Origin of the sequence: Bifidobacterium jacchi (assembly GCF_009078285.1) — a bacterium.
In the GTDB taxonomy this organism is placed as follows: domain Bacteria; phylum Actinomycetota; class Actinomycetes; order Actinomycetales; family Bifidobacteriaceae; genus Bifidobacterium; species Bifidobacterium jacchi.
In genome coordinates this window covers 1-50,899 of record NZ_RQSP01000018.1, presented here as the reverse complement: position 1 = coordinate 50,899, position 50,899 = coordinate 1, and the positions used below count along the sequence as shown (strand labels likewise).

Annotated in this window: 31 protein-coding genes and 2 pseudogenes; 22 read left to right on the top strand and 11 right to left on the bottom strand. The window is 62.2% G+C overall.

The window, feature by feature from the left end:
- Window positions 1-662: 662 nt before the first annotated feature.
- A complete protein-coding gene (locus EHS19_RS06190) occupies window positions 663-1,583 on the bottom strand; it encodes a MurR/RpiR family transcriptional regulator (RefSeq protein WP_151916914.1) in 921 nt (306 codons plus the stop codon).
- Between the two features lie 306 nt (window positions 1,584-1,889).
- On the opposite strand from EHS19_RS06190, the gene efp reads away from it, so the two are divergent.
- The 6 genes and pseudogenes from efp (at window position 1,890) to gmk (ending at window position 9,443) form a co-directional block, all read left to right on the top strand.
- Complete coding sequence (efp, locus tag EHS19_RS06185; RefSeq protein WP_151916913.1) at window positions 1,890-2,453, top strand: elongation factor P; 564 nt, start codon at window positions 1,890-1,892, stop codon at window positions 2,451-2,453.
- Between the two features lie 13 nt (window positions 2,454-2,466).
- Window positions 2,467-2,856: pseudogene (gene nusB / locus EHS19_RS11740) on the top strand (transcription antitermination factor NusB); the annotation flags it as partial.
- 443 nt (window positions 2,857-3,299) lie between these two features.
- Window positions 3,300-4,538 carry a glutamine-hydrolyzing carbamoyl-phosphate synthase small subunit gene (gene carA / locus EHS19_RS06175; protein ID WP_151916911.1) on the top strand — a complete coding sequence of 413 codons (1,239 nt, stop codon included), beginning with the start codon at window positions 3,300-3,302 and terminating at the stop codon, window positions 4,536-4,538.
- Complete coding sequence (gene carB, locus EHS19_RS06170) at window positions 4,531-7,914, top strand: carbamoyl-phosphate synthase large subunit (protein WP_151916910.1); 3,384 nt, start codon at window positions 4,531-4,533, stop codon at window positions 7,912-7,914. The genes carA and carB overlap by 8 nt, the downstream gene beginning before the upstream one ends.
- Window positions 7,914-8,825 (top strand): annotated as a pseudogene (gene pyrF / locus EHS19_RS11370) (orotidine-5'-phosphate decarboxylase); the annotation flags it as partial. The gene carB and the pseudogene pyrF, both read left to right, overlap by 1 nt.
- A 33-nt stretch (window positions 8,826-8,858) precedes the next feature.
- Window positions 8,859-9,443 carry a guanylate kinase gene (gene gmk, locus EHS19_RS11365; RefSeq protein ID WP_241677120.1) on the top strand — a complete coding sequence of 195 codons (585 nt, stop codon included), beginning with the start codon at window positions 8,859-8,861 and terminating at the stop codon, window positions 9,441-9,443.
- Between the two features lie 1,160 nt (window positions 9,444-10,603).
- Here the strand turns inward: gmk and EHS19_RS06160 are convergent.
- Window positions 10,604-11,524, bottom strand: a complete 921-nt coding sequence (locus tag EHS19_RS06160) for a hypothetical protein (RefSeq protein ID WP_151916908.1) — start codon at window positions 11,522-11,524, stop codon at window positions 10,604-10,606.
- A gap of 275 nt (window positions 11,525-11,799) precedes the next feature.
- Complete coding sequence (gene ilvD, locus EHS19_RS06155) at window positions 11,800-13,662, bottom strand: dihydroxy-acid dehydratase (RefSeq protein ID WP_151916907.1); 1,863 nt, start codon at window positions 13,660-13,662, stop codon at window positions 11,800-11,802.
- Window positions 13,663-13,790: 128 nt separating this feature from the next.
- Here ilvD and EHS19_RS06150 point away from each other — a divergent pair, with 128 nt between their 5' ends.
- The 3 genes from EHS19_RS06150 (at window position 13,791) to EHS19_RS06140 (ending at window position 18,641) form a co-directional block, all read left to right on the top strand.
- The gene (locus EHS19_RS06150) at window positions 13,791-15,290 is read left to right on the top strand and encodes a pyridoxal phosphate-dependent aminotransferase (RefSeq protein ID WP_241677117.1); all 1,500 of its coding nucleotides are present in this window, start codon (window positions 13,791-13,793) and stop codon (window positions 15,288-15,290) included.
- A gap of 96 nt (window positions 15,291-15,386) precedes the next feature.
- Window positions 15,387-16,106 (top strand): Crp/Fnr family transcriptional regulator, encoded by a 720-nt coding sequence (locus EHS19_RS06145; RefSeq protein ID WP_151916906.1) that lies wholly within the window; start codon window positions 15,387-15,389, stop codon window positions 16,104-16,106.
- A 192-nt stretch (window positions 16,107-16,298) separates the two neighbouring features.
- On the top strand, window positions 16,299-18,641 hold the full coding sequence (locus EHS19_RS06140; RefSeq protein ID WP_151916905.1) for a transglycosylase domain-containing protein: 2,343 nt from the start codon (window positions 16,299-16,301) through the stop codon (window positions 18,639-18,641).
- Between the two features lie 80 nt (window positions 18,642-18,721).
- Here EHS19_RS06140 and EHS19_RS06135 read toward each other — a convergent pair whose 3' ends face one another.
- Window positions 18,722-19,783: an NADH:flavin oxidoreductase/NADH oxidase gene (locus EHS19_RS06135; protein WP_241677119.1), complete on the bottom strand. Its 1,062-nt coding sequence runs from the start codon at window positions 19,781-19,783 to the stop codon at window positions 18,722-18,724.
- 344 nt (window positions 19,784-20,127) lie between these two features.
- The gene (locus EHS19_RS06130; RefSeq protein ID WP_151916903.1) at window positions 20,128-21,276 is read right to left on the bottom strand and encodes a quinone-dependent dihydroorotate dehydrogenase; all 1,149 of its coding nucleotides are present in this window, start codon (window positions 21,274-21,276) and stop codon (window positions 20,128-20,130) included.
- Between the two features lie 189 nt (window positions 21,277-21,465).
- Here EHS19_RS06130 and EHS19_RS06125 point away from each other — a divergent pair, with 189 nt between their 5' ends.
- From EHS19_RS06125 to EHS19_RS06095, 7 genes are all read left to right on the top strand, one after another.
- Window positions 21,466-22,287, top strand: a complete 822-nt coding sequence (locus tag EHS19_RS06125) for a DeoR/GlpR family DNA-binding transcription regulator (RefSeq protein WP_175578346.1) — start codon at window positions 21,466-21,468, stop codon at window positions 22,285-22,287.
- A 5-nt stretch (window positions 22,288-22,292) separates the two neighbouring features.
- Window positions 22,293-23,543 carry a galactose-1-phosphate uridylyltransferase gene (galT, locus tag EHS19_RS06120; RefSeq protein ID WP_151916901.1) on the top strand — a complete coding sequence of 417 codons (1,251 nt, stop codon included), beginning with the start codon at window positions 22,293-22,295 and terminating at the stop codon, window positions 23,541-23,543.
- An 84-nt stretch (window positions 23,544-23,627) separates the two neighbouring features.
- Window positions 23,628-24,878, top strand: coding sequence for a galactokinase (gene galK / locus EHS19_RS06115; protein ID WP_151916900.1), 1,251 nt, complete (start codon window positions 23,628-23,630; stop codon window positions 24,876-24,878).
- Between the two features lie 1,313 nt (window positions 24,879-26,191).
- On the top strand, window positions 26,192-26,464 hold the full coding sequence (locus tag EHS19_RS06110; protein ID WP_151916899.1) for an ACT domain-containing protein: 273 nt from the start codon (window positions 26,192-26,194) through the stop codon (window positions 26,462-26,464).
- Window positions 26,465-26,491: 27 nt separating this feature from the next.
- Window positions 26,492-27,856, top strand: coding sequence for a PFL family protein (locus EHS19_RS06105; RefSeq protein ID WP_151916898.1), 1,365 nt, complete (start codon window positions 26,492-26,494; stop codon window positions 27,854-27,856).
- A gap of 460 nt (window positions 27,857-28,316) precedes the next feature.
- On the top strand, window positions 28,317-29,381 hold the full coding sequence (locus EHS19_RS06100; protein WP_151916897.1) for a hypothetical protein: 1,065 nt from the start codon (window positions 28,317-28,319) through the stop codon (window positions 29,379-29,381).
- Between the two features lie 308 nt (window positions 29,382-29,689).
- Window positions 29,690-31,408 (top strand): hypothetical protein, encoded by a 1,719-nt coding sequence (locus tag EHS19_RS06095; protein WP_151916896.1) that lies wholly within the window; start codon window positions 29,690-29,692, stop codon window positions 31,406-31,408.
- Window positions 31,409-31,512: 104 nt separating this feature from the next.
- On the opposite strand, the gene EHS19_RS06090 is transcribed toward EHS19_RS06095, so the two are convergent.
- Both EHS19_RS06090 and EHS19_RS06085 read right to left on the bottom strand, forming a co-directional pair.
- Window positions 31,513-31,824, bottom strand: coding sequence for a ribbon-helix-helix protein, CopG family (locus EHS19_RS06090; protein ID WP_151916895.1), 312 nt, complete (start codon window positions 31,822-31,824; stop codon window positions 31,513-31,515).
- A 14-nt stretch (window positions 31,825-31,838) separates the two neighbouring features.
- Window positions 31,839-32,087, bottom strand: coding sequence for a hypothetical protein (locus EHS19_RS06085; RefSeq protein ID WP_151916894.1), 249 nt, complete (start codon window positions 32,085-32,087; stop codon window positions 31,839-31,841).
- Between the two features lie 670 nt (window positions 32,088-32,757).
- Here EHS19_RS06085 and EHS19_RS06080 point away from each other — a divergent pair.
- Window positions 32,758-33,432 (top strand): tRNA (cytidine(34)-2'-O)-methyltransferase, encoded by a 675-nt coding sequence (locus tag EHS19_RS06080; RefSeq protein WP_151916916.1) that lies wholly within the window; start codon window positions 32,758-32,760, stop codon window positions 33,430-33,432.
- Between the two features lie 164 nt (window positions 33,433-33,596).
- Here the strand turns inward: EHS19_RS06080 and EHS19_RS06075 are convergent, their stop codons facing one another.
- From EHS19_RS06075 to EHS19_RS06060, 4 genes are all read right to left on the bottom strand, one after another.
- Entirely contained in the window at window positions 33,597-33,962 is a 366-nt protein-coding gene (locus tag EHS19_RS06075) for a DUF234 domain-containing protein (protein WP_241677118.1), read from the bottom strand.
- 110 nt (window positions 33,963-34,072) lie between these two features.
- The gene (locus EHS19_RS11360; protein ID WP_241677116.1) at window positions 34,073-35,866 is read right to left on the bottom strand and encodes a hypothetical protein; all 1,794 of its coding nucleotides are present in this window, start codon (window positions 35,864-35,866) and stop codon (window positions 34,073-34,075) included.
- Window positions 35,867-35,960: 94 nt separating this feature from the next.
- Window positions 35,961-36,968, bottom strand: coding sequence for a glycosyltransferase family 2 protein (locus EHS19_RS06065; RefSeq protein WP_151916892.1), 1,008 nt, complete (start codon window positions 36,966-36,968; stop codon window positions 35,961-35,963).
- A 133-nt stretch (window positions 36,969-37,101) separates the two neighbouring features.
- Entirely contained in the window at window positions 37,102-38,139 is a 1,038-nt protein-coding gene (locus EHS19_RS06060; protein ID WP_151916891.1) for a hypothetical protein, read from the bottom strand.
- Between the two features lie 480 nt (window positions 38,140-38,619).
- On the opposite strand from EHS19_RS06060, the gene EHS19_RS06055 reads away from it, so the two are divergent.
- The 5 genes from EHS19_RS06055 to EHS19_RS06035 all read left to right on the top strand — a co-directional run bounded on the left by EHS19_RS06055 (window position 38,620) and on the right by EHS19_RS06035 (window position 49,649).
- Complete coding sequence (locus tag EHS19_RS06055) at window positions 38,620-39,516, top strand: HhH-GPD family protein (protein WP_241677114.1); 897 nt, start codon at window positions 38,620-38,622, stop codon at window positions 39,514-39,516.
- Between the two features lie 138 nt (window positions 39,517-39,654).
- On the top strand, window positions 39,655-40,404 hold the full coding sequence (locus EHS19_RS06050) for a hypothetical protein (RefSeq protein WP_151916890.1): 750 nt from the start codon (window positions 39,655-39,657) through the stop codon (window positions 40,402-40,404).
- A 247-nt stretch (window positions 40,405-40,651) separates the two neighbouring features.
- A complete protein-coding gene (gene rpoB / locus EHS19_RS06045; protein ID WP_151916889.1) occupies window positions 40,652-44,212 on the top strand; it encodes a DNA-directed RNA polymerase subunit beta in 3,561 nt (1,186 codons plus the stop codon).
- Between the two features lie 124 nt (window positions 44,213-44,336).
- Window positions 44,337-48,560, top strand: coding sequence for a DNA-directed RNA polymerase subunit beta' (locus EHS19_RS06040; protein WP_151916888.1), 4,224 nt, complete (start codon window positions 44,337-44,339; stop codon window positions 48,558-48,560).
- 441 nt (window positions 48,561-49,001) lie between these two features.
- Complete coding sequence (locus tag EHS19_RS06035; RefSeq protein ID WP_151916887.1) at window positions 49,002-49,649, top strand: FHA domain-containing protein; 648 nt, start codon at window positions 49,002-49,004, stop codon at window positions 49,647-49,649.
- Window positions 49,650-50,899 lie beyond the last annotated feature (1,250 nt).

The window sequence follows — 50,899 nt, the reverse complement described above, 5'->3', positions numbered from 1 at the left end:
TCAGTGGGACGAAACGCAATAACCGGCAGATTCTACGTTCCGTCCCACAAAACACCCACAGAACAGTGGGACGCAATGCATTTCAGGGCCTATTCCACGTTCCGTCCCACGGCTTGCCCACCGTCACAGCGAACATTCAGACAGTATTCAGGCAAAAACGTTGGAACACAGCGGAACATGAACGCCAGTGCAAAGCCCGTACCTGTTGAGCGCCGCGCACGAGTGGGACGCAACGCGAAAACAGCAGTCAATCGCATTCCGTCCCACAAAACATCCACCAGCCAGTGGGACGCGACGAAAAAACAACGGCCAATCGCGTTCCGTCCCAAAATCAGTGGGACGAAACGCAATAACCGGTAGATTCTACGTTCCGTCTCACAAAACACCCACAGACCCACAGACCGGTGGGACGCAACGCATTTCAGGGCGCAAGTATTTTACGAAGTAGCCGTTTTTCCCGAGAAATCCTTGCGCTGGGGACTGGGCTCGGGTGCTTACGCTACAGTCACTTGCGCTGAGGGTGTGCGCTGGAGGGTGTGCTTGCTAGGGGCTCGCTTGCGCTAAGGTCACATGCGCTGGGTGCGCTGGGGTGCTTTGCGCTAGTGTCGCTTGCGCCGTGGGGTGACGAGGATGCTGAGGATGCTGAGGATGCTGAGGGAATGTCACGACTTGGCGCGGCCGGACTTGGCGCGGCCGGACTTGGCGCGGCTGGTCTTGGAGACGAATTCGCGATCCGCGATGATCTTGCCCGACCGGTCAAGCTCGGTCGAGAATCGTCCATAGTCGCTGAGAATCACGCCCATGTACAGCATGTCCACCAGCGTGGCCTGCGCCACCCGCGAGAAGATCGCATTGCCGTAGATGGTGCGTTTGCTGTGCCCGGTGTGCAGCGACACGTCCGCCCAGTTCTCGATGGGCGCGCCGAGCGAGTTGGTCACCGCCACCGTATGTGCGCCCTGCGCCTTCGCCAGACGCAGGGCCTTGACGGTATCGGCGGACGAACCGGAATAGGAGAAGGCCACCGCCACGTCGTCTTGCGTGAGATGACCGGTGCCGATCTGCTGCAGGTAGGCGTCGGCGTTCAGCCTGCAAGTCAGGCCGAGGTAGCTGAGCTTGGTGAACAGATCGGTCGCCGGCACAAGCGAGTTTTCGACGCCGAGGATGTCGATTGTTTTGGCTTCGGCGATCATGGTGACCGCTCTGCGCAGCGCGCCCTGATCGAGTGCGCTGGCAAGATCGTCGAGCAGCGACTTCGCGCCGTTGACGGCCTTCGCCGGAACCGTCTCCACTCCATCCCAGGGATTGAGATCGAAACCCTCCAGCGGATCGAACGTCATGCGTTTTTCGGACTGTGGATGACGGAGCACATATCGCAGCTCGCGGTAGCCGCCGAAACCCAGTTTTCGGGCGAAGCGGATGACCGTGGGCTGGCTCACCTCGGCCTTCTCGGCCAGCTGACCAACCGTCAGCGCCGCCGATTCGTCAAGGTGATCGCGCACGTACTGCGCGACGGATCGTTCCGCCGGGCGCAGCGAAGGGTACACGTGGTCGATGCGCTCACGTATGCCTACCGAGGTTTGCATGCCGTCTCCCTTGTGCCTTTCACTATCCGTGACACAGCCTATCGGAAAACGCCGTACGGCCGCTCGCGGATAGTTGTCGGACGGGTGAACTCGCACTGAACACTTGCGTTTGTCGGGTCGCTGGTGATCATCCGCCGATTGGTTGTCGGCTGTCCGCTACTGCCCGTCGAGCGGCGACCGATTGCCCGCGGACCGGTCGATGACCGGCTCCCGAACGCCGCGTTGGCGCTGTATGGAGGGTATGGCATAATAACCAAGGCTATTTTTGAGCTATGCCGCTTTCAAGATATGAAAAGGTGATTTACCGTGGCACAGACTACCAATGACATCAAGAACGGATCGGTTCTGAACATCGACGGCCAGCTGTGGACCGTCATCAAGTTCCAGCACGTCAAGCCGGGCAAGGGTCCCGCCTTCGTGCGCACCACCATCAAGAACGTGCTGTCCGGCAAGATCGTGGACAAGACGTTCAACGCGGGCATGAAGATCGATTTCGAGACCGTTGACAACCGCAACCTGCAGTACTCCTACGAGGACGGCGACAACTTCGTCTTCATGGACATGACCACCTACGATCAGATCTACATCCCCAAGGCGCTGGTCGGCGATCAGGCCAAGTTCCTGCTCGAGGGCACCGACTGCGTCGTCTCGTTCCACGACGGCACCCCGCTGTCCGTCGAACTGCCGGCTTCCGTCGTGCTGACGATCACCCACACCGAGCCCGGCCTGCAGGGCAACCGCTCCAACGCCGGCACCAAGCCCGCCACCGTCGAGACCGGTGCCGAGATCCAGGTCCCGCTGTTCGTCGGCGAGGGCGAGAAGGTCAAGGTCGATACCCGCGACGGTTCCTACCTGGGCCGCGAGAACTGAGAGAGCCGCCCTCATGGCACGTTCAACCGCCCGCAAAAGGGCTCTGAACACGTTGTATGAGGCGGATGAGAAGGGACAGGATATCCTGTCCCTTCTTGATGAGCGCATCGCCGTACCGGGCGTGCAGTCGCCTCTTCCGGACTACGCCATCGAAATCGTGCGCGGCGTGGCGGACCATCTGAGAGACATCGATGCCACGCTCAACGAGTATTCAACCGGGTGGAAGGTCCGTCGCATGGCCGTCGTCGATCGCAACATTCTGCGCATCGCCGCCTGGGAGATCATGTACAACCCGGAGGTGCCCGACAAGGTTGCCATCGACGAGGCGCTTGGTCTGGCAAAGACCCTGTGCGACGACGACGCGCCCGCGTTCATCCACGGTCTGCTGAGCGCGGTGTGCGCAGGCATTCAGCAGCGGCAGTCGGAGCAGGAGGCGGCCGAGCAGCTTGCGCGGCAGTCCGCGCTGGCGGAATCCGAGATCGCCGATACTGCTGCGGCTGATTCCGATGCTGCTGCGGCTGATTCTGCTGCGGCTGATTCCGATGCTGCCGATGCTGATGCTGTGGAATCCGCGGCAGCCGAGTCCGCGAATGAAGAATCTGTCGATGACGAATCCGCGGCAGTGAGCGGCACATCCGAGGCGGATGCCTCCGCCGATGCGGCGAACGTCGATGACGAGTCCGTCGATGACGAGTCCGCCGATGGCGAGACGCACGGCGAGTCCGTCTCGAATAACTGAAAAACAACCGACCCAATGCATGTTCGGCGGTCGGCCAGAGTCCCCGCCGAACGTTAGGGTTGGTACGAGAATCCTGAGTGATATCCCGAGTGATTGAGGGGGTTTTGGTGAACCAGTTTGATTCCGAAGCCGTGAGTTTCTCCCCTGATGATGCCGTTCTTGTTCTTGAGGACGGGCAGGTGTATGTGGGAGAGCCCTATGGTGCGATCGGGAAGACCTGCGGTGAGATCGTGTTTGCGACCGGCATGACCGGTTATCAGGAGACGCTGACCGATCCCAGCTACGATCGACAGATCGTGGTGCAGACGTTCCCGCACATCGGAGACACCGGAATCAATGACGAGGATCCTGAATCCTCTCGCATCTGGGTCGCCGGCTACGTCGTTCGAGATCCCAGCCCCGTGGTGAGCAACTGGAGGGCGACCGGAAGCCTCGACGACGATCTGAAGCGCGAAGGCATCGTCGGCATCAGCCATATCGACACGCGCAAGCTGGTTCGTCACCTGCGTTCCGCGGGTGTGATGCGCGCGGCGATCTTCTCCGGCGACGAGCTCGTCGGCGCGGACGGCCGCCCGCGCAGCATCGAATCCATGCTCGCCGATGTCAAGGCGACGCCGCAGATGAAGGGCCTGAGCCTCTACGACGAGGTCAGCACCAAGAATGCCTACACCATCGAGCCGTGCGGCCGCTTCGAGGGGCAAGCGCCGCTGTTCACCGTCGCGGCGGTTGATCTCGGCATCAAGGCCATGACCCCGCACCGCATGGCGGAGCGAGGGTGTCGTGTGCACGTCGTGCCGTCCACCATCACGTTCGAGGAGCTTGTCGCCCTCAACCCGGATGGCGTGTTCTTCTCCAACGGCCCGGGCGACCCCGAACAGGCCGACCCCGAGGTCGAACTGCTGCGTCGCGTGCTCGACGCCGGCTACCCGTTCTTCGGCATCTGCTTCGGCAACCAGCTGCTCGGCCGCGCGCTCGGGTTCGGCACCTACAAGCTCAAGTTCGGCCACCGTGGCATCAACCAGCCGGTCAAGGACGTCACCACCGGCAAGGTCGAGGTCACCGCGCACAATCACGGATTCGCCGTCGACGCCCCACTCGGCGATCCGGTGGCATCCCCGTACGACAACGGCCGTTACGGGCGCGTGTTCGTCTCGCACATCGATCTCAACGACAATGTGGTCGAAGGTCTTCAGTGCATCGACATTCCCGCGTTCTCGGTCCAGTACCATCCGGAGGCGGCCGCAGGTCCGCATGATGCCGCATACCTGTTCGATCGATTCGTGGATCTGATGAAGACGGCAAAGAACGCCGCAGAGAACGCCAAGGAGGAACATCGCAATGCCTAAGCGTACGGACATCAAATCGGTGATGGTCATCGGCTCCGGCCCGATCGTCATCGGCCAGGCAGCCGAGTTCGACTACTCGGGCACCCAGGCATGCCGCGTGCTGCGCGAGGAGGGCATTCGCGTCATTCTCGTCAATTCCAACCCGGCCACCATCATGACCGACCCGGAAATGGCGGATGCCACCTACATCGAGCCGATCGCCACGCCGATCCTTGAGCAGATCATCGCCAAGGAGCGCCCGGACGCGCTGCTGCCCACCCTCGGCGGTCAGACCGCGCTCAACGCCGCGATGGCGCTCGGCGAGGCCGGCGTGCTCAAGAAGTACAACGTCGAACTGATCGGCGCATCCCTCGACGCGATCGACCGCGGTGAGGATCGCGAGCTGTTCAAGAAGGTCGTCGAACAGGCCGGTGCCGAATCGGCGCGATCCCGCATTGCGCACACGCTTCGCGAATGCGATCGCATCGCCGAGGAGCTCGGCTACCCGCTGGTCGTCCGTCCGAGCTTCACAATGGGCGGTCTCGGCTCCGGCATCGCGCATAACGAGGAGGAGCTGCACCGCATCGCTGGCGCCGGCATCCACTATTCTCCGACCGATGAGGTGCTCATCGAGGAGGGCATCGAAGGCTGGAAGGAATTCGAGCTCGAGCTGATGCGCGATCGCAACGACAACGTCGTGGTCGTCTGCCCGATCGAAAACGTCGATCCGGTCGGCGTGCACACCGGCGATTCGATCACCGTGGCGCCCTGCTTCACCCTCACCGATCGCGAATACCAGAAGCTGCGCGACATCGGCATCGCGATCATTCGCGGCGTCGGCGTCGACACCGGCGGCTGCAACATCCAGTTCGCCGTGCACCCCGAGACCGGCCGCATCATCGTCATCGAAATGAACCCGCGCGTGTCGCGCTCCTCGGCGCTGGCATCCAAGGCCACCGGCTTCCCGATCGCCAAGATCGCCACCAAACTGGCCCTCGGATACACGCTCGACGAGATCCGCAACGACATCACCCAGTCCACGCCGGCCTCGTTCGAGCCGACCATCGACTATGTGGTGACCAAGGTGCCGCGCTTCGCATTCGAGAAGTTCCCGGGCGCCGATCCGACGCTGACCACCTCCATGAAGTCCGTCGGCGAGGCGATGGCGCTGGGCGGCAACTTCCAGGAATCGCTCGGCAAGGCCATGCGTTCCATCGACAAGCGTCACATGGGCTTCAGTTGGGATGGCGACAAGCCCGATGCCGCCGAGGTTGCCGAGCTGCTCAAGGCCATTCACGTGCCGACCGAGCATCGCTATCTTGAGATCCAGCGCGCGCTGTGGGGAGGCGCCACCGAACAGCAGATCTTCGACGCCACGAAGATCGACCCGTGGTTCATCCGCCAGCTGTCACTCATCAACGCGACCGCGCTTGAGGTCCGCGATGCCGAAGCGCTGACCAAGCGCCTGCTGCGCAAGGCCAAGCGCGCCGGCCTGTCCGACGTGCAGATCGCGCATCTGCGTGGCCTTGGCGACGAAGGCGAGAACACGGTCCGCGAACTGCGCTGGACATACGGCCTGCGACCGGTCTACAAGACCGTCGATACCTGCGCCGCCGAGTTCGACGCGGTCACGCCGTACTACTACAGCTGCTACGCCGACGAAAGCGAGCTGCGCCCGCGTCAGCGTGAGGCGGTGATCATCCTCGGCTCCGGCCCCAACCGCATCGGCCAGGGCATCGAGTTCGACTACACCTGCGTGCACGCGGTGCAGGAGCTCGGCAAGAACTACGACACGATCATGGTCAACTGCAACCCCGAGACTGTGTCCACCGACTACGACATGTCCGACCGCCTCTACTTCGAGCCGCTCACCTTCGAGGACGTGCTCGAGATCTACGAGGCCGAGAAGAAGATGGGACCGGTCAAGGGCGTCATCGTGCAGCTCGGCGGCCAGACGCCGCTGTCGCTGGCCGCACGTCTCAAGGCCGCAGGTGTGCCGATCCTCGGAACCACGCCGGAATCCATCGATCTGGCCGAAAACCGCGAGCTGTTCGGCGAGGTCCTCAAGAAGGCGCATATGAACGCGCCGCGCTACGGCACCGCGCTGAGCCTCGACGGGGCGCGCGAAGCCGCCCACAACATCGGATACCCGGTGCTCGTGCGCCCCAGCTACGTGCTCGGCGGCCGCGGCATGGAGATCGTCTACGACGATGCCCAGCTCGTCAAGTACGTCAACCGCGCGCTCGACGAGGCCAAGGCCGACACGGTCGTCTCCGGCCGTCTGCCCTCCCCGCTGCTCATCGACAAGTTCCTTCAGGATGCCATCGAGATCGACGTCGACGCCCTGTTCGACGGCGAAGAGCTCTACATCGGCGGCATCATGGAACATGTCGAAGAGGCCGGCGTGCACTCCGGCGACGCTGCCTGCACGCTGCCGCCGTCCACGCTGTCCGACGATCAGATCCGTCGCCTTCGCGAGGGCACCTACGCCATCGCCAAGGGATGCGGCGTGAAGGGACTCATCAACGTGCAGTACGCCTTCATGGCCAACACACTGTACGTGATCGAAGCCAATCCGCGCGCCTCGCGCACCGTGCCGTTCGCCTCCAAGGCGACCGGCGTGGCGCTTGCCAAGGCCGCGGCGCGCATCATGGCGGGGGAGTCCATCGCCGATCAGCGCGCCAACGGGCTGCTGCTGCCCAAGGGCGATGGCGGTATCATTCACCGTGGCCAGCAGGTCGCCGTCAAGGAATCCGTGCTGCCGTTCAAGCGTTTCCGCACCCCGGTCGGCAAGAGCGTCGACGTGCTGCTCGGTCCCGAGATGCGTTCCACCGGCGAAGTCATGGGATTCGACCGCGACTTCCCGCACGCCTTCGCCAAGAGCCAGCTCGCCGCATACGACGGCGGACTGCCCACCGGCGGCAACGTGTTCATCTCCGTCAACGACACCGACAAGCGCCAGCTGCCGATGGTGGCCGTCCGCCTTGTCGAACTTGGATTCACGATCTGGGCGACCGAAGGCACCGCATCCGTGCTGCGTCGCTACGGCATCGACTCCAAGATCGTCGACAAGATCAACACCCGCATCGACACCGATCCCGAAGCGCCGGTCATCGTCAACCATGCCGAAGGCAGCATCGGCAAGAACGTCGTCGAGCTCATCGAAGACGGTGCGATCGATCTTATTCTCAACACGCCGAACTCACGTGGTTCGCGATCCGACGGATATTCCATCCGTGCCGCAGCCATCGCCGCTGACATTCCCCAGTTCACGACGATGACCGAATTCCAAGCCGTGCTCATGGCCATCGAAGCCGTGAAAAACAACGACTACCAGATCATGAGCATCCAAGATCATTCCAAACAGCTGTTTGACCTAGAGAGACGGGACATGTGATGACTACAGCACCCAGCAGTGAGGAAATGCTCGCCCAGCGTTCGGACTTCGGTCTGCGCCTGAGTAATTCAATGGCAAAATACGGGCCGTTATGCGTCGGCATCGACCCGCACCGAAAGCTTCTCGCTGACTGGGGCTACAACGTCGACGCCGAAGGCGCCGAGCTGTTCTCCATGCGCATGCTCCAGGCCACCAACGGCCGGGCGGCAGCCGTCAAATTCCAGACGCCCATGTTCGAGCGCTACGGGTCCAAAGGATTCGCCGCGCTCGAACGAGTGCTCTATGCGGCACGCCAAATGGGCATCATCACCATCGTGGACTGCCTGCACGGCGGCCTGTCCACCACCATCTCCTCCATCGCCGACGCCTACTTCAAGCCGGGCGCACCCATGCTTGCCGATGCGATCACCCTGCTGCCCTACTATGGTGCACGCTCCCTCGGCGGGCTCATCAACGAAGCGCTCGACAACGGTCGCGGTGTCTTCGTCGCATCCCTCACCTCCAACCCCGAAGGGCGCAGCCTCCAGACAGCCATTCGTCAAAGCGGCGAATACAAGGGCGAAACCGTCGCCTACGGCATTGCGTCCACCGCCCAGAAATTCAATCAGGGCATCGAAGGCATGGGATCGGTCGGCCTCATCATCGGCGCCACCATCGGCCAATGGATGATCGCCAGCGGCATCGACCCCTCCAAATTCACCGGCCCCATCCTCTCCCCGGGATACGGCTGGCAAGGTGCCGAAGCCAAGGATCTCAAAACCGTCTTCAAAGGAACCAAAGGCAACGTACTCGTGACAGTCTCCCGTTTCATCGCCTCCCACGGCCCCGACATCACCGCCCTCTCCCAGGCCACCGAAGCCATCGCCCTTGACGTGCGCCAGGCACTCATCGAAGCGACCAAGGAAGGTGCCGCCGAAGCCGACAATGGGCAGCCCAAGTCCTCGATGCACGGCGGACGACTCGTCGTCGTCACCGGCCCCGCCGGCGTCGGCAAAGGTACCGTCGAAACCGCTCTCCGCAAGAAGCACCCCGAAGTATGGGTCTCCGTATCAGCCACCACCCGCAAGCCTCGCCCCGGTGAAGTCAACGGCGTCAACTACTGGTTCATGAGCGAACCCGAATTCGCCGCCAAGGAAAACAACGGCGAATTCCTCGAAACCGCGCTCGTCCACGGCATGGCCCACTACGGCACCCCATTGAAGCCCCTCGAAGAGCACCTCGCCGAATCCACCCCCACCATCCTCGAAATCGACCTCCAAGGAGCCCGACGCGTCAAACAGCGCGCCGCCGAACTCGGTCTCGAAGTCGTCTACGTCTTCATCGCCCCGCCCAGCTTCGACGAGCTCATCCACCGTCTCATCAGCCGCGGCACCGAAACCGAAGAACAGCGCAACCGTCGTCTTGCCACCGCCAAAGTCGAACTCGCCGCCGAAAGCGAATTCGACGTCACCATCGTCAACGACAACGTCGATCGGGCGGCGGATGAATTGTGGTCCGTCATCGCCCGCGAATACGGAATCAATGCATGATGGAGCGTTAGCTGCGTTGCTCCTCAGTCGACGTACCTGTTGCGCTGCGCGCAACCTTCGCGGCAGGCCGCTCACTTCGCCTGAGGACAGTCCACTGGACTGTCCTCTACGGCTCAGCGCTTTCGGTCTCGGACGGCGGTCTCCGCACGCATCATGCATTGATTCCTGCATTGGTGACGCGAATGATGGAGCGGTAGCTGCGATTGTCGTATGAGTGCTGATGGCATATAAAGCGACGTGAGCGATTGTCTATCAGCGTCTGATAGACAATTTGCCACACTGTGCCCTAATTCTCTTGGCCGTCACAGTTCAACCATCGATGACCATCGAAGATGACACCATAGCGCAAGATAATCTCGAAACAATCACCCATTTCGAGAAAAACTTGCGCGGGGAGCGTTGGTTGCGCAAGATCATCTCGAAATCAAGGGGAATCTCGAGAATACCTTGCGCAAACAGGTCTCGTAGCGCAAGGTATTCTCGAACTATAGCCTCGTTTCGAGAAAAACTTGCGCTCACAGGGCGGTCGGACGCGAGACCCAGCCAGTTGGGCGTGAAGCGAGAGTCACAGTGAGTCATGCCGAGCCGCATGATCGCCCAGATGACTCCCGCTTGTCACGCGACGCCAAAAACACCGAAAATCGCGTCGCGTGACAGACCGTGGCATTCCGTCGTCATGGGCCATAATCATAAAGTGGCGGAATTTCAATGGTTTGAACCAGACTGAAGCTGGTTCGCAGCAGGTTCGCGTGTCACGAGACGTGAAAACCGGGCAAAATGTCGTCGCGTGACAAGTCGGACTGTCACGCGACGACAAAATCGTCAAAAATCGCGTCGCGTGACAGACTTTGGGTGCAACCAACAGTACAGTGCGGGAAACACTAATGGCGCGCCGCACTTCAGGTCCGTTTCGCAGGAGACCTGTTTTCGCGGGTCAGACAAGACAGTAGACAGACAAGACAGTAGACAGACAAGACAGTAGACACCGCTGAAGGCCTTGCCCATTGCCGTAGCATGGTTGCCAATTGGCAACCAACACGCCATTGCCGAAAACCCACCTGCCGGCTCGCATGTTGACTACAAACAGCTCCGTTGTTTGCTTCACGGCAACGGTCCTTCAGAGGGTGTCGGCACCACTCAACCATTTGTGAGGCAGATCGCTAGAACGTATCGAGCAGTGGATTCGTGCCATCGATCTGGCGACCAAGACGAGCATCCTGCATGCCGATTTCGAGCTGCGGCGCATTCGGCGGCACCACCAGCCGGGCGCGCGTTCCATAGATCTGCAACGTGCACGGTCGGACGCGCATATCGACATCAAATCGTCTGGCGAGTCGGCGCATAGCCTTTACCGACGAGCTCAACGCGCGCATCGATGGCTTGCCGTATCCGCGTTCGCAGTAGGCGCCCATCGTGCGCTTGCGCAACTCGACATCGTCATACGACCGTTCGCTCCAATACAGCGTATAGGAATGCACCTGCGCGGTCGGCAGGAAATACAGGCGTCCAATATCATTGGGCAATACTTCAAAACGGAAGAAATAGTGCAGATCATCGCCCTCGAACGGATCGTGGCGGATGATCGGCGTGGACAACGCAAGCCGAGAAATCGCAATACGCCCGGCATAGGCGCGCTGGATATCACGTCCGGTGATGGCGTAGCCGGGCACCTGCGGCATACTGGAGCGCAGATGATCGTCATACGCATAGTCAAGAGCGGTGATGAACGTCGTGAAGGGAATCAAGCCGGCCACTACATACACGAATTGCGGAATGGTGATCGCATCGGCAAACGGAGCGTACAGATCCAATGCGACCAGCAACAGCAGCACCGCCAGTGTCCCGGCAGTGATCCTGTACAGTACGACGGTGGTATGGTGTCCCTTCGCGCGGTTTCCTTGCGGATCGAACGGCTGGGCGACGATAGGCCAGTCGGCACGCCAATCGGAGGCATAGCGCGATTTCGGCTGCGGCATCGTATGCCAAAACGCGGATTGCGCAGGAAATTGAGCAGATGATTGCAGAGCGGATTGCGAAGCGACCCGCGCATTCGGCCATATGGATGGTGCCTGTGTATTCATCGTTCCTCCCTGAATGCTCAAGAAGTCTCAATGCTTGACGATAACTGCCAATATAGGCGCATGCACCGCTGATGTCCAAAGGCCAGACTGGTATTGTGCGGACTGGCTCATTGCCAATGGACGTATATCCCCAAAACGCGAGTGTCCCCGCAATCGCAGAACAATCCGCGAATGCGAGGACACAACATGCCGGCACGATGCCGATGTCGATGCAGCACCGACCGCAACCGACCGCAGCAACCGCAGCACCCGGTTGCAGCAACCGCAGCAGCCGATCAGGCGAGTCCAGAGAGCTTATTGATAAGCTCCGGATCCCTCGTCGCACCCTTGTCGGCCGAGCGGGCGAATGCCGCATATGCCTTGAGCGCCTGCGAGACCTTGCGGTCGCGGTGCGCCACATAGCCGTCCCCGGCCTCCAGTTCGGCGCGGCGCTCCGCCAGCTGCTCGTCGGTCAGCTCCACGTTCACCGAACGATTCTCGATATCGATATTGATGATGTCGCCGTTCTTGATCAGCGCGATCGGTCCCTTGTTCGCCGCCTCAGGCGCGATGTGTCCGATCGCCAGACCCGACGAACCACCGGAGTAGCGTCCGTCGGTGAGCATGGCAACCTGCTTGCCGATGCCCTTGCCCTTGACAAAGGAGGTCGGGTACAGCATCTCCTGCATGCCCGGTCCGCCCTTCGGGCCCTCGTAGCGGATGACCAAGGCCATGCCGGGCTTCAGCGTATCGTCAAGGATGACCTTGATGGCTTCTTCCTGGGACTCGACCACCAGCGCCGGGCCACGGAACTTCCAGATCTCCTGCGGTACGCCGGCGGTCTTGACCACGCAGCCGTCGGGCGCAAGGTTGCCACGCAGCACCGCAAGGCCACCCTCATGGATCTCAGGATGATCGATGTCGTGGATCGCGCCGTTGACACGGTCGGTGTCGAGCGAGTCGAACAGCGTCTCATGCGTCCACGGCTCGGGGGAGACGATGTGGCCAGGTGCCGCATGATACATGGTCTTGGCCTCTTCGGTGCAGGTCGGGCGCATGATGTCCCAATCGTCCAGCTTGGCCTCAAGCGACGGATAATCCACCGAATGCACGTCCTTGTGCAGCTTGCCGGCGCGATCCAGCTCGCCGAGGATGCCGCAGATGCCGCCTGCGCGGTGCACGTCGGAGATCTCCCACTTGCCGGAAGGCGCGGCCTTGCAGATGCACGGCACGGTGTGCGAGATGCGCTCGATGTCATCCAGAGTGAAGTCCACGTCGGCCGACTGCGCCATTGCGAGGATATGCAGCACGGTGTTCGTGGAGCCGCCCATCGCCACATCCATCGTCATCGCGTTCTCGAACGCGTGCTTGGTCGCGATCGAACGCGGCAGCACCGAATCGTCGTCCTCGTGATAGTAGCGATCCGCCAGATGCACGATCTCGCGCGCGGCCTTGCGGAACAGCTCCTTGCGGAAGCCGTGGGAGGCGAGAATGGTGCCGTTGCCGGGCAGAGCCAGACCGATCGCCTCGGTCAGGCAGTTCATCGAGTTGGCGGTGAACATGCCGGCGCACGATCCGCAGGTCGGGCACACGGTCTTCTCGTAGTTGAGCAGATCCTCCTCGGAGATGCTGTCGTCGGCGGAGGCGTACATGACGGAGATCAGATCGGTGTTCTTCTTGACCGTGCCGTCGGCGAGCACCGTGGTGCCGGCCTCCATCGGGCCGCCGGAGACGAAGATCGTCGGAATGTTGAGGCGCAGCGCGGCCATGAGCATGCCCGGGACGACCTTGTCGCAGTTCGGGATGCAGATCAGGGCGTCGGCGCAGTGCGCGTTCACCTGATATTCGACCGTGTCGGCGATGATGTCGCGGCTCGGCAGCGAGTAGAGCATGCCGGTGTGACCCATCGCGATGCCGTCGTCGACGGCCATCGTGTTGAATTCACGCGGGATGCCGCCCGCCTCCTTGATCGCCTCGGAGACGATGCGACCGACCTTGTTGAGGTGCACGTGGCCGGGGAGGAACTCGTCGAAGGAGTTGGCGATGGCCACGATGGGCTTGCCGAAGTCCTTGCCGCTGACGCCCGCGGCACGATAGAGGGCGCGCGCGCCGGCGAATACGCGCCCGTTCATTAGCTTTGCTGATCTCATTTCTGCCATGGTTCCATTCAAGTCCCTAATCGAGACACGCGTGTTGTCAATAGTCGGATAGTGGAATTCACACAGACGTTACATTGCGGGCGGCGCGGCGCTGGGGTGGCGAGGGCGGTGCGGGCGGCGCGCGTGGCATGAATGAACACATCGCCGCCAGCATGGCGATCACGCCCTACACTGGGGGCATGTCCGTTTCGATGCCGTCATCGCAATCAACCCAATCAACTCAATCGCAATCGTCATCCCAATCATCGATGCCATCGTCCCCAACGCATCAGGTGCCGCAGCCGAGCGCGCCGCAGCCGAGCGCGCCGCAGCCGAGCGCGCCGGTGGAATTCGCCGGCGCAGCCCGCAGCATTCCGCCGAACGTCTTCGCGGTGACCGATCGCAAGGTGGAGGAGTCGATCGCAGCCGGCAACGACGTGATCGATCTGGCCAAAGGCAATCCCGATGCGTATCCGGAGGAGTTCATTCGCGATGCCGCCAGGCAGGCGATCGACGATCCGGCCAACGCGCGGTACACGCCGTTCGACGGCAAGCCCGCGTACCTTCGCGCCGCCGCGGATTGGTATCGGCGTATGCACGGCGTGACACTCGACTGGCATACGCAGCTGTTTGCGGTCGAGGGGGCGGTCGATGCGCTCGCCGGCCTGTATTCGATCATTCTCGATCCCGGCGATGCGGTCGCGTTCGCCGACCCGTACTATCCGTCGTATCATTGCATGGCCCGGATGCGCCGGGCGGAGGAGATTCTTCTGCCGGCGACGCGCGACCATGGTTTTCTCCCGGATCTGGATGCGGTCGGCGGCGAGGTGTGGGATCGCGTCAAGATGCTGGTGCTCAACTATCCGAACAATCCCACGGGAGCGCAGGCGCCGCTGGAGTTTCTCGCCAGGTCGGTCGAACTGGCGCGCCGGCACCGGTTCGTGATCGTGCATGACTACGCCTACTGCGGCCTTGGGGTCGGCACGGCGGGTGCTGGCATGGCGGGGGTCGTCGATGACGGCCATGGTGCCGCGGTCGGCCGCGCAGGCCAGCAGCACAGCATTCTGGAGGTGCCCGGCGCATGCGATGTGGCGGTCGAGGTCTGCTCGCTGTCGAAGATGTATGCGATGGCCGGGTGGCGTGCCGGGTTCGTCGCCGGCAATGCTCCGGTTGTGGATCATCTCAAGCGCTATCACTATCAGATGGGATCGATGATCACCGGCAATGTGCAGGATGCCGGCGTTGTGGCGCTGCAGTCCGATCAGTCATGCGTGGCTCGGCTGGCGCAGCGGTATGCCGAACGTCGTCGCATCGTTGCGCAGGGGCTTCGCTCGGCAGGACTCGATGTGTTCGATTCCGCGGGCGGCATCTATGTGTGGGCGCTTGTTCCGCAGGCGTGGCGCGGCGACGACGGCTCCGGAACCACTGGGGGAGAGCGATTCGCCGATGTGATGCTGGATCGCGCGCGGGTCGCCATGCTGCCTGGTTCCTGTTTCGGTTCGGTCGGCGGCGATTACGTGCGGCTCAGTCTGCTCAAGCCTCGGAACATGCTCGAGGAGGCCGTGCGACGCATCTGCGCCGCCGTCGCCCAGACAGACGACGTAGGTTGTGCGGTTCGCGATCTTCCGTGTGCCGATGCCGTCCGTTGACGTGCGTCGGCGAGGGGCTACAATAGACGGATATGGTCGGTGGACGGCACCGAGACCGAATGGGATGCCGTATCAAGCCGCAGCAAGGAAGGTGTGATGAACGCAGCCAAGCCAAACGAGATGCCGGATGTTGACAACACCCTGTTGCACACCGCGTTGTTCGCGCAGGTCTCGCATGAGCAGGCGGAGGAGCTGCTGCCGCATCTCGGGCACGGCATCTACGACAAGGGCGAATACATCTTCACTCAGGGTGATACCGACAAGCGCATGTTTCTTCTGGAGTCGGGGCGGGTCAAACTGGTGCGCGTCTCGGCCGACCAGCGAGCCCAGCTGCTGTCGATCCATGCGCGAGGCGAGATCATGGGCGAGATTCCGGCGTTCGACCCCGAGGGTGGGCCTCGGACCGCGTCCGCGGTGTCGATGGTGAACGGCACAAGCGTGGCGTGGCTCGAGCATGATGCCCTCTTCGACTGGCTGAACCGTTATCCGCGCGTCGCCGTCGATATGCTGCAGGTGCTGGCGCATCGCATGAGACTCAACAACGAGCACATCAGCGATCTGGTGTTCATGGATGTGCCCGCGCGGCTCGCCAAGACGCTGCTCGGACTTGCCACACGGTTCGGCGAGCCGGTGGAGGAGGGACTGCGCGTGCCTCACGATCTGACGCAGGAGGAGCTGGCGCAGCTGGTCGGTTCCTCGCGCGAGACCGTCAACAAGGCGCTCACCGACTTCGCCAATCGCGGCTGGATCGCGCGTCAGGGGCGTTCGATCATCATCTACCAGCCCGGCATGCTCATCCGACGTTCCCGCCGCTGACGTTCCCGCCGCCGCTGACGTTTCCCCGCCGCTAACGTTTCCCCGCCGCTGACGTATCCGCCGCTGGCGTTGCGGGGATGTCCATCGGGCAATCGGCTGATATTCAGTCTTTCCGCCGCGTCTTGCGGATTTTGTGATGAAGTTCGCGGGCGGCGATCGCAAGCCGTCATTAAGTAGTGGCGCACCTTTAGAATGGGGCGCATGCCCAAGAAGAAATCCAAAACCGCATCCCGCGTGTTCGCGCTGGCGCTGGCGTATCTGACGCTGTGCCTCGCGGGCGGCGTGGTGTCCAGTCTGTTCATGCTGCCGGCCATCTTCGGAGCGAACAAGGTGGCTCAGGCCATGGTGCCGTCGCTGGAGGTCGAAGGCGTCGATTTCGACGTGACCGATCTGCCGCAGAAGTCCACCATCTACGCGAGCGATGGCAAGACCCAGATCGCGCAGTTCTACGCGCAGAATCGCGTCGTCGTGCCGATCAAGGACATATCCGAACCGATGCAGCGTGCGGTCGTCGCCCGTGAGGACCGTCGATTCTTCTCGCATTCCGGCGTCGATGTCCAGGGCGTCATGCGCGCCTTCGTGCAGACGTATCTGGTCAAGGGGAGCACGCAGGGCGGCTCCTCGCTCACCCAGCAGTACGTCAAGAACGTTCTGGTCATGAAGGCCATGAACGACGACGATCCGATCGCCCAGTACCATGCGACCGAGGACACGCTGTCGCGCAAGATGCGCGAGATGCTCATCGCCGTGCAGATGGAGAAGCAGTACTCGAAGCTGGAGATTCTGCAGGGATACCTCAACATCGCCCAGTTCGGACGTGGCGTGTACGGCGTCGAAACCGCAGCGCAGCGTTATTTCAACACGTCGGCGAAGAACCTCAACATCGTCCAGGCGGCCACGATCGCCGCCATCACGAAGAACCCGCAGCAGTTCGACCCCTCCGTCGAGGCGAATCAGCCCGAGGCCGAGCGGCAGCGCAACACGGTGCTGCAGCTCATGTACCAGGAGGGGTACATCACCAAGGCCGAATACGACGAGAACCGTCAGATCCCCATCAAGGACACGCTCAACGTGCAGAAGCTGACGATGGGATGCCAGAACGCTGGCGACTACGCCTTCTTCTGCAGCTACGTGATGAACAAGATCCTCAACTCCAAGGAGTTCGGCGCCACTGCGGCCGATCGCGACAAGCTCCTCAAGGAGGGCGGCCTGAGCATCGTCACCACACTGGATCTCGATGCCAGCGACCTGCTGATGAAGACCGCGCGTTCCACCATTCCCCCCAACGACGCCAGCGGCATGGAGATCGTCATGGCATCGGTCAAGCCCGGAACCGGCGAAGTGCTCGGATTCGGCATCAACCGCACCTATGACGCGGCACAGGGCGACAGCAACGATCCGACGCATACGGCGGTCAACTATGCGGTGGACGAGGTGGACGGCGGCGGCTCCGGCTTCCCGATCGGCTCCTCATGGAAGCCGATCAACCTGATCGCATGGATGCAGGCGGGCCGTTCGATCAACGAGAATCTGCAGACCTCCACCGCCTACGTCACCAACCAGTTCGCCTGCGCGAAATACTCCGGCACCACCGAGGTGTGGAACGTGCAGAACGCGCTCGGCACCGGCACGGTGAACCCGGAATCCCCGTTCCTCGGTCTGCTTCGATCGCACAACACCACGCAGGCATCGATGGGCACCATCCTCGGCCTGTGCAAGGTCGCCGACACCGCCAAGCAGGTCGGGTACCACAACGCGATGGAAGGCCGCGAGGACATCTACGATCCGGCCACGCTCAACCCGCCTATGCTCATCGGTGCCGTCTCGGTCTCCCCGCTGACCATGGCGAACGTCTTCGCCACCTATGCCGCGAATGGCGTGGCATGCACGCCCATCGCCATGACCAAGGTGACCAAGTCCAATGGCGACGAGATCGAGGTTCCCAAGGCGAACTGCCATCAGGCGGTCGATTCGGGCATCATCCAGACGCTTGCCTACACGCTCAACCAGGGTGTCGTCAGGCCTGATGGCGCCGGTGGATCCGCCCAGCTCGACGGCGGTCGTAAGACCTTCGCGAAGACCGGTACCAACGGCAACACGTATGTGACGACCGGCGGGTTCATCCCCAATCAGATCGCCACCTTCGTGCTCGTGGGCGACGCGCAGGACCCCGCCCATCATCCGATCGAGAACATCGCCATCAACGGCGCCTACCACGGATACTGGGATGGTTCCACCATCGCCGCGCCGGCGTGGAAGAACTTCATGAACGCATACGCCGCCAAGAAGAAGCTTCCGATCGACAACGACTACGGCAAGCCGGACAGCAAGTACATGGCGACGTCGTACAGCTCGACGCCGATCGGCAGCAAGACCAAGCCGACGTACTCATCGAATTCGACCGCCAATGGCACGACGAACAGTACGACGAACGGCACGACCACCCAGGGCAACGCCGCGAATGCGAACGGCACCAACGGCACGACCACCCAAGGCAATACGACCAACACCAACACCAACGGCAACACCAACTGACGGTTGCCGGCGGCGACTATGACGAAAACACAGGGGCTCCTCGATCATGACATCATGTCGATCGAGGAGCCCCGGCGCTTTCAGTATGCTCCGCGCACGTACTGTGGCGCGTAGGGAGCGGCGGCGGTCGGAATGCCGAGCTTGTCGGCGGCGCGCAGCGGCCAATAGGGGTCGCGCAGCGCGGCTCGTCCGATCTCCACGGCATCGGCCTCGCCGCGCGCGACGATCTTCTCGGCCTGCTTGGGCTTGGTGATCAGGCCTACGGCGGTGACCGGAACATCCGCTCGTGAGCGCACCTGAGCGGAGAACGGGACCTGATATCCCGGCTTGACCGGAATGGTCACGTCGGCGATGATGCCACCCGTCGAGACATCCACCAGATCGACGCCGCGCTCCTTGAGCGCGCGGGAGACGATCACCGTCTGGTCAAGATCCCAGCCGCCGGCCGCCCAGTCGGTCGCGGAGATGCGCACCAACAGCGGCATGTCGTCGGGGATGACCGAACGCACCGCGTCGACGATCTCCAGTAGAAAACGCATGCGGCCGCTGATATTGCCGCCGTATTCGTCGGTCCGCTCGTTGCACAGCGGGTCCAGGAACTGCGAGATGAGATAGCCGTGCGCCGCGTGCAGCTCGATCGCCTGAAAACCGGCGATGACCGCGCGCGCCGCCGATGCGCGGAACTGCGAGATAATGTCGCGGATTTCGGCGATGCTCAGCTCGCGTGGCGTCGCATAGCCGCCGAACGCGATCTCGCTGGGCGCCACCGTCTGCCATCCGCCCTCCTCGAAGGGAACAGTGCGCCCCTCGAATCCGACGCCGAAGCACCCGGTGGAGCCTTTGCGGCCGGCATGGTTGAGCTGCACTGCCATCGCCGCGCCGGCCGCTTTGACATCGGATACGATCCAGCGCCACGCCTCGATCTGGTCGTCGTTCCACAATCCGAGATCGTTGGGTGAGATGCGCCCTTCGGGTGAGACCGCGGTCGCCTCGGCGATGATCATGCCGAAGCCGCCGAACGCGCGGGAGACGTAGTGCTGATAGTGGAACGGGGTCGGTTTGCCGTCGCGCGCGACCGCGGAGTAGGTGTCCATCGGGGGAAGCCAGATGCGGTTGCGCACGGTCAGGCCGCGAAGCGTCATCGGCTGGAACAGCGTGGTCTTCACGCCTTTGGCGCCCGAGCTGGAACCCGAGCCCTTCTTGCCCTTGCCCAGTGCCTTCTTCTCCTTCTTCTTCGCCGCCGGTTTCTGCGTGTCGTTGCCGTTGGCTGCCGTGCCGTTGGCTGTGATTGCGATGGCTGCGTTGTCGCTGGATGATTGGTCGCTGCCGCCCATGCTCGTTCCTCCCGTCGATCTTCACCCGTCTGCCAGCCGTGCAATCCGCGGCGTGCGTTTGCGCGCGGATGTTTGGCGATGGGACGGGCGTATTCCCTTCCGTGCCATTGTATCGTGTTGCGCCGCCTTATGCGGTCGCGGTGCGGGGCTGGTCAGGCGTCGGCTCCGACGGCGTCGGCGACGTGATCGTATCCGTCTCGTTTGAGCAGCGAGGCGAGGCCGCGCTTGAGCACGGTGATCTGCTGCGGGCCGCGATACATCAGCGAGGAGATGAACATCACCAGACTCGCTCCGGCGCGGATCTTCTCATACGCCTGCTCGGGGGTGAACACGCCGCCGATGCCGGCGATGGCGAAGCGGTCGCCGTACTCGCGGTACACCTGACGGACGATCGCGGTGCTGGCGCTAAAGCACGGGCCGCCGGAAAGGCCGCCCTGCCAATCGCGCGGAATCTCCATGCCGGACCGGTCCTTCTGCAGATTCGCGAAGCTCACGCCCTGCACGTTATGCTCGGCGAGCACGTCGAGCAGCTCCTTGAATTCGCCCCACGACTTGTTGAGCGGCATCTTGACGAGCGTGGGCTGGGGGCGGTCGATGCGGTCAAGTGCGCTGAACAGGCGGTCAAGCGCCTCCGGCGTCTGCGTGAACGGTTCGCCGGCGTGCGTGTTCGGGCAGGAGACGTTCACTTCGACCATTGCGGTGCGTCCCGCCGCGCGTCGCATCGAGATGCAGTAGTCCTCGATGCCCTCGTCGAGATCGCCGCACCGGTCGTCGTTCGTGCGCGCGATCGAAACGGAGATCTGCATGGCCTTCGCCTTCGTCCATGCCGACTCCGCGCGTTCGATCACCTTGTCGGAGCCGTCGTTGGCGAGGCCGACGTGGACCATCATCGAATCGTATTCGGGAAGACGGTGGAACCACGGCTTGGGGTTGCCCGCGCATGGGCGGGACGTGGTCGAGCCGACCGTCTCGAAGCCGAAGCCGGCGTTGTCGAGCAGGACCGGCATGTCGCAGTTCTTGTCGAGGCCGGCGGACAGGCCGAACGGATTGGCGAAATCCACGCCCATCACCCTGGTTTCGAGCACCGGGTCGGTGTAGTCGAGCATTTCGTTGAGCAGCCACATGAGCGGCGGGATGCGCCTGGTGACCCGGCAGAACTCGATCATCTGGTCATGCGCCACGTCGGGGGTGTGGTTGAAGACGAAATACGGCTTGACGATGTGCTTGTAGCCGAAGGTGAACAGGTCGCAGGTCGCCTTGTTCACGGCGTCGTGCCAAAAGCTTTCAGATACGTAGGTCATGCTCCCCATTGTGTCACCTGCACGCGATTGCGCAAGGTCGGTGCCCGGGCGGCGCTTGGCGGCGTGTGCATGCGGCAGGAGCCTGTGCCTGCGGCAGGAGTGCGATTTTGTTCACTTTGTCGCTGGATGGTACTTTTTGTTGCATGTTGTGCGCTGAAACGCTCAAGTCGTTTTGTTTTTTGCGCGTATATGTGCGATAATGTGAGAATGATCTCCTCGCAACGTCAGCACCTGATTCTGAGCAGGCTTCGCACGAGAGGTGCCGTGCGCATCACCTCGCTCAGCCAAGAGCTCGGCGTCTCGGCGATGACCATACGGCGGGATATTTCTGAGCTGTCAGACAAAGGTCTTCTTACGAGAGTGCACGGTGGCGCGATCACGGCGAACTCACTGCTGAGCGAGCCGTTGTTCTCCGTCAAGTCGCAGATGGACGTCGATCTCAAGGATGCCATCGCGCGCAAGGCGGTCAGCTATGTGGCCCCCGGCGATGTGATCGCCATTGGAGGCGGCACCACCGCGTACATCTTCGCGCAGCATCTGATCGAATCGCAGCGGTCGAACGGCGTGACCATTCTGACCAACTCCATTCCCGTCGCGGAACTGGTGCAGTCGCTCGAATCGAAGGACGTCGATGTGATCGTCACGGGCGGCGTCATCACCAGATCCAACTCGCTCGTCGGCCCCATCGCCGACAAGGTCGTCGGAAGCCTGCGCGTCAACACCGTGTTTCTTGGCACGCATTCGGTGTCCATCCCGCGCGGCTTCCTCATGCCCAATTCGCTGGAGGCCGCCACCGACATGGCGATGATGGGCATTGCCGATCGCACGGTCATCCTGACCGACCACACCAAGTGGCGTTGTACATCTTTGTCGTTGTTCGCCCGATTCGATCAGGTGGACACCGTCATATCAGACGACGGGCTCGACTCGAAATCCGCCGCCAAAACCAGGAATTTGGTCAAAGAACTCGTTCTGGCCCATCAGGACGAGCAAACCGAGGAAAGAGAGTGACCATCATGGCACAATTCGCCAACTATGAACCGGGCGCATACGCCAGGGAGCACATCCGCATCACACCGACCACGCTGGCCGATGGGCGCGATTTCTTCTATCTCGACGACGATCCCGAGTATGTGTCCGGGGCGAAGACCCGTGAGCTCAAGGACCCGCGCAACCTGCCGTATCGCTTCAGCAACCAGCTGAACGCCGCCGGCGAGGAGGTGCCGTATGCGGCTCCCGAGATGCGTCGCGACCCGCTGACCGGCGATTGGATTCCGATGGCGACCGCCCGCATGAACCGACCGATCACCGCCGGCCCCGGCGCCACCGCGAAGGGCAACCCGCTGGCCGCCCGCAAGCCCGGTGACCCGTATCAGGACGGCGAGGTTCCGGACACCGACTACAACGTCGTCGTGTTCGAGAACCGCTTCCCGTCGATGGTGCGCGTGCCCGGCCGCTCCGAGGACGTGACTTTCGTCGACGGCAACCCGCTGTGGGAGAAGAAGATGGCCGTCGGTCGCTGCGAGGTCATCTGCTTCGACCCGAACGAGCACGGTCTGCCGGCGGATCTGCCGGTGAGCCGTCTGCGCACGGTCGTCGAGGCCTGGGCGTTCCGCACCGCCGAGATCTCCAAGATGGAGGGCATCGAGCAGATCTTCCCGTTTGAGAACCACGGCGCCGAGATCGGCGTCTCGCTGGCGCACCCGCACGGACAGGTGTACTGCTACCCGTTCATCGCCCCGAAGATGGAGGCCGAGCTCAAGCACACCGAGGCCTACCACGAGAAGACCGGCGGCAACCTGCTCAAGGACATCATGAACGCCGAGCTGGAGGCCAAGGAGCGCATCATCATGCGCAACCACAGCTGGGTCGCCTACGTGCCCGCCGCCGCCCGCTGGCCCCTTGAGGTGCATGTCGCCCCGGTTCGCGACGTACTCACCCTCGACCAGCTCAACGACCAGGAGCGCTGGGATCTCGCCTCGATGTACTCGCACCTGCTCAAGCGCGGCAACGCGTTCTTCGACAAGGGCGACGGCAAGGGCATGGATCTGCCGTACATCGCCGCATGGCATCAGGCGCCGATCCACGATCCGCGCCGCGAGAACTACCGCCTGAACCTGCAGTTCTTCTCCTTCCGTCGTGCCGCCAACAAGATCAAGTACCTCGCCGGCTCCGAGTCCGGCATGGCCGCCTGGATCTCCGACACCACTCCGGAGCTCATCGCCAAGCGCTTCCACGAGCTCGGCGACGTGGATATCGCCGACTGATTCCCGCAACCATACGGCGGCTCCTCCGTATAGGGGAGCCGCCATATGCCTTTACACCCTCACCATCATCAAGAAAGAACATCAATGACTGCTGTTGAATTCATCGAACCGATCAGCCATGAAGATGGCGTCGCACAGGCGACCGCCCTCTTTGCCAAGACCTACGGTGCGCAGCCGGAAGGCGTCTGGGCCGCTCCGGGTCGCGTCAACCTGATCGGCGAGCACACCGACTACAACGCCGGCCTGTGCCTGCCGATCGCACTGCCGCATCGCACGTTCATCGCGCTGTCCCCGCGTGAAGACACTCGCGTGCGCCTCGTGTCCGACGTGGCACCCGACAAGGTGGCCGAAGCCGACCTCGAAGGTCTCAAGGCCCGCGGTGTGGACGGCTGGGCCGCCTACCCGACCGGCGTGGCGTGGGCGCTGCGCGAAGCCGGCTTCGACAAGGTGCGGGGCTTCGACGCGGCGTTCGTCTCCTGCGTGCCGCTCGGAAGCGGCCTGAGCTCCTCCGCCGCCATGACCTGCTCGACCGCTCTGGCGCTGGATGACGTGTACGGGCTCGGCTACGGCTCCTCCGACGCGGGACGCGTGACCCTGATCAACGCCGCCATCAAGTCCGAAAACGAGATGGCCGGCGCCTCCACCGGCGGCCTCGACCAGAACGCCTCCATGCGCTGCACCGCAGGGCACGCGATCCGTCTCGACTGCCGTCCGGGCCTGACCGCGCTCGAATCCGTCTCCCAGAAGGAATTCGACCTCGACAAGTACGGTCTGGAACTGCTGGTGCTCGACACCCGCGCGCCGCACCAGCTCAACGATGGCCAGTACGCGCAGCGTCGTGCGACCTGCGAGAAGGCGGCCGAACTGCTCGGCGTGGCGAATCTTCGCATCGTGGCTGATGAGGTCGCCGCCTCGGCTGATCCCGAGGAGGCACTCGCCGACGTGCTCGCCAAGCTTCCGGACGAGACGAGCAAGAAGCGCGTGCGCCACGTCATCACCGAAATCGGTCGCGTCGACGAGTTCATCGAGGCGTTCGCCTCCGGCGACATCGACAAGGCCGGCGACCTGTTCAACGCCTCGCACAACTCACTGCGTGACGATTATCAGGTGACGGTGCCCGAACTCGACACCGCCGTGAACGTGGCTCGCGCCAACGGCGCCTATGGTGCCCGCATGACCGGCGGCGGCTTCGGCGGCTCGATCATCGCACTCGTCGACAAGGGCGAAGGCCATCGCATTGCCCAGCTTATCGCCGATGAGTTCGAAGCCCAAGGCTTCAACGCGCCGCGCGCACTGCCGGCGTATGCCGCTGGTGCGGCGTCACGCGAAGCGTGACGCCCTTCGCGGACGCTTGTGGTGCGTCCGATCACCTCACCTGAGGAGAGCCCGCTGGGCTCTCCTCTTGACGGCTCGGCACGCGAAGCGTGACGCCCTTCGCGGACGCTTGTGGTGCGTCCGCTCACTTCGCCTACGGGATGCCCACTGGGCTCGCCCGCGCCCACGCGTTGTCACGCGATGAAAAAACGTCGTTTTCGTCGTCGCGTGACAAACGTATGAAGCAAACGTATGGCATGCCATGTAGAGCTGTCTTGCATCTCTTCGCGCCGACTCGCTCAGCGCATGTTTTTCTCGGAATCATCCCTGAGCTCGAGAAAAACATGTTGCAACCAAGGCTCCCAGCGCAAGATAATCTCGGATTTTGCCTTGAGCTCGAGAATATCTTGCGCTACGAGGCTTCCCAGCGCAAGGTTTTCTCGGAACGGACCCTAAGTTCGAGAATATCTTGCGCAACCAGGCTTCCCAGCGCAAGGTTTTCTCGAAATGGCCGTTCATTCCGAGAATATCTTGCGCTACCAGGGTATGGCGCGGTTCTGTCGGGCCCAGTTCTGTCCAGTTCGGCTCTGTCGGGCACGGTCGGACGCAGTGGCAGGCGCTGACAGATGTAGATAACAGGCGCACATGGTCGATATCGGGATTGGGGGTACGAAATGGACGCTGGGACCGGACAGAGCGTCCATTTCGTACCCCCAATTGCGATTTCGACCATGAAGAACGCCGAATCGTCAGTAGCGTCCGGCAAAACCACCAATGTGATCGGTCACGGTGATCGGTCGCACGCCATCAAACGTAATCCAGTATCCACTCCACGCACACCGCGCCACCGACGCCACGCACAACCATGCGCGCTCAGCCGTGCCAGTGAAGTTAAGACACGAAGGTGCATCGAGGCGCGCGCAACCACGCGCGCTCAGCCGCGCCCGCACTTGCGCACAGTATCGCACTTGCGCACAGTATCGCACTTGCGCACACATAGCCACATCGCGCAACCCCACCACCCCACACGCACATCACCCCGTAGCCCACGAACAGTAGAGGCCGTTGACGACAATCAAGGTTTTGTGAATTGAGGCCGCATAGCGCGGGCACACGTCGGTCGGCCATGCCTGCACTCGGATACGGCGGATTGTTGCCGCCGGCATTGCCATCGCAGCTACGCGATTGGAAAGAACGGCTTGATGCAAGGCAGCCGGGGCCAGGATTGCAATGTGCATGTGCAACATTCGGGAAGCGGTCGCGCGGCGATGTGGCACCCACGTCTCGCCTATACTGAATACCACCCGTTTTTTCGTATTCGATCAGGGAGCGCCATGAACAAGGCCATCATCACCGTCGTCGGTCAGGACACCGTCGGCATCATCGCACGCGTGTGCACCTATCTTTCGCAGCATAACGTGAACGTGCTCGACATCTCGCAGACCATCATCGACGGTTTCTTCAACATGATGATGATCGTCGATTACTCGGCCGCCGATAAGGACTTCGGCGCGATGGTCGGCAATCTGGAGGATCTCGGCGACGACATCGGCGTGCGCATCCGCTGCCAGCGCGAGGAGATCTTCACCAGAATGCACCGAATCTGAGCCAGGGCCTCGAAAGGAACACGCACCATGCTGAACATCATGGAGGTCCACGAGACCAATCAGATGATCGAGCAGGAGAAGCTTGACGTCCGTACCATCACGATGGGCATCTCACTGCTCGACTGCGCGGCGTCCACCGTGCAGGAGACCTGCGACAACATCTACCGCAAGATCACCACCTACGCCAAGGACCTCGTCTCCACCGGCCAGGCCATCGAACGCGACTATGGCATCCCGATCGTCAACAAGCGCATCACCGTGACACCTATTTCACTGGTCGGCGCGAGCTGCTGCAAGACCACCGAGGACTTCGTCGCAATCGCACACGCGCTCGACAAGGCGGCCAAGGAGGTGGGCGTCGACCTGATCGGCGGATACTCGGCGCTTGTGAGCAAGGCCATGACCCCGGCCGAGAAGCTGCTCATTGAATCGCTGCCGCAGGCGCTCGCCGAAACCGACATCGTCTGCTCGTCAGTGAATGTCGGCTCCACCAAGACCGGCATCGATATGAACGCCGTCGCGCTGCTCGGCCACATCATCAAGGACATCGCCGCGCGCACCGCCGACAACGACTCCTACGGCTGCGTCAAATTCGTGGCCTTCTGCAACGTGCCCGACGACAACCCGTTCATGGCGGGCGGCTTCCACGGGGTCACCGAGGGCGATGCCGTGATCAACGTGGGCGTCTCCGGACCCGGCGTGGTCTCGCGCGCGCTCGACGCCGCCAAGGGCAAGGACTTCGAGTTCCTGTGCGAGACGATCAAGCGCACCGCATTCAAGATCACGCGCGTCGGTCAGCTGGTCGCCCAGGAGGCATCGCGCCGGCTCGGCGTGCCGTTCGGCATCATCGACCTGTCGTTGGCTCCCACCCCGGCTGTGGGCGATTCGGTCGGCGAAGTGCTCGAGAAGATCGGCCTTGAGCAGGTGGGTGCCCCCGGCACCACCGCGGCGCTCGCCATGCTCAACGATCAGGTGAAGAAGGGCGGCATCATGGCGTCCTCCTACGTGGGTGGCCTTTCGGGCGCGTTCATCCCCGTCTCCGAAGACAAGAACATGATCGACGCGGCCGCGTCCGGCTGCCTGACCATGGAGAAGCTGGAGGCGATGACCTGCGTGTGCTCGGTCGGCCTCGACATGATCGCCATTCCCGGCGACACGTCCGCCGCCACGATCTCCGGCATGATCGCCGACGAGGCGGCCATCGGCATGGTCAACCAGAAGACCACCGCCGTGCGTGTGATCCCCGTCGCCGGCAAGGGCGTGGGTGAGATGGCGAACTTCGGTGGCCTGATGGGTTATGCGCCGATCATGCCGGTGAACAACACCTCGTGCGAGGCGTTCGTCAACCGGGGCGGCCGCATTCCCGCGCCGATCCACAGCTTCAAGAACTGAGCTAGGTGGGAGACGAGCGCTCGCTGGGTGTGCCGGGCGCATCGCTGCGAACGCACATGTGCCATATGCAAGATTGTCCATTACGATGAACAACATGACGATTTTCTGCAAGATTGTTCATCGTAATGGTCATTATGACAGAAGCAGCAATGACGGAGGGCAGTGTTGTGGGCAAATGGAGGCGCAACGCCGTTTTCCCCTCGGCGGGAGCCGTCAGTCGTGCGTTTGTCGGCCATGTGGATCGTAATGCTTCGGGGGAGTGTTGTGGGTGTGCCGACGTTGCGCGCGCGAGCGGGTGCGAGTCGCGTATTTTTTGTATTGTGGTGGTATTTTTTGGCGGTTTGGGTTTGTGGCCGCTTGTGTTTGTGCGTGATATTGGGTATGTGCGCATCCGGGGGTGTCGGTTCTCCGGTTGTGTGTGGATAATCAATGGCAATGAACCGTGATGGGAGAAATGATCATGAACAGGATGAATGATGTGAGCAAGGCGACCGATGCGACCGGTGCGGGCGGCGTGCCCGTTGTGTCGAGAAAACGTGCGAAGTGGGTGATTCCGGTCGCTGCTGGCTGCGCGGTGCTCGTGTTGGCTGGCGTGGGCGGCGGGTATGCGTGGTATGCGCATGACCGGAGCGTGCGCGTATTGGCGGATGCGACTGAGGCGTGCGCGTCGAGCGTGACGAAGGTCGCCGAGGCGAAGAGCATGTGGGAGTCCGCGTTGAAGTCCGATGAGGTGACGGAGGCGTTGAAGATCACCGACCGGCAGGTCGCCCAGACGCGCACGGTGAGCGCATTGGCCGAAACGAAGGACACGTCGTTCGATGCTGTGAAGGCGTGCTCCGGCGACGCGGACACGCTGCAGGGGATCGCGGACACGAACACGCGACTCGCCTCCACGTACGGGAAGCAAGCCGCGGCGTTGAAGGACGACGCTCGCACGGTCACTGAGTCGCGTGACGCGAAGACCCTCACTGATCTGAAAGCGAAGCTCGACGGGAAGATCAAGACCGCGAAGAAGCTGCTCGCCGACTCGAACGGGAAGGTCAAGGACACGAAGACCCGCGACACGTTGAGCAAGGCGATCAATGAGGCCGGGAACGCGAAGGACGCGACGACCATCGAAACCGCGATCAAAACACTCGACGCTGCGACAGGCAAGGTCAACCAGTCCATCGACGCGAAAAAGAAGGACGACGCAGCCAAAGCCAAGGCCGAAACGGCGAAACAGGCCGCCACACAAACCACCGGCGCGGGCAACACGTATGCGAACACCGGCAACACATACGGGTACAACGGAACCACAGGCAGTGGGAACGGAACCACGTACACGTCAACACAACAAGCACAAACCCAGCAGCAGGCGCAGACCCAGACCAGACCGCAGAGCAATGGGGGCAGCAGCAATGGATGGAGCTATAAGCCGGAAGACCTGTACGGTACGCACAATGGCACATGGGATGAAAACGGGGAAATGTGTGCTGTAATCCCGGATGATGGCACTCAAGGCATTTTTGTTCCGTGTGATTGAGGATTGGGAAATGTTCTGTAGTAGGCAGTTGTGTTCCGTCTGTCGGTTCCGCTCTCATGCAAGGCCCACCAATTCGGTGGGCCTTTCTATTGGCGGCCTTTCCTGAGAGTGGCATCCCTTCTCTATGTTTTATCCCGGATGATGCGGGCGTTCTCGGCATTGCATATGAGGGGATGATCGTGGGCATGCGCCGTGATACCCCCGTTCATATTGGTATTTTTCATATGGTGTCGGTATTCTGTGTATTGCACTCGTATCGGGTGCGTGTTGATCGTTCATTCGCCGTGTAGGAGGGAATGAGGCAGGATATGAGATTCAAACCATTGGAAGTATTGCGCAGGGCCGTGCGTCCCGTGGCCGCGTTGGCGACGGCGGTGGCCGCGTTGGCCGGGGGCATGGTCGTGGCGGGCACGGCGGGAGCCGTGCAGACGAGCGGTCTGCCGGGATACACGTCCACCGTCGCGTTCGACATAAAATGGCCGACTTGGAGCACGTGGGGCGAGACAGACTTCGGTCCGCTGGCCCGTGTGGATGGCCGTTGGGCGTACTGCGTCGAGGCGGACGTGAAGTACACGGGGGTTGCGGGCACGTGGTCCAATGTCCCGTCGTCGAATGTGACGGCCACGAGGCTTGCGTGGCTCGCGGACAAGTACAACGACAATAATGATCTGCATCAGGCGGCGCTCAGCTATCTGGTCCATGAGAAGATGGACCCGAATGGGGCCGCGTTCCTGAACGCGTTCGCGGCGGCGGGTCTGAAGAACGGCGACTGGAATCAGGTGAAGTCCACAGCCGGGAAGATGTGGACCGATGCGACCAATAACATGCCCGCCAGTGTGAAGGCGGAGTATGAGTATGATGCGAACACGAAGCGTTCCGGCACGGTGAACGTGTCGATCAGGAACGCGGCGAACACGTATCTGCAGGGCATCGCGTATACGGCGACGCTGACCGGTCCCGCCGTGTTCGCGTCGAACGGCAAGAAGACGGTCAGCGGGAAGACCGCCGCGAATGCGACGCATCTGAAGTGGACGGCGACCGGCAACGGCAAGGTTACGACCAAGGTGAGCTACAAGGCTCCAGTCGCGCGTCGTCTCGCATCCCCGAATCAGGATCTATTCCAATTCGACAAAGATCCCGCTACGAAGTCCGCGTCCGTCACCTTCAACGTCGAGAAAAGCTTCCAACCCACCATCACCACACAGATCAGCGCGACCACGCTCCCACGCGGCACCCCCGTCAAAGACAACATCACATTCGGCGTGAACAAAGGCGACACATGGCCCGCCAACACGAAGGTCCGCGCGGACGGCTACTACTACGTCGGCAACAAAACCAGCATCCTCACCACCATCCCACTCAACAAGGATGAAACCCCCGACGCATACCTCACCCGCGTGAAAGCGCACGCCGGATCACCCAAAGCAACCGCAACCATCACCGCCACCAAACCCGGCACCATCGAAACCACCGCACTCAACGCGAACGGCAAACCCTACACGTCGCCCGGCGACGGCTCCTACGGCACATGGGTGTGGGTCATCCGCAAAAGCCAACAGGCCGACCCCGGCATGATCAGCGGCGATTACGTTGACGTGTTCGGACAGAAGAACGAAACCGCAAGCCACCCCGGCACCCCATCCCATGATTCCGTGGTCCTCGAACAGGCCGGTTCGACCGGACGTGACATCATGGACACGATCACCATCGGCGCACTGCCCGCCGACTACGGTTCGTACACGGGTGACGCGCAATACGGGTTCGACAAGGATGCGGACGCGACGATCCGCGTCTGGTGGGCCGGAGCGGGAACCGGCGTGAAAGCCGACGACGAGAAGTACAAGCCGACCACGGTCGAGGAGCCGAAAGCCGACGCGAACCACAGGATCATCGGCGAATGGACCGTACCCGCCCGCAACGGACGCTACAAGGTCGGCGGCGGCACGATCACCCTCACCACGCGACAGATACGGCCCACGTTCCTCGCTCGCACCCATGACTTCGAGCGGATGGGGCGGATGGAATAGCGGCACGGGGTTCCGATGGAAGCGCAACGCCGCGGACAAAGAAAAAAGCCGTGGCATATGGCTTCGACCGCTGGGTTCCTGCGGGCTGGTAATCGCTTCCGGGGTCAGGCCATCGCGGGCTGTGCCTGATTGGCCGCTAGATAGGCGACGAGTGCCTTGCGGATCAGCGCGCTCTTGCCGATGTGCTCCTTGGCGGCCTGCGCGCGCACCTGCTCGTCCATGTCGGCGGTCAGGTACGCCTTGCAGAGCACGTCTGCCTTGGCGCGGGGCTTCTCGGCGAGGGGACGACCGGCGAAGATGTCGTCGATGTCGTCCATGGTGATCGCCCTTTGCGGGCGGATGGTCTCGCCGATGATGCCGGGCGTGTGCTTGGCGTATTCGTCCGAGAGCTTGTCCCAATCGGTTTCGTTGGTCATGATGTCCTCCTTGATTAGTCGTTGAACTTGTAGAGCCATTCCTCGCGGCAGTCCATCGCGTGGAACACCTTGCGCGAGCGTTGGGAGACCAGCAGCTCCACGGGGCGTTCCCTGAACTCGTCGGGGTAGCCGAGCACCGCCATGACCCTGTCGCCGGGGCGGCGCGACTGCACCTCGAACACTGCCACCGGATGCTGGAAGACGTAGTCTATCTGTGGCTGGGTGAGCCAGTGCTTGTAGGCTGATTCTTCGCATTCGATCATAACCAGCACGGTACCATAATTTAGTACCATAATCAAATCTGGGGGGTGAAGCATGATTCCTCCTCGGCAACGAGTCGCGTGGCGCGTGTGGCGACGATGGCGGCATCATTCCCCGACGTGGGGATCAACAGGGACAGGCGCATGGTTCTGCCTGAAGGATGGGAGGATGACTGATATCATCCGACCATGGCCGGTGCGTTTCCGCCTCCATTGACCGTTGGGTGGCTGGAACCGCCAGCCGCGCGATCTCCGACCACGTGAGCCGTGGTGCTTTGGAAAAGTGTTGCGGACACGCCGACACATCCCTTTTGACGGGCATGGGGTTGTGTTTTTTGATGCCTTCCCAGAGTGATTATTACGCTGGATCCGTATTCGGCGGATATCACCAAAGATGGGATAACGATGGTCACGGCATGGTGGTCACGGCACCGGATTGGCTGACGCAATCCGAAAACTAGAAGTCATCTCGAAAGTCGATACTGGTTGCCATCGGCATGGTCAACTAGTTGATGTGTGTACAGGTGTGGGAGCGGCCCGGTGATGGAATCGGGCGCTCGATCGGCAAGCCGCCTTGGTTCAGGGTCTGTCTTATGCTCGAAACTCGAATTACGCACGGCGGGCACACGGCATTACGACAAGGCATTACGAGGTGATGACGATGACGGAACAGATGACGGAACACCAGGCACAGGCACCGGCACAGGCGCAGTCACAGGGGCAGAATCCCGAAGCCAGGGTCGAGAAGATGTTCGAATACGGCTATCGCAAGTCGAATTACGGGCCTGACGAGCTGGTGACCGACGCGCACGGCAATCCGATCAGCGTGGTCGACGCGATGCTGTCAGCCGAAAAGGCGGCCGCCGCCGAAACCGTCACGCCGCACCTGTGCTACTACTCGCCGCGCATCCCCGGCAACACCGGCTCGGCGATTCGCCTGTGCGCGGTGACCGGCACAATCCTGCATCTGGTGGAACCGCTCGGCTTCAACCTGCGCGACACGAAATTGCGTCGCGCCGGCCTTGACTACCACGACATGGCGCATGTGGTACTGCACCCGAACTTCGAGAACCTGGTCGAATCGATGCCGAACTCGCGCATCATCGCATTCACCGCGCACGCCACCAAGCTGTACACCGAGGTGGAATACCGGCCCACCGACATCCTGCTGTTCGGCCCCGAACCGGGCGACATCCCCGACCCGATGGACATCATGGCCGGCCCGCATGTCGCCGAGCAGGTGAGACTCCCGATGCGCCCGAGCCTGCGTTCCCTCAACCTCACCAACTGTGCGTCAATCGCCATCTACGAGGCATGGCGACAGCTCGGCTTCGCCGGGGGACGGTAGCGGTCGGCGATCCGACGCGTTGTTCCCGCCCGACGGGTTCGATGCGAATCCTTCGGGCAGAACGGTTCAGCAGTATGTCGTCTGCGCTGATTGCGGCGTGCTCACGGCGTTGACTGATCTGCCGTGGACGGGAGTGTAGCGCGGTACATACCCCGCATCCGTACCTATCCCCGTACCTTCCGAGACACTTGCCGTGACGCCGTCATCTCGTCGAATGAGACCAGCTGCACGGTGCTGTCGCCGTCGACGAGTCGTTGGAGATGATCGGTGAATCCGGATTCGGAGAACAGTGCGTAATGCTTGTTGGGATAGGGCAATAGGCGACTGCAGCGTTGCAGTGACCGATACTCGCTTTCCCCGACCGGATCGTTGCGCCACTTGCGTTCGCAGAATACCTCTTTGGTGGGATCCGCTCCAGTGACGATGGAGTCGATCTCCTCCTGCCGATGCGTTTTTGGGTCGGAGCCCCACCAGCGTCCGGCTTCGAGAATGGGAGACGGCAGACGGTCGTATCCGTCGAGGTGCCTCATTTTCAAATGAGGCACCTCGAATATAGCATCTCGTACTTATATCATTTGCGTGCCGGTCGATCTCATGAGGCGGGGCGTTTCCATTGAGCCGAATGTGCGACTGAGCCGCATCACGAAGTCTCATACAGCCAGACGATCCACGCCATATTGTCATATGGCCGAATGAACACACGCCGATCACGCATCCGCCATCCCCGTGGCATGCCCTGAGCAATGCCGTTCAGGGAGTCTTCGGCGTCATGCATGACATCGGAATCCGATTCTCCGGTGCTGTGATGGACGGAGTGAATCACCATGAGCCGTCTGCCGGCATGGTCCAAAGCCGCATTCCAATCTGCGCACAAGCGGACCCGATCCAGATACGCGGGCAATGCCCGCTGATCCCACCATGCGTCTTTCGTCCAATCCGCATAGCGCAACGATGCGGATTGGGTTCGGGATGCCTGCGCGGCCAACACGCCCAAGGCATAGGGGCTATCGGACACCACGGTGATGCCGTGATGCTCCGGCTGATCGCCGGTCGCCTGATCTGACCGACTCGTTTCACGCAATACCTGAGCGATGTAGTCCATCGGAGCGTCGTTCGAGCTACTGTAGTTGATCCACGCGTTTTCGCACATATTCGCAAAGGAGAACACGGCCAGCCCAGCGCACAATGCAACGAGCGCCGGGCGCATGCGCATCCGCCTATGCCATGTGATCGCCGCTCCCAATGCCGTCGAAACCAGCAGCGGCCCCAACGCCACCACCATGTAGCGGTTGACGATGATGCTTTGACGGATGATCAGCGACGCCACGCATGCCAACAGCAGAACCCCGACATATACCACGAGGCCGCAGACCATCATGAATCGCCTTGCCGTTCCCTCGAATCCATGGAAATCGGCTCGGGTTCCGCCTGTTTGCACTGGAGCGCCACCCGATGCGCCGCCGGAGGATGCCGCCACGGGTTGCTCCGCAGCCTGCGCGCAACGGCTCGATCTGCTCGATTGAAGTCGCGCATATCGTAGTGCGCATATCACGCCTACGAGCAGGCCTGCGATCAATCCGATGGCGGTTGCATAGACCGTCGCGCCTTCGCCGAATACCGGGTATGCAATGAGCTGGAGCAGCGTCTGCGGAAACTGAAATTGAATCCAATACCCCGACGAAACGCTGTGTACCTGATTGAGCATGCTGTATATCCACGGCAGATATGCGGCAAGCTGAATGACAGCGCTGATCAGCGCCATCGCCAATGGGCGCAGCGAACGGGCACCGTTGTCTCGAGCGCGCCGTATCGCCGTGACCAGCACGATCAGATTGATGATGGCGACCGCAAGAACGGCATAATAGTGCAGATACGCGCTGGCGAGACTGAATACGGAAAACAGCATCCATACCGACGCCCGTACGGGGTGCTGCGAACGCAGCGCGATGCAGATGCGCATCGCATAGAGAAAACACAGGCACACGGTCAGCGTCGCCCAAGAATACATGCGAATCTGGAAGGCCATATGCATCAACGGCGGCGCCAAACATGCCAACGCCGAGAACAGGCGTGCGGCGAATGGACCGGCATCCTTGCTGAGCATCACATACCCGGCCACAACGAGTGCGCACGCTGCCGCCGCCGACAGCAGACGATAGGCGACGATATGCTCGCCGAATACCAGTCGGACGAGATTGAGCAGCATGTAGTAGCCGACGGGATGCACGTCGGATGAGCCCAGATCCCAGATTCCCGACCACCCGTGAGACGTCAGCACGACCGAATAGCTTTCGTCATACCATATCTGATGGCCGAACGCAGGCACCAGAAGATACAGGCAGCCTACCAGCAGGCAGTATGGTGCGCCAGCCCGCCAATGGCCGGCAATCCGGCCGATGGGCCGTTTCGCGGTGTCGAATCGGTGCCTAGTCATGATCTGATCCTTCCCGCCGCGCATCGGCGGCATGTCGTTGAGCATGTCATTGAGATGCTCGCAGCGGTCCGACTCGTCCGGCAGCGGTTTGACATCAGTCGCATTGCATTCGCGGGATGATCTGCCCACCGCGTGAGATCGGCACGTTGCCGTTGCGCACGATGTAGTTCGGGCGATTCTTGGACTCAAGATAGGTTCTCGCCAGATACTGGCCGATGATGCCCAGACACATGAGCTGCAGACCGCCGATGAACGTGACGATGCAAGTCAGCGACGGCCATCCCGCCACCGGGTCGCCGAACGCCGCCGCGCGCACGGCGATGAAGCAGGTGGCGACGAAGGCGATCATGCACAATATGAGCCCGATGTATGAGGCGACGCGCAGCGGGGCCGTCGAGCAGGAGACGAGCCCGTCAAGTGCGTACTTCGCAAGCTTCATGAAACTCCAGTTGGTTCGACCGGCCGCACGCGGCACATTCGGATACTCGATCCACGCCGTCCTGAACCCCACCCATGCGAACAGACCCTTGGAAAACCGGTTGCGTTCCGGCAGGGAAGTGACCGCATCGACCACTCGGCGACGCATCAGACGGAAGTCGCGGGCACCATCCGGCACCTCGACAGGCGAGAGCGCGTTCATGATCCGATAGAACAGTCTTGAGAACAGCGACCGAATCGGCGGTTCGCCCTTGCGCGTGACGCGACGGGTGCCCACGCAGTCGATGCCGGCATCATCATCCAGCATGCGCGCCATACGGATCAGCATGGAGGGCGGATCCTGAAGATCGGCATCCATGACCGCCACAAGATCGCCCGTCGCCGCGTCCAACCCGGCGAGCAGCGCGCTTTCCTTGCCAAAATTGCGCGACAGCGACAGCCAGCGTATCGCGAACGACCACTGCTGCGATCGCGCCTCCTGCTCTATCAGTGTGGCGGTGCGATCAGTTGAGCCGTCGTCCACGAGCACCAGTTCGAGACGCGTTCCGGGCCAACGCTCACGCAGATCCCGGGATGTTTGAGCAATGGCCGGCAACAGTAGTGGCATGCATGCCTCCTCGTTGTGGCATGGAACCACAATGGATACCGTCTGATTGCCGACCATAGCTATTCCTCGTCAATGATGAATGAATGATGCTGACCCCTGACCAAATTAGGCGGGGGGGGGGACATGCGGTCCTATGCTGCTGTGATGGTCGGGTAGCCGAACGAATCGGCGGTGCGTCTTTTGGCGAGGTTCACAGTGAGGCGTGCGCAGTCGAATGCAGACTCGTGTTGCGGAAATAATGGTCGAGCTGCGGGTGCTCGAGCCCTGGAGCACGGTATCTGCGCCGTGTGTCCGCCAGTCGCTCGATGGGGATGCATGGCAATGCGAGCACAGGGTGGTCAAGGGCTTTGGCGAAGAAAGACGCCACATCATCAGCAAGTCGGTCGCGGGAGGCGGAATCCGCCAATCGTGCCTTGGTGACCTCCACCACATCCCAATGGCGTGCGCGAAGCCAGCTGCGCTTCTCCTTGTCCCGTTCGGCCTGACGGACATCGGTCATGTGAAACGATCCGTCATACTCCAGAACGGTCATCAGCTCGGTATACGCCATGTCCACGGACCATGGGGTGACTCGGTCCGATGCAATATCTACGTTGACTTCGGCGGAACCCAGTCCACGGCAGGCGAGCGCGATTCGTGTCCGCGTCTCGTATGAGGAATCTGTGTTCTCACGCATCAAGGGCAGTGCCCTGATGAGTTTTCGCTTGCCTGAGAAGGCCGAGCTATGGGCGAGAAATTCGACAATGCGAGCTTTATCGGTGTGCTTTTGCGCGCCTCTTCTCATCATGCAGTCGCCCAATACCACCAGTTCAAGCACGGAAAGCACCGCCGCCATCTGCGCGAGTGCGAGTTCCGGGGCGACCACATTGAAATAAGCCGATGCTGACTGGGAATGTTCCGCGAGCATGGTTTCGTCTGCGAGATGCACTACGGCTCCGGAAATGATGTGACGTTGTTGATGCGTTCCAACGGCAAGGTGGATGGCATGCGGATCGAATCGCTTTTCGTAACGTTCGGGTAGCTCGATGCCTAGGAGTTTCAGCGCCGATGTATGGCTGGCCGTCGGCGGCGCCCCCACGCGCCTGGCGAGCTGGGTGAGACGCGCGTGTTCTGCGGCGTATTGTTCGGAAAGCTGCTTTTCCGCAATAAAAGGGCGGCGTGCCTCAGTCGGAGACACCTCACTCGGAGGCGCATACGAATACGCAATGACGTTGTCTGCATCGAACATGGCCGTCAGCCCTTTCTGGCGGATGGTGATTATTGTAAGAATACAGTGATCGTGGACCATTTCTTGCAGTTGTGTGTACCAAGACCTCGGCGAAGTCGTAGCGTGAGGCCCGCAGTCTCGTGAAAAATGGCTGATTTCCAAGGATCTGCCTTTTACCTGACAGCGGCTCTAGAAAGATGCACTACACACAACTGCAAGATACATGCGAATATATGCGTGGTAAGGTGCTGGACCGCACTTTGATGCGCCGGGATTGTGGTCAGAGACGCGACTTTGGTGCAGAATCGTGGTGTCGCACTCGAAGGAGCGAGTTGAGTCTGGGCATTGAGTCTGGGCAGTGAGTCTGGGGACGACCGTCTTGCACGTGCGGCCGCGTATCATTGGTTCGGCAACGTTGTTGGCAGACGCTGATAGACGATGACAGACGTTGATAGACGCTGAGCCGTTGATGGACATTGACGGACGCAGGAAGGTGGCCCCTTGGCTGAAAGCGGTGATGGTGAAATCGCCCTGCGACTCGCCGCGTGGTGGGAGGCGAATGCCCGCGATCTGCCGTGGAGGTTCGGTCGCGCCGACGCATGGGGCGTGCTGGTGAGCGAGGTGATGAGCCAGCAGACGCAGATGAGCCGCGTCGTACCCTACTGGCTCGCATGGATGCGCGTATGGCCGACGCCCTCGGCGCTCGCGGACGCCACGCCGGCCGAGGTCATCACCGCATGGGGGCGGCTTGGATACCCGCGCAGGGCGCTGCGGCTTCAGGAGTGCGCGCGTGTGGTGCGCGACCGCTACGGCGATGAGCTGCCGCACACCTACGACGAGCTGATCGCGCTTCCCGGGGTAGGCGATTACACGGCGAGCGCGGTGATGAGCTTCGCGTTCGGCGGGCGCGTGGCGGTGATCGATACGAATATCCGGCGTGTGCTGTCTCGCGTGTTTCTCGGTGTCGAGTCGCACGGGGGAGCGGCTAGCGCGGCCGAGCGAGATCTTGCGAATCGCATGCTGCCGGCCGATGCGGCGGATTCGGTCGTCTGGAACGAGTCGGTGATGGAGCTGGGCGCGGTGGTCTGCACGGCGAAGAGCCCGTTGTGCGACCATTGCCCGGTGGCTGATGACTGTGCGTTTCTTGCCGCAGGTCGTCCCGGCTTGGGCGAGCGCCGCACAAGGCCGCGGCAGCGGTTTTCGGGCACTGACCGGCAGGTGCGCGGACTGGTGCTTGACGCGTTGCGGCGGCTGGACGCGGGGGAGCACACGCTGTCTCGGGCGGCGGTCGAATCGCTGTGGGAGGATCGCGTGCAGCTGGATCGCTGTGTGGCGTCGTTGGATGACGATGGGCTGATCGAATTGCTGCCCGACGGCGCGGTGCGGCTGCCGCGCTGATTGCCGCGGCCGGGCGGTGTTGTTCGCTGGTGTGGCCAAGACGCGGGCGAGGCGCGGCTGCGTAGGCATGTGGCGGCCGGGCGGCGGTATGTGATTTCGTGGAGCGGCGCGCTTTCGGGGATGTTGCGTATAGACTGGATGGTTATGGTGGTGCAGCGCAGGTCGGGACGGTCGTCCGGTTCGTTTGATGGTTCGCATGGCGGGTATGGTCAGCGTCCCCGTCAGGAGCGTCCCCGGCGATCGGGCGGGGCCGGCTCACGCAACGGCCGGCAGTCCGGTGGCAGGCGCCCGATCAGCAAGCGGCAGCGGGCGATCTATCGTCGTCGCCGGATTGTGGTGGGGATTGCGCTGCTGCTGGTGCTCGCGCTGATCTCGTTTTGCGTCTACAGCCTGTGGCAGGGTTTTTCGGCCGTGGCGCGAACCGTGAACCATGCGAACGTCTATGCGCTGGATCGCACGTCGGTGCCCGAGCCGAAGGCGACGAGCGGCGTTGGCCAGTGCGACGAGTCGAACGTGCATCTGGAGCTGAGCGCGAAGGCGACGACGATTCCGGTCGGTGGTTCCGCGCAGTTCACGGCCACGATCGTGCATGACGGCACCGGCAGCTGTCTGGTTGATGATTCCACGTCGTCGCTGGTGATGACGGTCACGTCCGGCAATGATGTGGTGTATCGATCGGATGTGTGCGAGGCGGATCCGCATGAGCTGCTTATGGCGCAGGGCGACAAGCGCGCCGATGAGCGGACGTGGAATGCGAATCGCACGGGTGCGAAGTGCGTCGCCGACGCGCAGCTGTCCAAGGTCGATCGCGGATCGTATGCGGTGACGATCGCGCTCAAGGATCATCCCAAGGTGGTCAGCGACCCGGTGACGATTTCCGTGCAGTGAGACGGTTGCCTGACTGTCGCGGTTGCGTCGCCTTGCGGTCTGTCGTGTCGCCTTGCGACACGTGAAGACACGCCGTATTGCGCTGTGTTCAGCATTTTGCTAAAATACGGAATTTGCGTATATGCATGTCATATAGCGGGCATGCTGACAATGACGGAGCGCCCGCACCAAGGCATATGGCGGCCTGAAGGCGCTTGTCGGGGAACCACTATCGAACGAAACACAAGCGAACGATAAGGAACGTCCATTGGCTACCAAGGCTACGACGAGTACCACTACCATCATCGCGCGCGCCGACCAGCATGACATCGATCTGCACAAGGCGTCGGACCGCGTGAACTTCGGCTCCATCCGCGAGCCCATCGATGTACCCTACCTGCTGGGGGTGCAGACCGACAGCTTCGATTGGCTGATCGGCTCGGACCGCTGGAAGAAGCGCGTCGAGGAGGACGAGGCGAACGGCACCAACACCGTGCCCCACGTCTCCGGTCTCGATGAGGTCTTCCAGGAGATCTCCCCGATCGAGAACTTCGCGCAGACCATGTCGCTGACCTTCTCGGACCCGTACTTCGAGGAGCCGCGCCACACCGTGCAGGAGTGCAAGGACAAGGACTACACCTACTCCGCGCCGCTGTACGTGAACGCCGAGTTCGAAAACGGCGACACCGGCGAGATCAAGTCGCAGACCGTGTTCATGGGCGACTTCCCGCTGCAGACCCCGCACGGCACGTTCATCATCGGCGGCACCGAGCGAGTGATCGTCTCCCAGCTCGTGCGTTCCCCGGGCGTCTACTTCGACCGCACGCAGGACCGCACCTCCGACAAGGAGGTCTTCGGCGCGAAGATCATTCCGTCGCGTGGCGCCTGGCTTGAGTTCGAGATCGACAAGCGCGATGTGCTCGGTGTGCGCGTCGACCGCAAGCGCAAGCAGTCCGCGATCGTCTTCCTCATGGCCATCGGCATGACCAAGCCGGAGATCCGTCAGGCGTTTCAGGGCTATCCGCTGGTGCTCGACGCGCTCGACAAGGAGCAGATCGACACCCAGGAGGACGCGCTGACCGATCTGTACCGTAAGATCCGTCCGTCCGACACCGCCACCCCGGAGGCCGGCCGCAACCTGCTCGACTCCTTCTACTTCAACACCAAGCGCTACGATCTGGCGCGCGTCGGCCGCTACAAGATCGACCGCAAACTCGGCCTTGAGAAGGGCATCAGCGAGCGTTCCCTGTCGCGTGAGGACATCATCGCCACGATCAAGTATCTCGTCACGCTGCACGCCGGCGAATCGACCTTCCCCGGCAAGCGCAACGGCGAGGACGTCAACCTGCGTGTCGAGACCGATGATATCGATCACTTCGGCAACCGCCGCATCCGTCAGGTCGGCGAGCTGATCCAGAACCAGCTGCGTACCGGTCTGTCCCGCATGGAGCGCGTCGTGCGCGAGCGCATGACCACGCAGGATCCCGAGGCGATCACCCCGCAGTCGCTGATCAACATCCGCCCGGTGAACGCCACCATCAAGGAGTTCTTCGGCACCTCGCAGCTGAGCCAGTTCATGGATCAGAACAACCCGCTGGCCGGCGTTACCAACAAGCGTCGTCTCTCCGCCCTCGGCCCCGGCGGCCTGTCGCGCGACCGCGCTTCGATGGAGGTGCGCGACGTGCACGCATCCCACTTCGGCCGCATGTGCCCGATCGAATCCCCTGAAGGCCCGAACATCGGTCTGATCGGCTCGCTGGCGACCTTCGGCCGCATCAACCCGTTCGGCTTCATCGAAACCCCGTACCGCCGCGTGGTCGACGGCCAGGTCACGAACGACGTGGACTACATGACCGCCGATCAGGAAGCGGACCACGTCATCGCGCAGGTCAATCAGCAGCTCGACTCCGAAGGCCGTTTCAAGACCGATCAGGCGCTTGCGCGAGCCAACGAGGAGGAGGCCGTCGATGTGCCGGTCAGCTCCGTCGACTACATGGACGTCTCCCCGCGCCAGATGGTGTCGGTCGGCGCCTCGCTGATCCCGTTCCTTGAGCACGACGAGGGCCACCGAGCGCTGATGGGCACCAACATGCAGCGTCAGGCCGTCCCGCTGGTCGAATCCGAGCGCCCGCTCGTGGGCACCGGCTCCGAATGGCGAGTCGCCTACGATTCCGGTGATGTGATCATCTCCGAGAAGCCGGGCGTGGTGACCTACGTGTCCGCCGACATCATCCGCGTGATGAACGACGACGGCACCCAGTCGAGCTACCGTCTCGCCAAGTTCCAGCGTTCCAACCAGACCACCTGCTACAACCAGCGTCCGATCGTCCACAGCGGCGAGCGCGTCGAGACCGGCACCGTGATGGCCGACGGCCCCGCCATCCAGAAGGGCGATCTGGCCCTCGGCAAGAACCTGCTCATCGCGTTCATGCCGTGGAACGGCTACAACTACGAGGACGCCGTGATCATCTCCCAGCGACTCGTGCAGGACGACACGCTCTCCTCCATCCACATCGAGGAGTACGAGATCGACGCCCGCGAGACCAAGCTGGGCGCCGAGGAGATCACCCGCGATCTGCCGAACGTCGGCGAGGACGCGGTGGCCAATCTCGACGAGCGCGGCATCATCCGCATCGGCGCCGAGGTCGAGGCCGGCGACATCCTCGTCGGCAAGGTCACGCCGAAGGGCGAGACCGAGCTGACCCCGGAGGAGCGCCTGCTGCGCGCCATCTTCGGCGAGAAGTCCCGCGAGGTGCGCGACACCTCGCTGCGCGTGCCCCACGGCGAGACCGGAACCGTCATCGGCATCAAGGAGATCACCCGCGAGGATGCCGAGGAGGACGGCGACGAGCTGCCCAACGGCGTCAACCAGATGATCCGCGTCTACATCGCCCAGCACCGCAAGATCACCGTCGGCGACAAGCTTTCCGGACGCCACGGCAACAAGGGCTGCATCTCGCGCATCCTGCCCGAGGAGGACATGCCGTTCCTTGCCGACGGCACCCCGGTCGACATCATGCTCAACCCCTTGGGCGTGCCTTCGCGAATGAACCTCGGCCAGGTGCTCGAGCTGCACCTCGGCTGGATCGCGCACTCCGGCTGGGACATCAGCCTCGACCCCGATCTTGAGGCCGAGTGGAAGAAGTACGTGCCCTCCGGCGCCGAGAAGGGCGAGCCGAACACCCCGGTCGCGACCCCGGTGTTCGACGGCGTGCGTCCCGATGTCATCAAGGGTCTGCTCAAGTCCACCCTGCCCAACCGCGACGGCGACAAGCTGGTCGGCGAGGACGGCAAGGCGACGCTGTTCGACGGTCGTACCGGCGAGCCGTACCCCAAGCAGATCTCCGTCGGCTACATGTACATGCTCAAGCTGCATCACCTGGTCGACGACAAGATCCACGCGCGTTCCACCGGCCCGTACTCGATGATCACCCAGCAGCCGCTGGGCGGCAAGGCGCAGTTCGGCGGACAGCGCTTCGGCGAGATGGAGGTGTGGGCCCTCGAAGCCTACGGCGCCGCCTACACGCTGCACGAGATGATGACCACCAAGTCCGATGACGTGGATGGCCGCGTGCGCGTCTATGGCGCGATCGTCAAGGGCGACAACCTGCCGCCGGCCGGCATCCCCGAATCCTTCAAGGTGCTGCTCAAGGAAATGCAGTCCCTGTCCCTGAACGTCGAGGTGCTCAACGCCGAGGGCGTGGCCATCGACATGAAGGACGAGGACGACGACAGCTCCAGCTCCGACGACCTCGGGTTCAACATCGGCGCCCGCCCCGACGCGGCCGCCAAGGAGGACCAGAAGGTTCCGGAGCCCCAATACCAGTGATTCCGACGGTCGTCGCCGTATGAGTCGCAGCCGCCTACCGCCTCTGGGAGGGGCGCGGCCCGCGGCACGGCGACGGCCGGATCTCAACCGTTTCGAGAACAATCAATAGAACAGGACATACAGAGTGCTGGACGTCAACGCATTTGACAAACTCAGGATCGGTCTGGCCACCGCGGACGACATCCGCGGCTGGAGCTACGGCGAGGTCAAGAAGCCGGAGACCATCAACTATCGAACCCTCAAGCCCGAGAAGGACGGTCTGTTCGGCGAGCAGATCTTCGGACCCACCCGCGACTGGGAGTGCGCCTGCGGCAAGTACAAGCGCGTGCGCTTCAAGGGCATCGTGTGCGAGCGATGCGGCGTCGAGGTGACGCGCAGCCGCGTGCGTCGTGAGCGCATGGGCCACATCGAACTCGCCGCCCCCGTGACCCACATCTGGTTCTTCAAGGGCGTGCCGAGCCGACTGGGCTACCTGCTCGACATCGCGCCGAAGGATCTGGAGAAGGTCATCTACTTCGCCGCCTACATGGTCACCAAGGTCGACGAGGAGCAGCGCCATCAGGATCTGCCCGACCTGCAGGACGAGTTCGACACCGAAGTCGCCAACATGGGCAAGCGTCGCGACAACGAGATCAACGAACGCGCCAAGAAGGTCGAGGCCGATCTGGCCCAGCTCGAATCCGACGGCGACGCGAAGGGCTCGGCCAAGGCCAAGCTGCGCGCCAGCGCGGAACGCGACATGAAGGCCATCCGTCAGCGCTACGATGACCAGATTCAGCGTCTCAACGCCGTTTTCGACCGTTTCAAGGGCCTCAAGCCCGGCGACATGGAAGGCGACGTCGATCTGTGGCGTGAGATGGAGGATCGCTACGGCGACTACTTCGAGGGCTGCATGGGTGCCGAGGCCATCAAGAAGCGTCTGGAGGACTTCGATCTCGAAGCCGCCTCCAAGGAGCTTCGCGAGGAGATCGACACCGGCTCCGGCCAGCGCAAGGCCCGCGCCCTCAAGCGGCTCAAGGTCGTCAACGCGTTCCTGACCACCGGCAACAAGCCGTCGGCCATGGTGCTTGACGTCATTCCCGTCATTCCGCCGGATCTGCGCCCGATGGTCCAGCTCGACGGCGGCCGTTTCGCGACCTCCGACCTCAACGATCTGTACCGTCGAGTCATCAACCGCAACAACCGACTCAAGCGACTCATCGAGCTTGGCGCCCCTGAGATCATGCTCAACAACGAGAAGCGCATGCTTCAGGAGGCCGTCGACTCGCTGTTCGACAATGGCCGCCGCGGTCGTCCGGTCACCGGCGCCTCCAACCGCCCGCTCAAGTCCCTTTCGGACATGCTCAAGGGCAAGCAGGGCCGCTTCCGCCAGAACCTGCTCGGCAAGCGAGTCGACTACTCCGGCCGTTCCGTGATCGTCGTCGGCCCGTCGCTGCGCATGCACCAGTGCGGTCTGCCCAAGCCGATGGCCCTCGAGCTGTTCAAGCCGTTCGTCATCAAGCGTCTTGTCGACCTCAACTTCGCGCAGAACATGAAGTCCGCCAAGCGTCTGGTGGACCGCGGCGACTCCGAGGTGTGGGGCGTGCTCGAGGAGGTCATCTCCGAGCATCCCGTGCTGCTCAACCGCGCGCCTACGCTGCACAGGCTCGGCATTCAGGCGTTCGAGCCGATCCTCGTCGAAGGCAAGGCCATCCACCTGCCGCCGCTCGCCTGCTCGGCGTTCAACGCCGACTTCGACGGCGACCAGATGGCCGTGCACCTTCCGCTGTCCGCCGAGGCGCAGGCTGAGGCGCGTTCGCTGATGCTCGCCTCCGACAACATCCTCAAGCCCGCCGACGGCCACGTCGTGTCCATGCCGTCGCAGGACATGATCCTTGGTCTGTACTATCTGACCACCGTCATGGAGGGTGCCAAGGGCCAGGGCCGCGTGTTCTCCTCGTACGCCGAGGCTCAGATGGCGCTCGACCTGCACGAGATCGACATGCAGGCCAAGGTGCTCATCCGACTGCCCAAGGACTTCATACTGCCGAAGGGATGGGAGCCGAGCGAAGTCAAGGTCGTCGATCCCGAGCCGGGCAGCCCTGACGTGGTGCGTGAGGAGCGGTTCAAGGACGGCACCGTGCTGTTCGCGACCTCGATGGGCCGCATCCTGTTCAACGGCACCCTGCCCACCGATTACCCGTTCGTCAACGAGCAGGCGCCGAAGAAGCGTCTGTCGAAGATCGTCGACGACATCGCCACGCGCTATCCGACCGCGCAGGTGTCCGCCACGCTGGACGCCCTCAAGGATCTCGGCTTCACGCGCGCTCCGTGGTCCGGCGTGACCTTCGCGTTCTCCGACGTCGTCGAGCCGCCGGAACGCAAGGATCTCGTCGCCGAATCCGAGGCTCAGGTCGCCAAGATCAACCAGAAGTACGACATGGGCTTCTTCACCGAGGAGGAGCGTCGCCAGGCGATCATCGACGAGTGGACCAAGTGCGGCGAGCGCGTTTCCGACGCGGTCGTGGAGCACTTCGATCCGACCAACAACCTCGCCATCATCGTCCAGTCCGGTGCACGAGGCAACATGACCCAGATCAACCAGATCGCCGGCATCCGTGGCCTCGTGAACAACCCGAAGGGCGAGATCATTCCTCGACCGGTCGAGTCGAACTACCGTCAGGGCCTGTCGGTTCTGGAATACTTCATCTCCGAGCACGGCGCCCGCAAGGGTCTGGCCGATACCGCACTGAAGACCGCGGAGTCGGGCTACCTGACCCGTCGTCTGGTGGACGTCTCACAGGACGTGATCGTGCGCGAGGAGGACTGCGGCACCAAGCGCGGTCTGACGCTGCGCGTCGCCGATCGTGACGCCGACGGCAACCTCGTGCTCGTCAAGGCGGCCGACGGTGGTCCGTACTCGCGTCTGCTCGCGGCCGACGTGATCGATCCGGCCGACGGCAAGACCGTGCTGTACAAGCGTGACGACGCCCTCTCGATGGACGTGCTGCGCGATCTGGTCGCGCACGGAGTCGAAGAGGTCAAGGCGCGTTCCGTGCTCACCTGCGAATCCAAGCGCGGCGTGTGCGCCAAGTGCTACGGCTGGTCGTTGGCCACCAACAAGCTGGTGGACGTCGGCGAGGCCGTCGGCATCGTCGCGGCACAGTCGATCGGCGAGCCTGGTACCCAGCTGACGCTGCGTTCGTTCCACTCCGGTGGCGTCGCCGCGGCATCCGATATCACCCAGGGTCTTCCGCGTGTCACCGAGCTTTTCGAGGCCCGCACCCCGAAGGGCGAGGCGCCGATCGCCGAATACGCCGGTACGATCAAGACCGAAGCCGAAGGTGACCACGTCTATCAGATGACGCTTACGCCCGACGATTCGACCATCGAGCCGAAGGTGTACACCGTGACCCGTCGCGCTCCGCTGCTCGTTCGCGACGGCGACCATGTCGAGGCCGGCACCAAGCTGACCGAAGGCTCCGTCGACCCGAAGGCCATTCTGCGCATCCGTGGCGCGCGTGCCGCCCAGACGAACATCGTCGAGGAAGTGCACACCGTGTACCGTTCGCAGGGCGTTGACATCCACGACAAGCACATCGAGGTCATCGTCCATCAGATGCTGCGCCGCATCACCGTGATCGACTCCGGCGACACCGACCTGCTGCCGGGCGAACTCGTCGATCAGGCGCGCTTCAAGGAGGCCAACAAGGCGGTCATCGCCAAGGGCGGACGTCCCGCCGCCGGCCGCCCGGAGCTCATGGGCATCACCAAGGCCTCGCTGGCCACCGACTCGTGGCTGTCCGCAGCCTCCTTCCAGGAGACGACGCGCGTGCTCACCGAGGCGGCGCTCAGCCAGAAGATCGACGATCTCAAGGGCCTCAAGGAGAACGTCATCATCGGTAAGCTCATCCCGGCCGGTACGGGTCTCGCCCGCTACCGCAACGCCGTGGTCGAGCCCGACAAGGCGATCCGCGACACCATCTACCCGAACTTCGGTCTGGGCGGCGATACGGATACCGACTTCTCCGATGCGGACCTGTCCGACGTGGACTTCTCCAGCCTCGACTTCGGCGACATGAAGCTCGGCGGCGACTTCAATCCCGACGACTATCTCAACGATGAAGGCGGCTCCGACGATCTGGGCTCGGTTGATCTGAGCGCGCTCGACGGGCTGTCCGATTCGGCCGATGGCGCTGGTGATCACGCTGGTGATCACGCTTCCGATGGCGCTGCCGATCATGCAGGTGCCGCGGATGCCGCTGATTCCAGTGATGCCGATGCAAACGATGACATCGCTGGTGCTGCTGGCGACGACGGTAATGCCAGGGATGCAGACGACGCAGGCGAAGCGGATTCGCAGCAGTGAGTCTGCCTCGCGCATGCCCGCTTGTCGGGTAGTGCGCTGAAACTGCTTGACAACTTCGATAGCAGTGATCGATGAGGTCCGATGATCGGTCAAGATCATCGGACCTCATCTGTATGTATGGCAACACAAATACTGCTGCTTGTCGCGGCTCCGGCATGAGGTCGGGAAGACGGTTCTTGGCATCTTGCATGCGTCTTCGGCTGTATTGATGTCTGCGGTCAGTGCACTGCATGCGCGGCCGAACGGGGCAATGGTGGGGGAAGCGCCACGCGGCAGACCAGCGTATATCGATGCATCGTAAGTCAGTGCAGCGTACCGCAGCGTACCGCAGCGTACCGCAGCGTACCGCAGTGTACCGCAGCGCAGCGTACCGCGCGCAATGAAGGAACGCAATACGGGAACGGATGTGTTTCGACACAAAAAATGTGCTATGACAGTACTATGAGCGTTTTACCATATCCTCCCGCGCCGGAATTCGGCTGGTACGCGGATGACAACACCGTCGCCGGCAGCGAAACGGCCGCCGTTGCGAACGCCACGACTACTACCTCCACTGTTCAGGCTGAAGCGCAGCCTGCCGCACAATCGTATGCGCAGTCCGCCGCTCAGCCCGCAACGCAACCCGCGCCCGCCCAGCAGCCGTTGGCTCAGGCGCAGCCGGTGCAGACGATCACGCCGCAGCATGAGGCATCGGAAGATGACATCGAGGATTGGGACAGCACGGTTCTCTCGTCGTCGTTCACCAGCAAGCCGAAGAAGGTGTACGGTCTGCACAACGCCTCCACGGGTCAGGACATCATCCTTGACGTCAGCGTGCTGCTTGGTCGCAAGCCTTCCGAAGCAGTGCCCGAGGGTGCCAAAGCGGTCCGCCTTGAAGACCCGACGCGCACGATCTCGCGCAATCACGCCGCCATCAGCTTCGATGCCGACGGCACGCTGTGGATCGAGGACTACGGTTCCCTCAACGGCACGTACATCATTCGTGACAATGAGGAGACCAAGGTCGAAAAGGGCACACCGGTCAAGCTTGAGGCACCCGCCACGGTGCGTATCGGCGACCAGTTCTTCGAACTCACCGAGCGTAGCTAACCGCGGCATAACGCGTAGCTGATCAATGGCATTTGTCCGCAATTGGTGGGCTGTGGCGAGTTTACCGCAGCGTCGGGCAACGGCAGTTCATGGCAGCATCTGACTGCGCGGGAGCTGATGGCAGCATCGCAGATGCGGAGTTCTGGCACCCGCGCCGAGTCACTCCGCCAATGGCCTCGTGCGTTGCGTGATGTGTGTTTATAGAGCGTTTCGCGCGTAAGTGAATGTGTATGTCCCGGGATTCGCTTCGCGGAGCGCTCTTTCCCGGTTGCATGGCTGTGGGAACGTGAGGATTCTGCCGGTATGGCGGCTTGTGATCCGTTATGCGTCGCGGGGTGGCGACGTGATGTGTGTGGCGCAGCTGTGTGGTGCAGCCGCGCGATTGAATAATCGGGCTTTTTAGATCGCGTGGCTGTGTGTTTTGCCATGTGTTCCGCCACGGTATTGCGTGTAAGCGGTTACCTGGTGTTGCGTGTGTGGTTTTGCAGCCATGCGACAACGTGTAACCGTTCACATTGCGTCGCATGACTGCGTGTTCTGCCGTGTGTTTCGCCATGCGACGTGGTGTGATCGTTTTACATGCGGTTGTGTGGCTGTGGATTTGACTAGTGGGGTGGTTCACGACCGGTCCACATGAGGGTGCATGGCAGGGTGTGTAGCCGCGCGCGAGCTGAGGAACGACTTTTTGGGCGATGCATGGCTGGCTGGTTGCCCGTAGGGCGGGGCTCATTGATGCAGGCTGGGATGTGGGTTGTTTTTTGAGTTGTATCTTGCAGTTGTGTGTACCACCGGCTGGAAATCGGTGGAGGCTGGGCGTCTTCCGTTGTGCTGTTGGTGTCGTGTAATGGCGGAATTGCAGTGATCGTGGGTTTCTTGTCTGAAAGCCTTGCTGGCATGTGTACGGCTGGTGGTACACACAACTGCGAAATATGCTCCAAGGCAGGCGTGTTTGGCTGAAACGAGCCTGTTGGTTTGTGTCGGTCGGTGTCGTTTCTGCTGTGTTGCGTGTCGCGGAGGGCCGCTGCCATGGTCGTATGTCGTGGATGCTTCTGTGCCGTGGCTGGATGGGTGTCGCGTTGTTCATCCGTGTCGATAGTGTGCATGGGGCGTATGTTGTTTTGGCATCGTGTGCATGGAACGTATGTGTAGGGGGTTGAAACCTGTGATTCGTGTACGTGGTATGCACACGATCGTGTAAATGTACGTTGCGTGCACATGATGGGATTGGCTTTACATACGTGGTATGCACA

Excerpts from the sequence above, each read along its gene's own strand:
- EHS19_RS06190 (WP_151916914.1), bottom strand. The coding sequence starts at position 1,583 with ATGCAAACCTCGGTAGGCATACGTGAGCGCATCGACCACGTGTACCCT.
- carB (WP_151916910.1), top strand. The coding sequence starts at position 4,531 with ATGCCTAAGCGTACGGACATCAAATCGGTGATGGTCATCGGCTCCGGC.
- gmk (WP_241677120.1), top strand. The coding sequence starts at position 8,859 with ATGCACGGCGGACGACTCGTCGTCGTCACCGGCCCCGCCGGCGTCGGC.
- EHS19_RS06160 (WP_151916908.1), bottom strand. The coding sequence starts at position 11,524 with ATGAATACACAGGCACCATCCATATGGCCGAATGCGCGGGTCGCTTCG.
- ilvD (WP_151916907.1), bottom strand. The coding sequence starts at position 13,662 with ATGGCAGAAATGAGATCAGCAAAGCTAATGAACGGGCGCGTATTCGCC.
- EHS19_RS06150 (WP_241677117.1), top strand. The coding sequence starts at position 13,791 with ATGAATGAACACATCGCCGCCAGCATGGCGATCACGCCCTACACTGGG.
- EHS19_RS06145 (WP_151916906.1), top strand. The coding sequence starts at position 15,387 with ATGAACGCAGCCAAGCCAAACGAGATGCCGGATGTTGACAACACCCTG.
- EHS19_RS06140 (WP_151916905.1), top strand. The coding sequence starts at position 16,299 with ATGGGGCGCATGCCCAAGAAGAAATCCAAAACCGCATCCCGCGTGTTC.
- EHS19_RS06135 (WP_241677119.1), bottom strand. The coding sequence starts at position 19,783 with ATGACGCTTCGCGGCCTGACCGTGCGCAACCGCATCTGGCTTCCCCCG.
- EHS19_RS06130 (WP_151916903.1), bottom strand. The coding sequence starts at position 21,276 with ATGACCTACGTATCTGAAAGCTTTTGGCACGACGCCGTGAACAAGGCG.
- EHS19_RS06125 (WP_175578346.1), top strand. The coding sequence starts at position 21,466 with ATGTGCGATAATGTGAGAATGATCTCCTCGCAACGTCAGCACCTGATT.
- galT (WP_151916901.1), top strand. The coding sequence starts at position 22,293 with ATGGCACAATTCGCCAACTATGAACCGGGCGCATACGCCAGGGAGCAC.
- galK (WP_151916900.1), top strand. The coding sequence starts at position 23,628 with ATGACTGCTGTTGAATTCATCGAACCGATCAGCCATGAAGATGGCGTC.
- EHS19_RS06110 (WP_151916899.1), top strand. The coding sequence starts at position 26,192 with ATGAACAAGGCCATCATCACCGTCGTCGGTCAGGACACCGTCGGCATC.
- EHS19_RS06105 (WP_151916898.1), top strand. The coding sequence starts at position 26,492 with ATGCTGAACATCATGGAGGTCCACGAGACCAATCAGATGATCGAGCAG.
- EHS19_RS06100 (WP_151916897.1), top strand. The coding sequence starts at position 28,317 with ATGAACAGGATGAATGATGTGAGCAAGGCGACCGATGCGACCGGTGCG.
- EHS19_RS06095 (WP_151916896.1), top strand. The coding sequence starts at position 29,690 with ATGAGATTCAAACCATTGGAAGTATTGCGCAGGGCCGTGCGTCCCGTG.
- EHS19_RS06090 (WP_151916895.1), bottom strand. The coding sequence starts at position 31,824 with ATGACCAACGAAACCGATTGGGACAAGCTCTCGGACGAATACGCCAAG.
- EHS19_RS06085 (WP_151916894.1), bottom strand. The coding sequence starts at position 32,087 with ATGATCGAATGCGAAGAATCAGCCTACAAGCACTGGCTCACCCAGCCA.
- EHS19_RS06080 (WP_151916916.1), top strand. The coding sequence starts at position 32,758 with ATGACGGAACACCAGGCACAGGCACCGGCACAGGCGCAGTCACAGGGG.
- EHS19_RS06075 (WP_241677118.1), bottom strand. The coding sequence starts at position 33,962 with ATGAGGCACCTCGACGGATACGACCGTCTGCCGTCTCCCATTCTCGAA.
- EHS19_RS11360 (WP_241677116.1), bottom strand. The coding sequence starts at position 35,866 with ATGACTAGGCACCGATTCGACACCGCGAAACGGCCCATCGGCCGGATT.
- EHS19_RS06065 (WP_151916892.1), bottom strand. The coding sequence starts at position 36,968 with ATGGTCGGCAATCAGACGGTATCCATTGTGGTTCCATGCCACAACGAG.
- EHS19_RS06060 (WP_151916891.1), bottom strand. The coding sequence starts at position 38,139 with ATGTTCGATGCAGACAACGTCATTGCGTATTCGTATGCGCCTCCGAGT.
- EHS19_RS06050 (WP_151916890.1), top strand. The coding sequence starts at position 39,655 with ATGGTTATGGTGGTGCAGCGCAGGTCGGGACGGTCGTCCGGTTCGTTT.
- EHS19_RS06035 (WP_151916887.1), top strand. The coding sequence starts at position 49,002 with ATGAGCGTTTTACCATATCCTCCCGCGCCGGAATTCGGCTGGTACGCG.